The sequence below is a fragment of the Actibacterium sp. XHP0104 genome, from assembly GCF_025751515.1.
Lineage (GTDB): Bacteria > Pseudomonadota > Alphaproteobacteria > Rhodobacterales > Rhodobacteraceae > Actibacterium_D.
This window is the reverse complement of record NZ_JAOWLE010000002.1, coordinates 277,844-335,172: the sequence shown is the minus strand read 5'-3', so window position 1 is coordinate 335,172 and position 57,329 is coordinate 277,844. Positions and strand designations below refer to the sequence as shown.

At 64.4% G+C, this 57,329-nt stretch carries 49 protein-coding genes and 1 tRNA gene (2 of these 50 running past the window's edge); 17 read left to right on the top strand and 33 right to left on the bottom strand.

The features are described 5' to 3' along the window. A protein-coding gene (locus OE856_RS06040; protein ID WP_263715154.1) for a TRAP transporter substrate-binding protein crosses the window boundary here: on the bottom strand, nucleotides 1-889 show its 5' portion. It extends 125 nt beyond the left edge of the window; the window shows 889 of its 1,014 coding nt (coding positions 1-889); its start codon is at nucleotides 887-889; the stop codon falls past the left edge of the window. A gap of 405 nt (nucleotides 890-1,294) precedes the next feature. Here OE856_RS06040 and OE856_RS06035 point away from each other — a divergent pair, with 405 nt between their 5' ends. After that, nucleotides 1,295-2,749, top strand: a complete 1,455-nt coding sequence (locus OE856_RS06035; protein WP_263715153.1) for a biotin carboxylase — start codon at nucleotides 1,295-1,297, stop codon at nucleotides 2,747-2,749. Nucleotides 2,750-2,775: 26 nt separating this feature from the next. Here OE856_RS06035 and OE856_RS06030 read toward each other — a convergent pair whose 3' ends face one another. Next, nucleotides 2,776-3,114 carry a hypothetical protein gene (locus tag OE856_RS06030; protein ID WP_263715152.1) on the bottom strand — a complete coding sequence of 113 codons (339 nt, stop codon included), beginning with the start codon at nucleotides 3,112-3,114 and terminating at the stop codon, nucleotides 2,776-2,778. 142 nt (nucleotides 3,115-3,256) lie between these two features. On the opposite strand from OE856_RS06030, the gene OE856_RS06025 reads away from it, so the two are divergent. The 3 genes from OE856_RS06025 (at nucleotide 3,257) to OE856_RS06015 (ending at nucleotide 5,971) form a co-directional block, all read left to right on the top strand. After that, entirely contained in the window at nucleotides 3,257-4,447 is a 1,191-nt protein-coding gene (locus tag OE856_RS06025) for a C45 family autoproteolytic acyltransferase/hydolase (RefSeq protein ID WP_263715151.1), read from the top strand. Beyond that, on the top strand, nucleotides 4,448-5,365 hold the full coding sequence (locus tag OE856_RS06020) for a carbon-nitrogen hydrolase family protein (protein ID WP_263715150.1): 918 nt from the start codon (nucleotides 4,448-4,450) through the stop codon (nucleotides 5,363-5,365). A 69-nt stretch (nucleotides 5,366-5,434) separates the two neighbouring features. Continuing rightward, on the top strand, nucleotides 5,435-5,971 hold the full coding sequence (locus OE856_RS06015) for a VOC family protein (RefSeq protein ID WP_263715149.1): 537 nt from the start codon (nucleotides 5,435-5,437) through the stop codon (nucleotides 5,969-5,971). A 96-nt stretch (nucleotides 5,972-6,067) separates the two neighbouring features. On the opposite strand, the gene OE856_RS06010 is transcribed toward OE856_RS06015, so the two are convergent. The 16 genes from OE856_RS06010 to OE856_RS05935 all read right to left on the bottom strand — a co-directional run bounded on the left by OE856_RS06010 (nucleotide 6,068) and on the right by OE856_RS05935 (nucleotide 25,340). Next, nucleotides 6,068-7,045, bottom strand: a complete 978-nt coding sequence (locus OE856_RS06010; protein WP_263715148.1) for an ABC transporter ATP-binding protein — start codon at nucleotides 7,043-7,045, stop codon at nucleotides 6,068-6,070. Next, complete coding sequence (locus OE856_RS06005; protein ID WP_263715147.1) at nucleotides 7,042-8,019, bottom strand: ABC transporter ATP-binding protein; 978 nt, start codon at nucleotides 8,017-8,019, stop codon at nucleotides 7,042-7,044. Before OE856_RS06005 ends, OE856_RS06010 begins: the two co-directional genes overlap by 4 nt. Nucleotides 8,020-8,022: 3 nt before the next feature. After that, nucleotides 8,023-8,928 (bottom strand): ABC transporter permease subunit, encoded by a 906-nt coding sequence (locus tag OE856_RS06000; protein WP_263715146.1) that lies wholly within the window; start codon nucleotides 8,926-8,928, stop codon nucleotides 8,023-8,025. After that, the gene (locus OE856_RS05995) at nucleotides 8,928-9,935 is read right to left on the bottom strand and encodes an ABC transporter permease subunit (RefSeq protein WP_263715145.1); all 1,008 of its coding nucleotides are present in this window, start codon (nucleotides 9,933-9,935) and stop codon (nucleotides 8,928-8,930) included. The genes OE856_RS06000 and OE856_RS05995 overlap by 1 nt, the downstream gene beginning before the upstream one ends. 52 nt (nucleotides 9,936-9,987) lie before the next feature. Further along, nucleotides 9,988-11,577: an ABC transporter substrate-binding protein gene (locus tag OE856_RS05990; protein WP_263715144.1), complete on the bottom strand. Its 1,590-nt coding sequence runs from the start codon at nucleotides 11,575-11,577 to the stop codon at nucleotides 9,988-9,990. A gap of 226 nt (nucleotides 11,578-11,803) precedes the next feature. Beyond that, the gene (locus tag OE856_RS05985; protein WP_263715143.1) at nucleotides 11,804-12,325 is read right to left on the bottom strand and encodes a DUF2478 domain-containing protein; all 522 of its coding nucleotides are present in this window, start codon (nucleotides 12,323-12,325) and stop codon (nucleotides 11,804-11,806) included. A gap of 12 nt (nucleotides 12,326-12,337) precedes the next feature. Next, nucleotides 12,338-13,615: a gephyrin-like molybdotransferase Glp gene (gene glp, locus OE856_RS05980; protein ID WP_263715142.1), complete on the bottom strand. Its 1,278-nt coding sequence runs from the start codon at nucleotides 13,613-13,615 to the stop codon at nucleotides 12,338-12,340. Continuing rightward, nucleotides 13,612-14,229 (bottom strand): carbonic anhydrase, encoded by a 618-nt coding sequence (locus tag OE856_RS05975; RefSeq protein WP_263715141.1) that lies wholly within the window; start codon nucleotides 14,227-14,229, stop codon nucleotides 13,612-13,614. Before OE856_RS05975 ends, glp begins: the two co-directional genes overlap by 4 nt. Continuing rightward, nucleotides 14,219-14,791, bottom strand: coding sequence for a hemerythrin domain-containing protein (locus OE856_RS05970; protein WP_263715140.1), 573 nt, complete (start codon nucleotides 14,789-14,791; stop codon nucleotides 14,219-14,221). The genes OE856_RS05975 and OE856_RS05970 overlap by 11 nt, the downstream gene beginning before the upstream one ends. Beyond that, nucleotides 14,788-15,606 carry a peptidylprolyl isomerase gene (locus OE856_RS05965; protein ID WP_263715139.1) on the bottom strand — a complete coding sequence of 273 codons (819 nt, stop codon included), beginning with the start codon at nucleotides 15,604-15,606 and terminating at the stop codon, nucleotides 14,788-14,790. The genes OE856_RS05970 and OE856_RS05965 overlap by 4 nt, the downstream gene beginning before the upstream one ends. Before the next feature lie 4 nt (nucleotides 15,607-15,610). Next, nucleotides 15,611-16,300, bottom strand: coding sequence for a respiratory nitrate reductase subunit gamma (gene narI / locus OE856_RS05960; protein WP_263715138.1), 690 nt, complete (start codon nucleotides 16,298-16,300; stop codon nucleotides 15,611-15,613). Nucleotides 16,301-16,311: 11 nt separating this feature from the next. Further along, nucleotides 16,312-17,016, bottom strand: a complete 705-nt coding sequence (narJ, locus tag OE856_RS05955; protein WP_263715137.1) for a nitrate reductase molybdenum cofactor assembly chaperone — start codon at nucleotides 17,014-17,016, stop codon at nucleotides 16,312-16,314. After that, nucleotides 17,016-18,539 (bottom strand): nitrate reductase subunit beta, encoded by a 1,524-nt coding sequence (narH, locus tag OE856_RS05950; RefSeq protein WP_263715136.1) that lies wholly within the window; start codon nucleotides 18,537-18,539, stop codon nucleotides 17,016-17,018. Before narH ends, narJ begins: the two co-directional genes overlap by 1 nt. Next, entirely contained in the window at nucleotides 18,536-22,264 is a 3,729-nt protein-coding gene (locus tag OE856_RS05945; protein ID WP_263715135.1) for a nitrate reductase subunit alpha, read from the bottom strand. Before OE856_RS05945 ends, narH begins: the two co-directional genes overlap by 4 nt. Nucleotides 22,265-22,325: 61 nt before the next feature. After that, on the bottom strand, nucleotides 22,326-23,942 hold the full coding sequence (locus OE856_RS05940; protein WP_263715134.1) for an antiporter: 1,617 nt from the start codon (nucleotides 23,940-23,942) through the stop codon (nucleotides 22,326-22,328). Nucleotides 23,943-24,002: 60 nt separating this feature from the next. Next, a complete protein-coding gene (locus OE856_RS05935) occupies nucleotides 24,003-25,340 on the bottom strand; it encodes an MFS transporter (RefSeq protein WP_263715133.1) in 1,338 nt (445 codons plus the stop codon). A 339-nt stretch (nucleotides 25,341-25,679) separates the two neighbouring features. Here OE856_RS05935 and OE856_RS05930 point away from each other — a divergent pair, with 339 nt between their 5' ends. Beyond that, nucleotides 25,680-26,378 (top strand): cyclic nucleotide-binding domain-containing protein, encoded by a 699-nt coding sequence (locus tag OE856_RS05930; RefSeq protein WP_263715132.1) that lies wholly within the window; start codon nucleotides 25,680-25,682, stop codon nucleotides 26,376-26,378. Nucleotides 26,379-26,519: 141 nt separating this feature from the next. Here OE856_RS05930 and OE856_RS05925 read toward each other — a convergent pair. Together OE856_RS05925 and OE856_RS05920 are read right to left on the bottom strand one after the other, a co-directional pair. Next, a tRNA-Val gene (locus tag OE856_RS05925) sits at nucleotides 26,520-26,595 on the bottom strand. A 55-nt stretch (nucleotides 26,596-26,650) separates the two neighbouring features. Continuing rightward, nucleotides 26,651-27,751, bottom strand: coding sequence for an anhydro-N-acetylmuramic acid kinase (locus OE856_RS05920; RefSeq protein ID WP_263715178.1), 1,101 nt, complete (start codon nucleotides 27,749-27,751; stop codon nucleotides 26,651-26,653). 68 nt (nucleotides 27,752-27,819) lie between these two features. Here OE856_RS05920 and tyrS point away from each other — a divergent pair, with 68 nt between their 5' ends. Then, complete coding sequence (tyrS, locus tag OE856_RS05915) at nucleotides 27,820-29,070, top strand: tyrosine--tRNA ligase (protein WP_263715131.1); 1,251 nt, start codon at nucleotides 27,820-27,822, stop codon at nucleotides 29,068-29,070. 156 nt (nucleotides 29,071-29,226) lie between these two features. Here tyrS and OE856_RS05910 read toward each other — a convergent pair whose 3' ends face one another. The 3 genes from OE856_RS05910 to OE856_RS05900 all read right to left on the bottom strand — a co-directional run bounded on the left by OE856_RS05910 (nucleotide 29,227) and on the right by OE856_RS05900 (nucleotide 31,324). Continuing rightward, on the bottom strand, nucleotides 29,227-30,186 hold the full coding sequence (locus tag OE856_RS05910) for a DUF3179 domain-containing protein (protein WP_263715130.1): 960 nt from the start codon (nucleotides 30,184-30,186) through the stop codon (nucleotides 29,227-29,229). Between the two features lie 90 nt (nucleotides 30,187-30,276). After that, nucleotides 30,277-30,825, bottom strand: coding sequence for a peptidylprolyl isomerase (locus tag OE856_RS05905; protein WP_263715129.1), 549 nt, complete (start codon nucleotides 30,823-30,825; stop codon nucleotides 30,277-30,279). Further along, complete coding sequence (locus tag OE856_RS05900; protein WP_263715128.1) at nucleotides 30,818-31,324, bottom strand: peptidylprolyl isomerase; 507 nt, start codon at nucleotides 31,322-31,324, stop codon at nucleotides 30,818-30,820. The genes OE856_RS05905 and OE856_RS05900 overlap by 8 nt, the downstream gene beginning before the upstream one ends. A gap of 142 nt (nucleotides 31,325-31,466) precedes the next feature. Between OE856_RS05900 and OE856_RS05895 the strand changes: the two genes are divergently transcribed. From OE856_RS05895 to eno, 4 genes are all read left to right on the top strand, one after another. Then, a complete protein-coding gene (locus tag OE856_RS05895) occupies nucleotides 31,467-32,660 on the top strand; it encodes a phosphoglycerate kinase (RefSeq protein WP_263715127.1) in 1,194 nt (397 codons plus the stop codon). Between the two features lie 101 nt (nucleotides 32,661-32,761). After that, nucleotides 32,762-33,655, top strand: a complete 894-nt coding sequence (locus tag OE856_RS05890) for a fructose bisphosphate aldolase (RefSeq protein WP_263715126.1) — start codon at nucleotides 32,762-32,764, stop codon at nucleotides 33,653-33,655. 113 nt (nucleotides 33,656-33,768) lie between these two features. Beyond that, nucleotides 33,769-34,635, top strand: coding sequence for a DMT family transporter (locus tag OE856_RS05885; RefSeq protein WP_263715125.1), 867 nt, complete (start codon nucleotides 33,769-33,771; stop codon nucleotides 34,633-34,635). A gap of 99 nt (nucleotides 34,636-34,734) precedes the next feature. Continuing rightward, complete coding sequence (gene eno / locus OE856_RS05880) at nucleotides 34,735-36,009, top strand: phosphopyruvate hydratase (protein ID WP_263715124.1); 1,275 nt, start codon at nucleotides 34,735-34,737, stop codon at nucleotides 36,007-36,009. A gap of 167 nt (nucleotides 36,010-36,176) precedes the next feature. Here eno and OE856_RS05875 read toward each other — a convergent pair whose 3' ends face one another. Genes OE856_RS05875 through OE856_RS05865 form a run of 3 tightly spaced genes read right to left on the bottom strand, consistent with a single transcriptional unit; the run spans nucleotide 36,177 to nucleotide 38,631 of the window. After that, a complete protein-coding gene (locus OE856_RS05875; RefSeq protein WP_263715123.1) occupies nucleotides 36,177-36,722 on the bottom strand; it encodes an RSP_2648 family PIN domain-containing protein in 546 nt (181 codons plus the stop codon). Further along, a complete protein-coding gene (locus tag OE856_RS05870; protein WP_263715122.1) occupies nucleotides 36,719-37,918 on the bottom strand; it encodes an RSP_2647 family RNA methyltransferase in 1,200 nt (399 codons plus the stop codon). The genes OE856_RS05875 and OE856_RS05870 overlap by 4 nt, the downstream gene beginning before the upstream one ends. Before the next feature lie 41 nt (nucleotides 37,919-37,959). Further along, complete coding sequence (locus OE856_RS05865; RefSeq protein ID WP_263715121.1) at nucleotides 37,960-38,631, bottom strand: DUF6778 family protein; 672 nt, start codon at nucleotides 38,629-38,631, stop codon at nucleotides 37,960-37,962. A 179-nt stretch (nucleotides 38,632-38,810) separates the two neighbouring features. Between OE856_RS05865 and edd the strand changes: the two genes are divergently transcribed. Further along, nucleotides 38,811-40,616, top strand: a complete 1,806-nt coding sequence (gene edd, locus OE856_RS05860) for a phosphogluconate dehydratase (RefSeq protein WP_263715120.1) — start codon at nucleotides 38,811-38,813, stop codon at nucleotides 40,614-40,616. A gap of 2 nt (nucleotides 40,617-40,618) precedes the next feature. On the opposite strand, the gene der is transcribed toward edd, so the two are convergent. From der to OE856_RS05845, 3 genes are read right to left on the bottom strand one after another with little or no spacing between them, the layout of a single operon-like run. After that, nucleotides 40,619-42,079 (bottom strand): ribosome biogenesis GTPase Der, encoded by a 1,461-nt coding sequence (der, locus tag OE856_RS05855; RefSeq protein ID WP_263715119.1) that lies wholly within the window; start codon nucleotides 42,077-42,079, stop codon nucleotides 40,619-40,621. A gap of 47 nt (nucleotides 42,080-42,126) precedes the next feature. Continuing rightward, nucleotides 42,127-43,452 carry a PQQ-like beta-propeller repeat protein gene (locus OE856_RS05850; RefSeq protein ID WP_263715118.1) on the bottom strand — a complete coding sequence of 442 codons (1,326 nt, stop codon included), beginning with the start codon at nucleotides 43,450-43,452 and terminating at the stop codon, nucleotides 42,127-42,129. 44 nt (nucleotides 43,453-43,496) lie between these two features. Next, nucleotides 43,497-44,141, bottom strand: a complete 645-nt coding sequence (locus OE856_RS05845) for a hypothetical protein (RefSeq protein WP_263715117.1) — start codon at nucleotides 44,139-44,141, stop codon at nucleotides 43,497-43,499. A 187-nt stretch (nucleotides 44,142-44,328) separates the two neighbouring features. Between OE856_RS05845 and OE856_RS05840 the strand changes: the two genes are divergently transcribed. Beyond that, the gene (locus tag OE856_RS05840) at nucleotides 44,329-45,420 is read left to right on the top strand and encodes an efflux RND transporter periplasmic adaptor subunit (protein ID WP_263715116.1); all 1,092 of its coding nucleotides are present in this window, start codon (nucleotides 44,329-44,331) and stop codon (nucleotides 45,418-45,420) included. Then, a complete protein-coding gene (locus tag OE856_RS05835; protein ID WP_263715115.1) occupies nucleotides 45,417-49,013 on the top strand; it encodes an efflux RND transporter permease subunit in 3,597 nt (1,198 codons plus the stop codon). Before OE856_RS05840 ends, OE856_RS05835 begins: the two co-directional genes overlap by 4 nt. A gap of 3 nt (nucleotides 49,014-49,016) precedes the next feature. On the opposite strand, the gene OE856_RS05830 is transcribed toward OE856_RS05835, so the two are convergent. Then, a complete protein-coding gene (locus OE856_RS05830) occupies nucleotides 49,017-50,846 on the bottom strand; it encodes an ABCB family ABC transporter ATP-binding protein/permease (RefSeq protein WP_263715114.1) in 1,830 nt (609 codons plus the stop codon). Between the two features lie 66 nt (nucleotides 50,847-50,912). Next, nucleotides 50,913-52,043, bottom strand: coding sequence for a LysM peptidoglycan-binding domain-containing protein (locus OE856_RS05825; RefSeq protein WP_263715113.1), 1,131 nt, complete (start codon nucleotides 52,041-52,043; stop codon nucleotides 50,913-50,915). A gap of 94 nt (nucleotides 52,044-52,137) precedes the next feature. Here OE856_RS05825 and OE856_RS05820 point away from each other — a divergent pair, with 94 nt between their 5' ends. Continuing rightward, nucleotides 52,138-52,698 (top strand): TIGR00730 family Rossman fold protein, encoded by a 561-nt coding sequence (locus tag OE856_RS05820; protein ID WP_263715112.1) that lies wholly within the window; start codon nucleotides 52,138-52,140, stop codon nucleotides 52,696-52,698. Nucleotides 52,699-52,830: 132 nt separating this feature from the next. Here the strand turns inward: OE856_RS05820 and OE856_RS05815 are convergent, their stop codons facing one another. Next, nucleotides 52,831-53,430 carry a superoxide dismutase gene (locus OE856_RS05815; protein ID WP_263715111.1) on the bottom strand — a complete coding sequence of 200 codons (600 nt, stop codon included), beginning with the start codon at nucleotides 53,428-53,430 and terminating at the stop codon, nucleotides 52,831-52,833. A 210-nt stretch (nucleotides 53,431-53,640) separates the two neighbouring features. On the opposite strand from OE856_RS05815, the gene OE856_RS05810 reads away from it, so the two are divergent. Genes OE856_RS05810 through OE856_RS05800 form a run of 3 tightly spaced genes read left to right on the top strand, consistent with a single transcriptional unit; the run spans nucleotide 53,641 to nucleotide 56,865 of the window. Continuing rightward, entirely contained in the window at nucleotides 53,641-55,047 is a 1,407-nt protein-coding gene (locus OE856_RS05810) for a glycosyltransferase family 2 protein (RefSeq protein ID WP_263715109.1), read from the top strand. Further along, the gene (locus tag OE856_RS05805) at nucleotides 55,044-56,051 is read left to right on the top strand and encodes a glycosyltransferase family 2 protein (RefSeq protein ID WP_263715108.1); all 1,008 of its coding nucleotides are present in this window, start codon (nucleotides 55,044-55,046) and stop codon (nucleotides 56,049-56,051) included. Before OE856_RS05810 ends, OE856_RS05805 begins: the two co-directional genes overlap by 4 nt. Before the next feature lie 7 nt (nucleotides 56,052-56,058). After that, a complete protein-coding gene (locus tag OE856_RS05800) occupies nucleotides 56,059-56,865 on the top strand; it encodes a sulfotransferase (protein WP_263715107.1) in 807 nt (268 codons plus the stop codon). Here the strand turns inward: OE856_RS05800 and OE856_RS05795 are convergent, their stop codons facing one another. Beyond that, a protein-coding gene (locus OE856_RS05795) for an ATP-grasp fold amidoligase family protein (protein ID WP_263715106.1) crosses the window boundary here: on the bottom strand, nucleotides 56,866-57,329 show its end. The gene runs 586 nt beyond the window's last position; the window shows 464 of its 1,050 coding nt (coding positions 587-1,050); the start codon falls outside the window, past its right edge; its stop codon occupies nucleotides 56,866-56,868. It lies immediately after the preceding gene.

The window sequence follows — 57,329 nt, the reverse complement described above, 5'->3', positions numbered from 1 at the left end:
CGGCGGGGAGGGTCGCGTAGATGAAGGTGCCTTCGGCGACGCCTTCGTTACCGGCAGCCAGCCACTGGTGGATGTCTTCGGCGAACTGGGCGATCGCGGTTTCCAGGATGGCCTTGTGCTCGTCCGAGAGGCTGTTCCAGCTTTCCGGGTTGGCCAGGAAGGTTTCGGTCCAGCCGGGCATCAGCATGTTCAGGTAGGTATAGTGCTGGCCGGCTTCGTGCAGTTTCAGCTGCTCGTACTCGACCGGGCCGCCGTAGATGGCGCCGTCGATCACGCCGGTCGACATGCCGATATACAGTTCCTGAGCGGGCAGATACACGGTCGGGATACCGAAGTGATCCAGAACCTTGGCCACGTTCGAGGTGGCGCGGATCTTGCGGGTTTTCAGGTCTTCCAGCGAGGTGACCGGCTCTTTGGTCAGCAGGTCATAGCTGTGGCCATAACCCTTGCCCAGGAAAACGGTGCCGGCGTCGGTATAGGCTTCGGTCAGCAGGGCGTTGACTTCGGGGCTTTCAAAGAATGCCTTGGCTTCTTCAACGCTGGTCCAGCCGCCGGGCAGACCGGCTTCGATGTTGCCGATGTCAACCTGGCCCGACCAGTAGCCGCCATGGCCGTGCACGATGTCGAGGGTACCTTTGGAGACGGCATCGGCAAACTGATCCGAAGCCACCAGTTCACCGCCACGGAAATACTGGATGCGCAGCTCGCCGTTCGAGGCTTCTTTCACGGCATCCTTGAACTTGTCGGCGATGGCGTCGATCTCGGTGCCATAGAAGGTGTGAAAACGGATGCGAACGGTGTCGGCCGACGCGGCCGAAGCAGCGGCCAGCGCAACGGCGCCCGAGATCGCGCCAATAGCGGCACGGCGGGTGAATTGGGTGAATTTCATGTGTTCTCCTCCTTGGACAGCAGCGCAAAACGCCGCCAGTGATGGTTCCTCGCAACCGGCCCCGTTGTTGTTAGATGGGATTGTGTCACGGCCGCAACGTGGCTATCGTGCTACATCATAGACCATATTGTCGGCAACAAAAAAGAATGGAAGCGACACCCATATGCACTATTGCGACACAGAGATCAGACAAATCTGACATCACGCAATGGCATATTTAACATCTTTATCAGTATGTTGTTAACTTTTAGGCGACTAGGCGGATTTGCGTTTTCGCGAACAGCCAACCGCCTGGGGCGGGTCTTTGCCAAGGCCATCAACATACACCATGAAGAGTGTGCGACCGATTCGAAGTTGTCGTTAGGTAAGCCGAAAGGCAGTGTCGTAAGAGGAGGGACACTACATATGACTGAACAGCGCGAAACCCTGCACGGGTTGACCGATATCTACCGGTATCTCAGACGCAACCGCACCCCGATCTATGTGATCATGCCCACGCCCTTTAACCTGATGGGGCTGGACCAGTGGGTGGGCGGCCTTGAATACGTCAACTATTTCGACATTTTCGACGGGCGCCACCCGCGGGTGTTCCTGCCGTCGCAGACCGGCGCGCAGGATTTCCGCTCGATGGAGGATGTCGGCAACTACCTGGTCGATCACCCCGAATTCCGCGACCGCGTCAAATCGCAACCCAACGGCATGGCGCTGTTCGTTCAGTTCGACGAAAAGACCGAAGAGCTGTGCAAGGATGTGGGCCTGACCATCGCCCTGCCCTCGAACGACCTGCGCAACCGCCTGGACAGCAAGATCGAAACCACCCGCCTGGGCAACGAGGCCGGCGTGGCCAGCGCGCCCAACGTCATGGGCGAGGCCAACACCTATGCCGAGCTGACCAAGCTGGCCGAACGCGCCGGGCTGGGGTCGGACCTGGTGGTGCAGACGCCCTATGGCGACAGCGGCCGCACGACCTTCTTCATCAAGGCGCGCGAGGACTGGGACAAGTTCTCGTCCAAGATCATCGGCCAGCAGCTGAAGATCATGAAGCGCATCAACCACCTGCCCGGCACGATCGAGGGCTGCGCCACCCGCCACGGCACGCTGGTCGGCCCGGTCATGACCGACATCACCGGTTTCGAGGAAATCACCCCCTACAAGGGCGGCTGGTGCGGCAATGACATCTCGCCGTCGATCCTGCCCGACGGGGTGCCGGACAAGGTGCGCGACATGGCGCGCAAGTTCGGCGATCGCCTCTATGCCGAGGGCTATAAGGGCGTGTTCTGCATCGACTTCCTGCTCGATACCGACACGAACGAGGTTTATCTGGGCGAGCTGAACCCGCGCATCTCGGGCGCCTCGCCGCCGACCAACCTGATCACCTCGACCTATGGCGGCTGTCCGCTGTTCCTGTTCCACCTGCTGGAATTCATGGACGTGGATTACGAGATCGACATTCACGAGGTGCAAAGCCGCTGGAACGATTACGACCACTGGACCCAGCTGATCCTCAAACAGACCGAGGACAAGGTCGAGCTGATCACCAAGGCCCCGCAATCGGGGATCTGGCGCATGGAAGAGGACGGTGAGATCTCGTTCGTGCGACCCAGCCACAACATCAACACCCTTGGTGACGAGGACGAGGCCTTTTACCTGCGGGTCTATGGAGTGGGCGAATACTGCTATCACGGCGCTGATCTGGGCTGTCTGCTGGCCCGCGGCCGGATGCAGTCGGACGACCGCGAGCTGCTGGAACGCGCGCGGGTTTGGAACGCCGCGATCAAGGGTCAGTTCAAAAGCGTGCCGCTGTCACCCAATGCCGAGATCCCGATGCCGGCCGACATGACCGCCGGCAAGTGGTTCTGACACATCGAAAGGTTCGGCCTGACGCGTCAGGCCGGGCCGCCCTGCTCGATCTCGCCGATGGGATCAACGTCGTTGCGCACCCAGAAATAGCTGAACCCCTGCTCGCGCAACCAGCTTTCCAGACGGTCGAGGCTGCTCCATTCCCGGCGCAGGCCGCGCGCGCTTTCGAGCTGGGCCCAGACGTTATCGACCAGGAAATACACGGTCCAGGTGTTGGGGTTTCGCACCTGGTCTCCAAAGCCGCCCCCCTGGGTCATGCGCGGAACACGCGCGATCACCGGGTAATGGGTGATGCGATACGAGGCCAGCAAACCGGGAATGTCGGTTTGCTTGATAACAGCAACAGGGGCGGGCGCAGGTAACATAGCCCTTCTTCTTGACAAGATGAGCGACAAAGTCAATATGCTACACCATGACCCATGGTGTAGCCAACCTTCAGATCACGTCCCTGCCCCGCGGCCCGATGGCCTGTCCGGGATGCCTTGGACCGACGGCGCGGGGTATGCCATGCACCTGACATTTCGCAGCCTTTCCGAAGACCTGCCCGGCGACGCCTGGCGCGAGGTTTTCCGCCACGGCTGGCCCGGCTGGAGCGAATGGTACGGCGCGCGATCAGAGGGCGAGCCGGCCCTGGCCGATGCGCGCGCCTCGATTCGCCGTCACATGCCGGAGTACGAGCCCCTGTGGGACGAGTTGACGCAGCGTTGCGGCGCCGATGACGAGGCCGCGCGCTTTCTCAGCTTCTGGTCGCCGCCGCGCTATCTGGTGAACTGCTCGCAGGCGGTTCTGATGGACGAGGACGGCCCGGTCCTGATCCGCAACTACGACCTCGACCCCGAGCTGAACGAGGCGACGCTGCTGTCGACCGGCTGGCAGGGCCGCCGGGTCGTGGGCATGGTCGAGGCCATGGCCGGCCTGTCGGATGGCATGAACGATGCCGGGCTGGCCCTGTCGCTGACCTTTGGCGGGCGGGTGATCCGGCAGACCGGGTTCGGCATCCCGATCATCCTGCGCTATGTGCTGCAAACCTGCAACGACACCCAAGAGGCCATCGAGGCCCTGCGCGCGGTGCCGTCGCACATGTCCTACAACGTTACCCTGATCGACCGCAGCGGCGATTTCGCCACCGTGTTCCTGGCCCCCGACCGCCCCGCGATCGTGTCGCGCCAGCCCTGGGCGACCAATCACCAGATCGGCGTCGAATGGCCGCGCCATGCGCGGGTGTCGAACACGCTGGGCCGGGCGCAGCACCTCGAGGCGCTGCTGGAACGCGACGACCTGACCGCCGCGCTGCTGGAGCAGGAATTCAACCAGCCGCCTCTGTTCAGCACCAATTACGCCCAGGGCTTTGGCACGGTCTATGGCGCCATCTACCGCCCCGCGCAGGGCGAGGTCACGCTGCGCTGGCGCGACGGCACGCGCCACAGCTGGCAAATCGACGCGGTCGAGCGCCGGCAGATCCCGATCCATTACACCGGTCAGGGCTCTCAGGCCGCGCCCCAGGCGCAACCGGCCGAGCCGACCCCGGCCTGGTATGACGCCTTTCTGGGCACCCTGCCCCAGAGCCTCAGCCACACAGACAGCGATGTCCAGGCCCGCATGGCGGCGTTCTGGCGGCGCAACCACATGGGCCAGGACCAGGAATGGTCGAACCTCTGGTCCGCATCCCCGAATTCTCAATCTCAGGAGGAAACCTGAATGTCACGGTTCTCGATTGCAGGCATCCAGATGCACATTTCGACCCACCGCAACCTCGAAGAGATGCGGCGTCGGCTGGATATCCTGCTGCACCTCTATCCGTGGGTGCAGATGGTTGTGTTCTCGGAACTGGCGGCGCATGGCCCGACCCTGCATTCGGCACAGCCGATGGGCGGCAGCTTTGAGCGCGAGTTCAGCGAAATGGCGCGCCGGTATGACATCTGGCTGATCCCCGGCTCGTATTTCGAAAAGCGCGATGGCGCGATCTATAACACCACCCCCGTCATCAACCCCGATGGCGAGGTCGTGACCCGCTATCGCAAGATGTTCCCCTTCACCCCCTACGAGGAAGGCGTCACCCCGGGCCGCGAATTCTGCGTGTTCGACGTGCCCGATGTGGGCCGCTTTGGCGTGTCGATCTGCTATGACCTGTGGTTCCCCGAGGTCACCCGCACCCTGGTCTCGATGGGCGCCGAGGTGATCATCAACCCGGTTCTGGCCAGCTTTGTCGACCGCCCCGCCGACCTGGCCATCGCTCAGGGCTCGGCCGCGATGTTCCAAAGCTATGTGTTCCACATCAACGGCCTGCTGGCCGGCGGCAACGGCTATTCGATGGTGATCGACCCGGCCGGGCAGATCCTGCATCGCGGCAACGTCCAGGAAGAGATGATCCCGATCGAGGTCGATTTCGAACTGGTTCGCCGCCAGCGCCGCGAAGGCGTGCTGCGCATGGGCCAGCCGCTGAAAAGCTTCCGCGACAACACGGTCGAATTCCCCGTCTACCAGCCCGGCTTTGACATGAGCTATCTCAACTCGCTAGGGCCGCTCGAAAAACCCAAACGCGCTGTTCAGCAGAAGAAGGTGCAGGTCGTGACCGCGCCCGAACCTGCCGCGCCCGCCCCGAAAAAGGCGGGCTGACTGACGCCCCCCGCGCCGCGCCCGCCTCCTCCTCTTATCCGGGCGCGGCCAACCATGAAGGAGACGATCATGACGTCGAACACCCCGAAAATTGCCCCCATTCCCAAGGGCCTGCGCGCCATCACGGCAACCATCGCCACCCGCGATGTGGCCGCCGCCGTGGCCTTTTACACCGAGGTCCTGGGCGCCGAACTGGTCGAGGATCTGGCCATTCCCGGCACCGATGCGCTGATGCATGCCCATATCAAGGTCGCGGGCGTGCCACTCTTGCTGACGCTGGACACCGCCGCCTATCCGACCGCCGGCACCGGCCTCTTGTCGCTGTATCATTACCTTGACGAGATCGAGGCCGCCTATGACGCCGCCATCGCCAAGGGCGCGGTGGCCGTGTCGCCGTTGACCGCCACCTGGTGGGGCGATCTGACCGGTGTGTTCGTCGACCCGTTCGGCGTGCGCTGGACCCTGGCCAAGCGCGTCGAACGCCTGAGCGCCGAGGAACGCAACGAGCGCCTGCAGGCCCTGTTCACGGCGCCCGACCCCGAGCTTGAGCAAGACGCCGCAGCCGAGGTTGAAGCCGAAGCCAGCGCCGACGACGCGGCCGCATAAACGATTTGCGCGGGCATCCCCTGCCCGCGCGTCCGTGTTATCTCCCCGACTGGGCGGCAGGGTTGCAGCAACCGATCCTGCCGCTTCTTTTTTGCCTTACGCGCTGACCGGCGCCTCAGCCTCCAGCGGAAAGAAACAGGCATGGGCGTGGGACTCGTCGCTCAGATGCGGGCGCTCGGTCCGGCAGCGATCCTGCGCCAGCCAGCAGCGCGGCGAGAACGGGCATCCCGCCGGGATGTTCAGCGGCGACGGCAACTCGCCGCTCAGGCGGATACGCTGCGAATGCTGGCCCGGATCGGCGCGCGGCGTGGCCGACAACAGCGCCTTGGTATAGGGATGGCGCTGCGCGTCGAACAGCGCCTCTTTGCTGGCATATTCCACGCTATGGCCCAGATACATCACGATCACCTCGTCGGCCACGTGACGCACCACCGACAGGTCGTGGCTGATGAACACATAGGCCAGGCCCAGCCGTTCCTGCAGATCCAGCAGCAGGTTCAGGATCTGGCTTTGAATCGACAGGTCCAGCGCCGAAACCGGCTCGTCCAGCACCAGCAGCTTGGGGTCCAACATCAGGGCGCGGCCCACCGCGATACGCTGGCGCTGACCGCCCGAGAACATATGCGGGTAGCGGTCGTAATGTTCGGGGCGCAGGCCCACCTGTGCCAGCATCTCGCGGGCACGGGCGGTGCGCTCGTCGGCGCTCATGTCGGGGCGGTTGATCTTGAGCGGCTCTTCCAGAATGGCCCCTACCCGGTGGCGCGGGTTGAGCGACCCATAGGGATCCTGGAACACGATCTGCACCTTGTTGCGCATCTCGGACCAGCGGTCGGGCGTGACCTCTTCGCCGCCGATCGACAGCCGGCCCGCCGTGGGCGCCTCGATCATCGTCAACATCCGCGCCAGGGTGGATTTGCCACAGCCGCTTTCGCCGACCACGGCCAGGGTGCGCCCGGCGGTCAGGGTGAATGACACGTCGTTGAGCGCCCGCACCAATTGGGTGCCGCCGAACAATCCGCTTTTGACGGGGTAATGCTTGGTCAGCCCTTCGGCGACCAGAACCGGGGCGCTCATGCCTTTTCCTCCTGCGTCAGGTTCAGCGGATAGTGGCAGCGCGCAAAGCCGGTTTCCGGCCCGCCGGGGGGCGGCGGATCAGTGCGGCAGCGGTCTTGCACATGGGCGCAGCGCGGGCTGAACAGGCATCCCTGCGGCCGGTCGAACTGCCCCGGAACCACGCCCGGAATGGTCGGCAGGCGACGGCTGACCGCGCGTTCAGGCAGCGCCGACAGCAGCGCCGCCGTATAGGGATGGTGCGGCGTGGCGAACAGATCGGCCACGGGCTGTTGTTCGACCTTCTGCCCGGCATATTGCACGCTGACCTTATGGGCGGTTTCGGCCACCACACCCATGTCATGGGTGATCAGCACCAGCGCCATGCCGGTGTCGCGTTGCAACGCGGTCAGCAGTTCAAGAATCTGCGCCTGAATGGTCACGTCCAGCGCGGTGGTGGGCTCATCCGCGATCAGCAGCTTGGGCTTGCAGGAAATCGCCATTGCGATCATCACCCGCTGGTTCATGCCCCCCGACAACTGGTGCGGAAAGGCCGAGAGGCGCTTTTCGGGGGCCGGGATGCCGACCTGTTCGAACAGCTCGACCGCGCGGGCCTGACGCGCGCGCGCATCCAGCCCCAGATGGCGGCGCAGCGCCTCTTTGATCTGAAAGCCCACGGTAAAGCACGGGTTCAGCGACGACATGGGCTCTTGAAAGATCATCGCCATGTCCTTGCCGATGATGCGGCGGCGCTCGCGGGCCGAGATGCTGCGCAGGTCGCGCCCGTCAAAGGACAGCTGATCGGCGGTGATGGTCGCCGTCCAGGGCAAGAGGCCCATCAGCGCCAGAAAGGCCACCGACTTGCCCGAGCCGCTTTCGCCGACCACGCCCAGGATCTCGCCTGCATCCAGCGAGGTCTCGAACCCGTCAACGGCGCGAAAGCTGCCCGACGAGGTCTTGAATTCAACACTGAGGTTGCGGATTTCCAGCAGGGCCATGGCTCAGCTCCGTCTCAGCTTGGGATCAAGGGCATCGCGCAGCCCGTCGCCCATCAGGTTGATCGACAGCACCGTGATCAGGATGGCCAGCCCCGGAAAGGTCACCACCCACCAGGCGCGCAGGATGAACTCGCGCGCCTCGGCCAGCATGGTGCCCCATTCGGGCGTGGGCGGCTGCGCCCCCATGCCCAGGAACCCCAGCGCCGCGGCATCCAGAATGGCGGTCGAAAACGACAGCGCAGCCTGCACGATGATCGGCGCCAGGCAGTTGGGCAGCACCGTCACGAACATCAGCCGCGGCAGTCGCGCGCCGGCGACACGGGCCGAGGTGACGTAATCCTTGGACCGTTCGGCCAGCACGCTGGCGCGGGTCAGGCGCACGTAATGGGGTTGCAGCACGATGGCGATGGCGATCATCGCGTTCAGCAGCGTCGGGCCCAGAATGGCCACCAGCACCAGCGCCAGCAGCAGCGACGGAAAGGCCAGGATCACGTCCATCACGCGCATGATGATCGTATCCAGCCATCTCGGGGCAAAGCCCGACAACAGCCCCACGGTGATGCCGCCTCCGGCCGCGACCACGACGACCACCAGCCCGACAAAGAACGAATAGCGCGCCCCGTGCAGCAGCCGCGACAGCATATCGCGCCCCACCGCATCGGTTCCCAGCGCAAAGGTCAGCGTCCCGCCGTCTTGCCAGAAGGGCGGCTGCAACAGGTGCTCGCGATACTGGGCCGAGGGGTCATGCGGGGCGATCAGCGGCGCGAAGATCGCGATCAGCAGAAAGGCCGCGAAAACCCACAGGCCGAAGACCGCGCCGCGGTTCTCGCGGAAATAATACCAGAATTCGCGCAGGCGGCCCGGGCGCTCGGGGGTGATCTCCGGGATATCTTGTGTCAGCTCGGTCATCAGGTTTTCCGGATTCTGGGGTTGATCAGGCCATAAAGCACGTCAACGGTCAGGTTCACGATCATCACCATGACCGAGATCAGCAGCAGCCCGCCCTGCACAACCGGGTAGTCGCGGCGGAAGATACTGTCGACCATCCACTTGCCGATACCGGGCCATGAGAAAATCGTCTCGGTCAGGATCGCGCCGGCCAGCAGCGTGCCGACCATCAGGCCGATCACGGTGATGACCGGGATCATGGCATTGCGCAGCGCGTGCAGCCCGTTGACCCGCAGCGGCGGCAGGCCCTTGGCGCGGGCAGTGCGGATGTAATCCTCGGACAGCACCTCAAGCATCGCGGATCGCGTCTGACGCGCGATCACCGCCAGCGGGATGGTGCCCAGCACCACGGTGGGCAGGATCAGGTGTTTGACCGCCGACACGAAGGCGCCTTTTTGCCCCGACAGGAAAGAGTCGATCAGCATGAACCCGGTCGGCGTGTCGAAATAGAACATCAGCGACATCCGCCCCGACACCGGCGTCAGCCCGGCCATGCCCGAGAACACGATGATCAGCAGCAAGGCCCACCAGAAGATCGGCATCGAATAGCCGATCAGCGCCGAGGACATAAGCAGCCGGTCAAAGAACTTGCCACGGTTGACCGCCGCGATCACCCCGGCCGGCAGGCCCAGCACCACCGCCAATACGATCGCGCAGATCGACAGTTCAAGCGTGGCGGGGAACAGGGAAAAGAATTCGTCCCAGACGGGTTTCTTGGTGACGAAAGAATTGCCCAGGTCGCCTTGCAGCACCCCGACAAGATAATCGAAATACTGGCTTATGACGGGTTTGTCGAAACCCAGCTGATGATACAGCTGGTCATACCGTTCCTGGCTCATCCCGCGTTCACCGGCCATCACGACGATCGGATCGCCGGGCAGCACCCGGATAAAGGCAAAGGATATGATCGTCACGCCAAAGAATGTCGGCACGAAGGTCAGTATCCGCATCAGCAGAAAATTAAGCATCCCATCCCCCCCGGGATGACACGGGGCCTTGCGGCCCCGTATCGGTTTCGTTTCAGTTCAGCGTGACATTGTGGAAGTAATGCCCGCCAAACGGGTCGATCTTGTAGCCCTGCACATTGTTGAGCATCGGCATGAACACGACCGAATGGGCGATGGTGGCCCAGGGCGCCTGATCCTTGAAGACAGCCTGCGCCTCTTCATACAGGCGGGTGCGTTCGGCCTGATCCGAGGCGACCTTGGCCTGGTTGATCAGGTTGTTGAACGGCTCGTGGCACCATTGGGCGCGGTTCGATCCGCCCACGGCGTCACAGCCCAGCAGAACGGCCAGGAAGTTGTCCGGGTCGCCATTGTCGCCGGTCCAGCCCAGCAGCACTGCGCCATCGCGGTCCAGCTCTTTCGAGCGGCTCAGATACTCGCCCCATTCATAGGACACGATTTCCACATCGACACCGATCTTGGCAAAGTCGGATTGCATCAGCTCGGCCATGCGGCGGGCGTTGGGGTTATAGGGCCGCTGCACGGGCATGGCCCAGATCTTCATCGACAGATCCGTGATGCCCTCGGCCGCCAAGGCCGCCATGGCGCCTTCGGGGTCATAGGCATCATCGACGATGGCGTCGTTATAGCTCCACATGGTGGGGGGCAGCGGGTTCTTGGCGATCCGGCCAGAGCCCTGGAACACCACATCGATGATCGCCTGTTTGTCGATCGCCATGTTCAGCGCCTTGCGCACCTTGGGGTTATCAAAGGGCGGCAGCTTGGTGTTATAGGCCAGGTAGCCCACGTTCAGGCCTTCCTGCTGCATCATGTTGATGTTCGGGTCGGCCTGCATCGCGGCAATGTCGGCGGGCGCCGGATAGGGCATCACGTGGCACTCGCCAGCTTGCAGTTTTTGGTAGCGCACCGAGGCCTCGGGGGTGATCGCGAAGATCAGGTTCTCGACCCCAGCCGGTTCACCCCAATAGTCGCCAAAGCGGGTATAGCGGATCACGGCGTCTTTCTGATAGCCGACGAACTGGAACGGGCCTGTGCCGATCGGCGCCTGGTTGATCATCTCGGGCGTGCCGGCCGTCAGCATCGCGTCGCCATATTCCTTGGATTGGATCGAGCCGAAATCCATTGCCAGGTTGGCGATGAACGGGGCCTCGGGGCGGGTCAGGTTGAACTGCACGGTCAGATCGTCGATCTTTTCGATCGAGCTGATCAGCTCGGGCATCGACATGCCGTTGAAATATTCCCAGGTACCACCGGACACGGTGTAATAGGGGTTATCCTCAAGGCGCTGGCGATCAAAGGTATAGATCACGTCATCGGCGTTCATGTCGCGGCTGGGCGTGAACATGTCATTGGAATGGAACTTGACGCCCGCCCGCAGCTTGAAGGTGACGGTCTTGCCATCCTCGGATATGGTCCAGCTTTCGGCCAGGCCTGGCATGACGTTGGTGGTGCCCAGTTCAAACTCGGCCAGCTTGTTGAACACCGGCTTGGACGAGGCGTCGAAGGATGTGCCCGACGTGTAAAGCGCGGGGTCAAAACCCTCGGGCGAGCCTTCAGAGCAATAGATAAGCGTCTGCGCCGACGCTGCCCCGGCCAAGAACCCGGACAGCACAAAGGCCGACGCAATTAAGCGCGAAGTTTTCATTGGTTATCTCCCTGTTACATGTGGCCCCTATTCTGGAGGAGGGCCATCATTACGACTATTCTGCCATGTGATGATCGAAACAAGGCATTCGGCCCATGGTTTACGGTACGTCAACTTGTCAGTTTGACAGCGCGGGCTGACGGATAGTCGGCAGCGCGGCGGTTCGCACTGGCGAAATGACGGTGACCGTGGCGTGTTGCGCTGCCTTCAGGTGATTCTGACGCGCTCAGGCGACACTCTGCGCGGGGTCCAGCTTTTCGGTCAGCCAGCGTTCCAGGGTGGCCGCATCGGGGGTCAGTTCGACCGCCGCACCGCCGGTGAATTCGGCAAAGGCGGCCTGATTCAACCGGTTCAGCCCCACCAGCACCGGCAGGTCGCGCGCCAGGGCCTCGGCGATGACCTCGCGAAAGCCGCGGCCCTCGGCCTCGTGCTTGCCGAACTTGTTGATCACCAGGAAATCGGGGGCATCCGACAGGCTGCCCGCGACCAACCCGACCGCCTCTTCCAGCGCGGTGGGGTCAAGGCGGCACCCTTTCGAGCCCTTGCCAAGATCCTGCGAGATGCGCAGGCGCGGGCCGTCGGGCAGCACCTGAACATCCATATCGCACGGCCCGTCGGTGTCGCGTTCGGTGTTGATCTGCACGGTGCCACAAGGGCGATAGCCACGTCCCTGCAACCGCTGAACCAGCGACAGCAACAGCAGGTCTGTGTCGCCCCGCCCGGGGGCCATGGTGTAGGCGATATTCATGGTCGTTGGTCCTTACGTCCTATTGAATGGAATAAATTCCAGCAAAGCGCCAGCGGGTAGTTCATCTGCCTCGGCCGGAATCAGCACCACGCCGTCAGCGGCGGCCAGCTGGGTGATGCGCGCGGAATGGGTGGCGGCGTCGCATTGCGCGACCTCGCGGCCCTGGTGATCATGACCGCTCAGCCGCGCCGGGCGCAGCTCGCACCTGCCGGGGCGGTGGCGGATCGCGCTGCCGGCCACCACGTGGCGACGGCGGGTGTCGGGGTCGGACGCGCCTGCCAGTCGGCGCACGATGTCGGTGCCGAAGATCTGCCAGCACATATAGGCCGACATCGGGTTGCCCGGCAGGCCCAGCCACAGCGCGCCGCCAAGCCGGCCAAAGCTGACCGGCTTACCCGGTTTCATCAGCACCCCTTCAAAGGCCAGGTCGGCCCCCAGGGCGCGCATCGCGGGGCGCAGGTGGTCTTCTTCACCGACCGAGATGCCGCCGGTCGTGACCACCAGGTCGGCGCGGCGGGCCAGATCGGCCAGGATGGCGCGCAAGCTGTCGGGGTCATCCCCGGCGGGGCTGGCGGTGATCAGGTCGATATCGGGGGCGGCGATGGCGGTGCTCAGCAAAGGGGTATTCACGTCCCAGATGCGCGCGGGGTCCAGCGCATGGCCCGGTTGCGTGACCTCGTCGCCGGTGATCAGCAGCGCAACCCGCAAGCGGCGCGTGACGGTGACATGGGCGTGACCGGCGGCGGCGGCGGTGCCCAGCTGGCGCGCGCCCAGACGCGCGCCCGGCGCCAAGACCTGGGCGCCGTGGGCGATTTCCTCGCCCGCACGGCGGATGTTTTCGCCCGCCGGTACGGCATGGCGCAGGGTGATCTGGTCGCCGACGCGCGTGACATGTTCCTGCATCACCACCGCATCGGCCCCCGGCGGCAGCGGCGCGCCGGTAAAGATACGCACCGCATTGGCGGCGATGTCGTCGCCCTGCCCGGCTTGCCCGGCGGCGATGCGGTCGGATACCGGCAGCGTCCAGGGGCCGTCACCGGTCAGCGCAGCGGCGCGCAGGGCATAGCCATCCATGGCCGAGTTATCAAAGGGCGGCAGCGCGGCGCGGGCCAGAACCGGCGCGGCCAGCACACGGCCCTGCGCGGCCGCAAGCGGCAGATCCTCTTGCCCGGCGACGGGTTGCACCAGCGCGCTGATCCGCGCCAGGGCCGCGTCGATCGAGATCAGCCCGCCCTGCCCCGCCGTATCGCAGCCGCAGCCCCAGCCGTGCATATCCTGCTGGATGGTCATTCTTCGGCTCCTGAGGTGAAATGGCCCGGCCCGACCGAGCAATCGAGATCGCGCAGCAGCCCGTTTTTCAGCCCGTAGATCAGCCCGTGTACCCGCAGATCGGCGCCTCGGCGCCAGGCGCGGGTGACGATCGGGGTCTCGGCCACGCGGCGCACGCCCTCGACCACGTTCAGCTCGGCCAGGCGGTCGCGCCGCGCGGTGTCATCCTCGGCGCGCGACAGATCGACGGCATAGGCGCGAGCCAGACGGCGAATGGGTTCCAGCCAGTGATCGGCCAGCCCATGGGGCGCGTCCTCGGTGGCGGCATGGACGCCGCCACAGCCGTAATGGCCGCAGACGATGATCTCGCGCACCTGCAAGACGTCGACCGCGAATTCCAGCGCCGACAACAGGTTCAGGTCGGCCGAATGCACCACGTTGGCGACGTTGCGGTGGACAAAGACCTCGCCCGGGTCCAGCCCGGCCACCACGTTCGCGGGCACCCGGCTGTCCGAGCAGCCGATCCAGAAATATTCGGGGCGCTGCTGGGCGGCCAGGCGGGCGAAATAGCCCGGATCGGCCTCGTGGCGTTGGGCCGACCAGGCCAGGTTGCGGTCAAGAAGATCAGTCAGCATCGGGTAGCTCCAGCAAACGGTCCAGCCCGCGACGGCGCAGCATGCGCAGGCTCAGCATATCCAGATCCGCCCGTCCCAGGCGCACACGCGCCAGCGGGATCAGAACGGCGTTTTCGACGATCAGGTGGCGCCGCAGATGGCCGGTAAAGGCCCGCATCGATGCCGCCGCATCGGGTGACAGCGCCCGGCCATACAGCCAGACACCCTCGAAGGCCTCTACCACGAAGGGCAGACAGGCCTGCACGATGTCATGCTCCCAATCGAGCCGGTCCTTGAGGCGCCCGATCTCGTCTTCGGGCGGGCACCGGCGCAGCATCAGCGGCAACAGGTCGTCGCGCTCGTCGTCGATCAGCTGCGGCAGTTCCTGCCGCAGAAAGCCCAGCACCATCTCGGCCTCGTCGGCGGTGGGATGATCCTTCTCCGCCAGCCGGTCGATCTCGGCGCAAATCTCGCGCAGGCGATGGTGATCGCGCAGGATGAAATCCAGCGGATCGCCAAGCGCCCGCAGGCGCGCCGACCGCGAGCTTTTTTCGCCCTTCGGTCTGCGCGCCCGGCGTGTCACCGCATGCCGCCCGGCTCTGGGGCGGTGGCCGGATCGGCGCCTATGATCTCGGCCCCGCGCACCAGCGCGTCGGTGAAATCGCGCGCGGCCCGTGCCCAAGCGGCCTTTTCCATAGCCTCACCTATCTTGGTGCGCACGGCCTCAAAGGGCAGCACCGCACCATGGGCGACGGCATCCATGCGGATCACGTGATAGCCATGCCGCGTGGGCACCGGGGCGGCCGAGATGTCGCCCTCGGCCATGTCGCGCAGGGCGGCCTCGAATTCGGGGACGGTATCGCCGGGGCCAAGCTGACCCAGCGTGCCCCCCGCCGCGCCAGAGCCGCAATCGCTGTTCTGTTTTGCCAGGTCGGCAAAGCGGCGCGGGTTGTCCCGCACTTGTTTGATCAGCGCCTCTGCGCGGGCGCGGGCCAGCGTGGCGGCCTGTTCATCGGCCAGATTGCAGGCACACAGGATATGCGACACCTCCCACAGGGGGGGCGCGCGGAAACGTTCGGGATCACGCGCCCATTCGGCGCGGATATCGGCCTCGGATGGCTGCGCCACCTCGACCGCGGTGTCGAGAAGGCCCCGGATCAGGGCCTCCTCGTCTGTTTCAAACCGGCCCGGTCCGACCTCGACCGGATCGGGTGCCATGCCGCGCCGGCGTGCCTCTTGCAGCAGCAGGGTGCGGATGGCGACCGCGTTTGCGGCCTTGCGCCAGGCGATACCGGGCTTGCCGGCCGGGGCGCTGTGGTTCTGCGCCTCGGCCGCAACCACGGCCTGGGGCACGGTTTCGCCATTGACGACGAGATCGGGGAAAAGGGCCGTGGTCATGGGCTTACTCCGCCGGGCCGTTACGACGCGAGCGTACGATCTGATAGCCCGGGCGCGTGAAGTAGCGCAGCGGAACCGACAGCATGTGCACAAGGCGCGTGAACGGGAACACCAGGAAGATCGTCAGACCCAGGAACAGGTGCAGCTTGAACAGCAGCGCCACGTCGGCGATGTGATCGGCGGCATCCGACTGGAAGGTAAAGATCCCCTGCGCCCAGGACATGAACTTGGTCATCTCATGGCCGTCGAGGTGTTGCAGCGACACAAAGATCGTGCCGACGCCCAGCAGCAGCTGTGCGATCAGCAGCACCAGGATGGCGATATCCGCAAAGCTCGAGGTCTGGCGGATGCGCGGATCGTTCAGGCGGCGTTGCAGCAGCATGCCGCCCCCGATCAGCGCCATGATGCCGGCGATACCACCCGCGATCACGGCCAGCAGCTGTTTCGCGCCGTGGCTGATGCCGATTGCGTCGAACACCCAGATCGGGGTCAGCAGACCCACCAGGTGGCCGAAGAAGATCACCAGAACGCCGACATGGAACAGCACCGAGCCAATTACCAGCTGCTTGCGCCGCAAGAGCTGGCTGGACGAGCTTTTCCAGGTGAAGGGATCACGCTCGTAGCGGGCGATCGACCCGATCAACAGCACCGACAGCGCGATGTAGGGATAGATTCCGAAAAGGAAATTATGCATCAAAGCCTCCATTACTCTGCGGCCAGGCCGGGTTTGGGGTTGGTCGGTTCATCCATGCGCGCAAGCATGTCGCGCACCTGGGGACAACCGGCATTGGGATCGGGGCCAAAGAGGACCTCGCTTTCCTCCCAGACCGCGTCCAGCGCCTCGAGGTCTTCGGGGTCTGTTTCGGGCTGGTCCAGCAGCTCGGCCACGGCCTCTTGGTTGGCCTCTGCGCCCGACAGCTGCAAAAGAGCGGCGAACACGGCGCAATACGGGCTTTCCCGCCGGACAAGCCGGGCGTTCAGGGCCTCAAATATATGCGCCGCGTCCGCCAAGGTATCCTGCACCTCAACGAAGGGACGTGTGGACAGGAATTCCAGCAGCACCGGCAGGTGGTCGGGCAATTCGGACGTGGCGGGTTCGATCCCCGCCTCGCGATAGGTTTCCAGCAGCGACACCATCGCGCCGCCCCGGTCGCGGCTTTCGCCGTGAACATGTTCAAAGAGGTTCAGCGACAGGGTGCGCGAGCGGTCGAACAGCATGACATAGCGTTCTTGCAGGTCATAGATGTCGTCGCTGCCCAGGCTGTCGACCAGCGGGCGCAGGGCCCGCCGGGCGGCAGCCGTCAGCCGGGTATCAGAGGCGAGAACGCCTCCGATTTCCGGCATGGCGGCCTGCAGTTCGGCCGTCGGATAGCTGAGGATCAGCGACAGGGCTTTCAGGGTCCGGTCCATCACATCACCTCCGACGGCATTTTCAGCGGTTTCTTCGAGCCGCCAAAGAGCGAGCCTTTGGACACGCCCGTCGAGCAGCCGTTGCCATCGGTAAAGCCGCAGCCGCCGCGCAGGTCATAGGCCTCTTCGACCTGTTCGCGGTGCGTGGTCGGGATGACGAACCGGTCTTCGTAATCGGCAAGGGCCATGATCTTGTACATGTCCTCGATCATCCGACCCGACAGGCCGACACGGGTGGCCAGGCCTTCGTCGATCACCCCATCCACGGTTTTCGCCCGCATATAGGCCCGCATCGCCAGCATCCGTTCCAGCGCCGTGGCCACGGGGGCCTCGTCACCGGCGGTCAGCATGTTGGCCAGGTATTTCAGCGGGATACGCAGGTTGCGCACGTCGGGCATGGCGCCGTCGACACCGATTGCACCCGCCTCGGCGGCGTTCTGGATCGGCGACAGCGGCGGGATGTACCACACCATCGGCAGCGTCCGGTATTCGGGATGCAGCGGGAAGGCAACCTTCCAGTCCATCGCCATTTTCCAGATCGGGCTTTCCTGAGCGGCCTTCAGCCAGTCTTGCGGAATGCCCTGTTCCTGCGCCGCCTTGATCACCGCCGGATCGTTGGGATCCAGGAACACGCCCAGTTGCGCATCATAGAGATCGGTGGTCTCGGCCGCGCCGGCGGCCTGGTCGATCTTGTCGGCATCGTAGAGCATCACACCCAGGTAGCGGATGCGCCCCACGCAGGTTTCCGAACAGACGGTCGGGTTGCCGCTTTCGATCCGGGGATAGCACAGGGTGCATTTCTCGGATTTGCCGGTGGACCAGTTGTAATAGACCTTCTTGTAGGGGCAGCCACTGACGCACATCCGCCAGCCGCGGCATTTCTCCTGGTCGATCAGCACGATCCCGTCTTCCTCGCGCTTGTAGATCGCACCCGACGGGCACGACGCCACGCAGGCGGGGTTGAGGCAGTGTTCGCACAGACGGGGGAGATACATCATAAAGGTGTTCTCGTATTCCCCGTAGATCTCTTTCTGGATGCCCTCAAAGTTGTAATCGGCCGAGCGTTTCGAGAATTCGCCGCCCAGGATTTCCTCCCAGTTGGGGCCTTTCTCGATCTTCTCGATCCGCTCGCCGGTGATCTTGGAACGCGGGCGCGCGGTCGGGAAGGCCTTCATCTCGGGGGCCGATTTCAGGTGGTCATAGTCGAAATCGAACGGCTCGTAATAGTCGTCGATCTCGGGCAGGTCGGGGTTGGCGAAGATATTCGCCAGGATCCGCCATTTGCCGCCCTGCTTGGGCTGCAACTTGCCCGAGCGGGTCCGCTCCCAGCCACCGTTCCAGCGTGCCTGGTTTTCCCAGTCGGTCGGATACCCGGTGCCGGGTTTGGTTTCGACGTTATTGAACCAGGCGTATTCGACGCCGTCGCGGCTGGTCCAGACGTTCTTGCAGGTAACAGAACACGTGTGACACCCGATACATTTGTCCAGGTTCAGCACCATTCCGATTTGTGCACGCACCTTCATTCCGCGGCCTCCTTCTGGCTTGCGGGCTGGTCGAGCCAGTCGACCTTGCGCATTTTTCTGACGACGACGAACTCATCCCGGTTCGAACCCACGGTGCCATAGTAGTTGAAGCCGTAGGACTGCTGGGCGTAGCCGCCGATCATATGGGTCGGTTTCAGCGTTGCCCGGGTGACCGAGTTGTGAATGCCGCCCCGGTTGCCGGTCTTCTCGGATCCGGGCGTGTTCACGATCTTCTCCTGGGCGTGATACATGAAGGTCGTTCCGTCCTTCATCCGCTGCGACACCACCGCCCGCGCGGTCAGCGCGCCGTTGGTGTTGTAGAGCTCGACCCAGTCGTTATCGACAATGCCGCCTTTCTTGGCATCGTTTTCCGAGATCCAGATCACCGGGCCGCCGCGGTTCAGCGTCAGCATCAGCAGGTTGTCGGAATAGGTCGAGTGGATGCCCCATTTCTGGTGCGGGGTGATGAAGTTCAGAACCAGGCTGTCGCCATCGTCGACCACCTCTTTGGTGATGGTTTTCAGGTCCACCGGCGGGCGGTAGGACATGAAGCCTTCGCCGAAGGCCAGCATCCACAGGTGATCCTGATAGAGCTGCTGACGACCGGTCAGCGTGCGCCACGGGATCAGCTCGTGAACGTTGGTGTAGCCGGCGTTATAGCAGACCTTCTCGCTTTCAAGGCCCGACCAGGTGGGCGACGAGATGATCTTGCGCGGCTGCGCGGCGATGTCGCGGAAGCGGATCTTTTCGTCTTCCTTGGGCAGCGCCAGGTGGGTGTGATCGCGGCCGGTGGCATTGGACAGCGCGGCCCAGGCCTTGACGGCGACCTCGCCGTTGGTTTCCGGCGCCAGCATCAGCACGACCTCGGTCGCGTCGATGTCGGTGACGATCTTCGGGCAGCCCTTGGCGGGGCCGTCTTCCCATTCGCCGTTCAGCTCGCGCAGGTGCTGGACCTCGTGCTCGGTGTTCCAGCTGATGCCCTTGCCGCCGTTGCCGATCTTGTCCATGAGCGGACCAAGCGCGACAAAGCGGTCATAGATCGCCGTGTAGTCGCGTTCGACCGCGATGTAGTTCGGCGCGGTCTTGCCCGGAATAAGGTCGCATTCGCCTTTCTTCCAGTCTTTGACCTGATCCTGGGCGATCTCACCGGGGGTGTCGTGCAGGATGGGCAGCGCGACGATGTCGGTTTCCTTGCCAAGGATCTCGGGGGCAACCTCTTGCACCTTCTTGGCGATGGCCTTGAAGATTTCCCAGTCCGATTTCGACTCATAGGCCGGGTCCACGGCCGCTTGCAGCGGGTGGATGAACGGGTGCATGTCCGAAGTGTTGAGGTCGTTCTTTTCGTACCACGACGCGGTGGGCAGCACGATGTCGGAATAGACGGCCGTGGTGCTCATGCGGAAGTCGATGGTCACCAGCAGGTCGAGCTTGCCGCGCGGGCCCTCGTCATGCCACTTGGCCTCTTTCGGCAGTTGCGCGCCCTCTTCGCCCAGGTCCTTGCCCATGACGCCGTGATCGGTGCCCAGCAGGTGCTTGAGGAAGTATTCGTGGCCCTTGCCGCTGGAGCCCAGCAGGTTCGAGCGCCACACGAACAGGTTGCGCGGCCAGTTTTCCGGTGCATCCGGATCTTCGCACGACATTTCCAGTTCGCCCGACTTCAGCTGCTCGGCCACATAGGCCGGGATTTCCTTGCCCGCCGCCTTGGCCGCCTTGGCCACTTCAAGCGGGTTGGTTTTCAGCTGCGGTGCCGAGGGCAGCCAGCCCATCCGCTCGGCGCGGATGTTGTAGTCGATGATGTTGATGTCCCAGTCGCCTTCGGGGGCGGTGGGCGACAGGATCTCGCTGGCGGTCAGGGTCTCGTAGCGCCACTGGTCGGTATGGGCATACCAGGCGCTGGTCGAGTTCATGTGCCGCGGCGGGCGGGCCCAGTCCAGCGCGAAGGCCAGAGGCTGCCAGCCGGTTTGCGGGCGCAGCTTTTCCTGACCCACATAGTGAGCCCAGCCGCCACCGGATTGACCCACGCAGCCGCACATCACCAGCATGTTGATGACGCCGCGATAGTTCATGTCCATGTGGTACCAGTGGTTCATCGCCGCGCCGATGATGACCATCGACTTGCCGTTGGTCTTTTCGGCGTTCTGGGCGAATTCACGGGCAACGTGGACGATCTTGTCGGCGGAAACGCCGGTGATCTTTTCGGCCCATGCGGGGGTGCCGGGCATGTCTTCGTCATAGTTCGACGTCACCCAGTCGCCGCCCAGACCGCGATCAAGCCCGTAGTTGGCGCAGAACAGGTCGAACACCGTGGCCACCTTGATGGTGCCGTTGGCGGTCTTGATCTGCTTGACCGGGATGTTGCGGGTCAGCACGTCGGGACGGGTGTCGCCGGTGGTGAAGGCCTCGGTGGCGGCGCCGCCGAAATAGGGGAAATCGACGCCGGCAACCTCGTCGTGATCCTCGTCGAGAACCAGCGACATCAGCAGGTTGGTATCGGTGCCGGCGGCCTTTTCTTCAAGGTTCCATTCGCCCTGCTCGCCCCAGCGATAGCCGATGGCGCCGTTGGGCGACACCAGACCGCCCGCCTTGCTGTCCCAGGCGACGGTTTTCCATTCGGGGTTGGTTTCCTCGCCCAGCTTGCCGTCCAGATCGTCGGCGCGCAGGAAGCGGCCCGGGATCAGCTTGCCGTCTTTTTCCTCGAGCTTCACCAGCATCGGGAAGTCCGAGTATTTGCGGCAATACTCTTCGAAATACGGGGCCTGACGGTCGAGGTGGAACTCGCGCAGGATCACGTGGCCAAAGGCCATGGCAAGCGCGGCGTCGGTGCCCTGTTTGACGTTCAGCCAGACATCGCCAAACTTGGCGGCCTCGGAATAGTCGGGGCAGATAACGGCGGACTTGGTGCCGCGATAGCGGGCCTCGGTGTAGAAGTGGGCGTCGGGCGTCCGGGTCTGAGGCACGTTCGAGCCCCACAACAGCAGGTAGCCCGCGTTATACCAGTCGGCCGATTCCGGCACGTCGGTCTGTTCGCCCCAGGTCATCGGGCTGGCCGGCGGCAGGTCGCAATACCAGTCGTAGAACGACATGCAGACGCCCCCCAGCAGCGACAGGTAGCGCGACCCGGCGGCGTAGGAGATCATCGACATGGCCGGGATCGGCGAGAAGCCGAACACCCGGTCGGGACCATAGGTCTTGACGGTATAGGCGTTGGCGGCGGCGACGATCTCGGTCGCCTCGTCCCAGGTGGCGCGCACAAAGCCGCCCTTGCCGCGGGTCTTGACGTATTCGCCACGCAGGATCGGGTCGTTTTGCAGCGCGGTCCAGGCCTGGATCGGGCTCATCGTGGCGCGCATGCGGCGCCAAGTTTTCATCAGGCGGCCGCGGACCAGCGGGTTCTTCACCCGGTTGGCGCTGTAAAGATACCAGCTGTAGGACGCGCCGCGGGCGCAGCCGCGCGGTTCGTGGTTCGGCAGGTCGGGGCGGGTGCGCGGGTAATCGGTCTGCTGGGTTTCCCAGGTGACGATGCCGGATTTCACGTAGATCTTCCACGAGCACGACCCGGTGCAGTTCACACCATGGGTCGAGCGCACGATCTTGTCGTGACGCCAGCGGTTTCTGTAAGTGTCTTCCCAGTCGCGGTTTTCGCGGGTGGTCTGACCGTGTCCGTTGGCGAACGTGTCCAGTTCTTTTGACTGGAAAAAGTTCAGTCTGTCGAGCAGATGACTCATGGGGTGTCTCCTCAGATTGCGGGCCCGCCCCGGCGCCATGCCGGAGCGGGTAAGCGTCGGATCAGGGGTTCTGAACGTAGGCGTTGGGCCGCAGGTAGAACCACCAGTTGATGGCGATACAGACCGCGTAGAACACCGCGAAACCGTAGAGCGCATATTCGGGCGTTCCGGCCTTCAGCTGCTCACCAAACACCTTGGGGATGATGAAGGCGCCATAAGCGGCCACGGCGGCGGTCCAGCCCAGGGTCGGGCCAGCCTGTTCCTTGTCGAACACCACAGCGATGGTACGGAAGGTCGAGCCGTTGCCGATACCGGTGGCCGCGAACAGAACCAGGAAGAGGCCCAGGAACGGGTAGAAGTACTGTTCCGGGGTGGCCGAGGCATAGGCCTGCTGGATGAAGTAGGCGACACCCAGGGCCGAGATGACCATGACGATCGAGATCCACTGCGTGACGCGGGCACCGCCCAGCTTGTCAGCCATCATACCGCCGATCGGGCGGATCAGCGCGCCGATGAACGGGCCCATCCAGGCAAACATCAGGGCCGAGGGGCCGTTGGCGTTGACCGTGTTGTGGGTCAGCACACCGTCAACCATCAGGTGCTGGAAGCCGAACACGACCTTGATGGTCAGCGCCAGGGCGGCCGAGTAGCCGATGAAGCTGCCGAAGGTCATGGTGTAGATCACCGTCATGGCCCAGGTGTGCTTGTTGCCAAAGATGCGGTACTGGCGGGTCAGGTTCTGACCGACGGCGCCGGGGATCATCTTGAGGCCCAGCACGGTCAGCGCGATGACGATGGGCAGAACGATCCATTTCGACACGCCCAGACCCGAGGTCGGCAGACCGCCCGGAACAGACGGCAGCAGCAGCCACAGGCCAAAGGCGGCAGTGGCAAAGCCGATCACCAGCATGCCGGTGATGATCGAGAACGATCCGATCGGGTTCGGGATGTCGGGCGACACGTGTTCGTCGCGGATGTTGTTCATGCCCCACCAGCCGAGAACGGCCAGCGGCACCAGGGCCAGCAGCCAGACGAAGCCCGCGTTGTGGATGTAGGTCTCGGTCCCGGCGGGGATCTTGCCGATCAGCGTGCCCGAGGTGTTGACCAGCGTGCGGCTTTCACCACCGAACAGGCCGAAGGTCATGACCAGCGGAATGACGATCTGCATCGTGGTCACGCCAAAGTTGCCCAGGCCGGCGTTCATGCCCAGTGCGTAACCCTGGATCTTCTTGGGATAGAAGAAGCTGATGTTCGACATCGAGCTCGAGAAGTTACCGCCGCCGATGCCGCTGAGGAAGGCCAGGATCTGGAAGTGCCACAGCGGCGTATCCGGGTTCTGCAGGGCCATGCCCGCGCCGATGGCGGGGATCATCAGCAGCGCGGTTGTAAAGACGATCGTGTTTCGACCGCCCGCGATGCGGATGAAGAAGGTCGAGGGAATACGCAGCGTGGCCCCGGTCAGGCCGGCGATGGCGCCCAGGGTGAACAGCTGCGATTGTTCGAAAGCAAAGCCCAGGTTGATCATCTGAACGGTGATGATCCCCCAGTAGAGCCACACGGCGAAACCGCAAAGCAGAGACGGGATGGAAATCCACAGGTTGCGGGTTGCTATGGACTTGCCCTTCGAGGCCCAAAAGGCCTCGTCATCGGGTGTCCAGTTTCTAAGGTCTTGTCCCATGTCAGATCCTTTGATGGTGTTGGGATGGCGGGCGGGCATGGCCCGCCGCGCCGTCGAATGTTATTGCGCCGGTTGGGCGTCGCCGCCGTTCTTGCGCGCGATGGCCTCAAGCCCGGCTTCGAGGTCGGCATTGGCCTTTTCGGCCTTGCGGCGCAGCGTATCGATGTTGGCCGCGGCAAAGTTGGCGCGTTCTTCGTCTTCCTGGCGCGTCGAGAAGCGCACGAAGAAGGCCAGGAACGAGGCACAGGTCACCACGATGCCCAGGATGAAGAAGGCTTCGGACCAGTCGATCATGTTCTTGAACAGGAAGCCTGCCAGAACCGCACCGGCGTTACCGCCCGCACCCACCACGCCGGCAACGGCGCCCAGGGCTTTCTTGTTGACGAAGGGAACGACGGAATAGGTCGCGCCTTCGGCCATCTGGGTGAACAGCGAGAACACGATCAGCGCCGGCAGGGCCAGGAACAGCACCTGCATCTGGCTGAAGACCATCAGGGCGAAGCCTTCGAACAGGATGCACAGGAACAGCCAGAAGGCCCGCCCCTTGAGGCCCCAGAGCGACCCGAAGTTGTCGCCAAACAGGCCGCCCAGCGTGCGCGCGAAGATGTTCATCAGGCCGAACGATGCCGCGACGAAGCCCGCGGTCACGAGGCTGAGGTCGAAGTAGTCGAAGAAGTAGAGCGCGGCGACGTTGTTGACCGTCAGCTCGATGCCGAAGCAGGCACCGTAGATCACGAACAGAACCCAGACGCGCGGGTCTTTGAGGGCCTGCAGGTAATTGGCGGTGACGTTCTTCTTCTCTTCCATGCGGCCCTGCTCGCGCAGCGCATCAAAGTTGCCGTCGGGGGCGTCCTGCGTGAGGAAGTAGTAAGCGATACCCACCAGGAAGATGATCACGCCGACCACGACCATCGCCAGGCGCCAGCCCATGGCGTCAGAGAAGCCGAAGCCCACGACAAACACCGAGAACAGCAGCGGCATGACGAACTGGGTAACACCGCCACCCAGGTTGCCCCAGCCCGCCGAGGTGGCGTTGGCCTGGCCGACCACGTTGGGGGCGAACATCACCGTCGTGTGGTACTGGGTGATGACGAAGGCCGCCCCGATACCGCCGATCATGACGCGGAACAGCAGGAAGGATTCAAAGTTCCAGCTGAGGCCGATGCCCATCACCGGGAAGGAGCCCAGGATCAGCAGCCAGGTATAGGCCTTGCGCGGCCCGATGCGGTCACACAGCCAGCCGATAAAGAACCGGGCGAACACCGTGATCGCGACCGACCCGATGATGGCCCAGCCGATCTGGTCTTTCGTCAGTTGCAGTTCGTCGCGCACAACGCTCATCAGCGGCGCGATCCCGAACCAGGCGAAGAAGCACGAGAAGAACGCAAACCACGTCATGTGGAAGGTTCTGATCTGCGGCATCTTCACGTTAAAGAAATTCGACCACAGTGCTGTGGCCTTGTTTTGTAGCTCCATTGACTGTCCCTCCGAACGTGCAGTCTGCGAACGGCGAACCGTTCTGTCTGGCGGGACAAAGCGCCCTTACGCGCCCATGTTTGATTGATTCAGATCAAGAGATGCGGAATTACCGTTTAAAATAAATAATTTACAAACAATTGTTATGAACGTCTCCGCCACTTATCAAAACGTCACGCCACAGTAAGCAAGCATAGTATTGACAGCACCGATCAATTCACTTGATAATTATCAACCACTCATTGACAGGTGCAACTGAACATGCCTGAGTCGCATTACCCGGACATCCGCGAACTTCATCTGTTTCGCGAGATGGAGCACGACCATTTCATGGAGCTCATGCGTGGGTCCTATGTGCAGAACTTTCCGCCCCAGATCGAACTGATCGAGGAAGGCGATCCCAGCGATTTCCTGCATATCATCTTGTCGGGAAAGGTAGATCTGTTCTCGCGCTGGAACGGGCGCGAAACCAGCATAGCCACGGTGCGACCGATCTCGACCTTCATCCTGGCGGCCACGATCAGGGACGCGCCCTATCTGATGTCGGCGCGAACGCTGGAAAAATGCCGCATTGCGCTGATCCCCAGCCAGGACGTGCGCGCGGTTTTCGACAAGGACGCCCATTTCGCCCGCGCGATCGTGACCGAGCTGGCGCAGTGCTACCGGGCGGTGATCAAGAACACCAAGGATCTGAAACTGCGCACCTCGTTGGAACGGCTGGCCAATTACCTGCTGCGCCTGCAAAAACGCAATGGCGGCGCGGGCACATTCGAGCTGGAAACCGAAAAGCGCCGGCTGGCCTCGTTCCTGGGCATGACCCCCGAAAACCTCAGCCGGGCCATCAAGGGGCTGCAACCCTACGGCGTGAAAATCGACGGCAGCACGGTCACGATCCGCGATCAGGCCGACCTCGAGCGCTTTGCCAAGCCCAGCCGGCTGATCGACGATTTCGCCGCCTGACGCGGCGCCTTGTATGTCATCCATTGGGGAACAGTTCACAGCCGATCCCCGATCAAAACAGGTCGGGATGTTGTGATCTGACGCCTTCAGTTCATTGAACCAGCGCGCCGTTCGCAGATTTCGCGTAAGTCGTTGGAAATATGGTGGGTCGTGAGAGGCTCGAACTCCCGACATCTTCGGTGTAAACGAAGCGCTCTACCAACTGAGCTAACGACCCGTTCCGGCGCGCCTTCTAGCCCAAGGCATGTGCCCCTCGCAACCCCAGAAATGCATCAGGCGCGCGGGCGGCTGACGCGGCCCCCGCCGACGGCCGCTGCAACGCCCGTGGTCGAGGGGCAGGATGTCGGCAATCCGCGCAGCACCCGCACCGCCAGATAGGCGAAGGCCTGCGCCTCGAGCATGTCGCCGTCCAGCCCGACATCCTCGACCGGCACGGCGGGCAACCCGCTGCGATCGGCCAGCATCGCCATCATCACCGGGTTGTGGCGCCCGCCGCCCGTGACCAACAAGCGTTCGGGCCGGGCCGGGCAATGCTCCAACCCGCGCGCGACCGAGGCTGCCACAACGGCGGTCAAGGTCGCCGCCGCATCCGCATCCGACAGATCCGCCACGCGGGCGGGCAGATCGGGGAAATCGTTCCGGTCCAGCGATTTGGGTGGCACTTTCAGGAAATACCCTCCCTTCAGCACCTGCGCGATGATCCCCTCGTCGGGGGTGCCCTGCGCGGCCAGCGCCCCGCCCTCGTCCAGCGCCTTGCCAAGGCGGGTCTGCATAAGGTCATTCAGCGGCGCATTGGCCGGGCCGGTGTCGAACGCCAGCAAAGCGCCCGCCTCTTCGGGGCGGTCTTTGCCCGGATCGACCCAGGTAATGTTGCCCACCCCGCCCAGGTTGACGAACACCTGCGGCTCGGTCGCGCCGATCCACTTGGCGCAGGCGAAATGATAAAAGGGCGCCAGCGGCGCGCCCTGCCCGCCCATCTCGACATCGCTGCTGCGAAAATCCCACACGACCGGCGCGCCCAGAACCTCGGCCAGGATGCGGCCGTCGCCCACCTGGTGCGTGCCCCGCCCGGCCGGATCATGGGCCAGGGTCTGGCCATGAAACCCCACCAGCGCGCAATCGCCAAACCCGGCCAACAGGGCGGCATGGGCGGTCTCGACCACCTCTGCTGCCTCTTCGACCCCCGCATCACCGGGCCAGCGCCCAAGCGCGGCGCGCAGCACGGCGCGCTCGGCATCCGTGTAAGGCCGATAGGCACTGTCGCCGAACCCGGTGATCACATGCCCGTCGGTTTCCAGCACCGCTGCATCGACCCCATCCAGCGAGGTGCCCGACATCGCGCCCACCGCGCGCAGAACGCCCGATTTCATGATGGCCTTCCCCTTCATACCACAGCCCGATATATGAGTGGCCGAAACGCGAGCCATGGACAAGAGACCCAATGACCTTTCAGCCCAAATCCGACTTTCTGCGCGTGATGATCGAACGCGGCTTTCTGGCCGACTGCACCGATTATCAGGCGCTTGACGATGCCCTGATGGCGGGGGTCGTGCCGGGCTATATCGGGTTCGACGCCACGGCGAAATCGCTGCACGTGGGCAGCCTGATCCAGATCATGATGTTGCGCTGGCTGCAAAAGACCGGGCACAAGCCGCTGGTCCTGATGGGCGGCGGCACCACCAAGGTGGGTGACCCGTCCTTCCGCGCCGACGAGCGCCCGCTGCTGACGCCAGACCAGATCGACGACAACATCGCCGGTATCCGCCAGGTGTTCTCGAAATACGTGAGCTTTGGCGATGGCGCGTCGGATGCGCTGATGCTGAACAATGCCGAATGGCTGGACGGGCTGAACTATCTGGAATTCCTGCGCGACATCGGCCGCCATTTCAGCGTCAACCGGATGCTCAGCTTTGAATCGGTAAAATCGCGCCTTGATCGCGAACAGTCGCTGTCCTTCCTCGAATTCAACTACATGATCCTCCAGGCCTATGACTTCCTGGAGCTGAACAAGCGCTATGGCTGCCTTCTGCAGATGGGCGGCTCGGACCAGTGGGGCAATATCGTCAACGGCATCGACCTGACGCGCCGGGTGATCGACAACACCGTGTTTGGCCTGACCTCGCCGCTGCTGACCACGTCGGACGGCAAGAAGATGGGTAAATCCGCCGATGGAGCGGTCTGGCTGAACGCCGAAATGCGCAGCCCCTACGAGTTCTGGCAATTCTGGCGCAACACTACCGATGCCGATGTGGGCCGGTTCCTGAAACTCTATACCGAACTGCCGATCGAGGACTGCGACCGGCTGGGCGCGCTGGAAGGGTCGGAGATCAACCAGGCCAAGATCATCCTCGCCAACGAGGTCACGACGCTCTGCCACGGGGCCGAGGCCGCCGCCACGGCCGAGGCCACCGCGCGCGAAGTGTTCGAAAAAGGCGGCGTGGGCGACGACCTGCCCACCGTCGCGCTGACCGCCGACGAGCTGGGCGACGGCATCTCGATCGTGCAGCTGATCGTGAGAACGGGCCTGGCGAAATCCGGCAAAGAGGCCAAACGCCTGATTGCCGAGAACGGCGCCCGCCTCAATGACGAGCCCCTGACCGATGCCGGCCTGATGATCGACGCCGCCGCCTTGGTCGAGCCCCTCAAGCTGAGCGCCGGCAAGAAGCGCCACGCGCTGGTCACCCTGAGCTAAAGGGGGCTGCCTGCCCCCTCTGCCGCTAACGCGGCATTCACCCCCGGGGATATTTCGGCAAAGAAGAAGGGGCTTCTTTTTCGCACAAATATCCTTGGGGGGTTTGGGGGGCAAACAGCCCCCCATTCTTTTGTCAGCTTGCGCCCGACAGGGCGCTCATTCGGGCAGCATCCAGATACCGTCTGGCCAGAAGGCGTGGAAGGCGAAGGCGAACATCACATCATGGGCGACATCGCGCCCCTGTGCATCGCGCACACGGATATTGCCGACCTCTCGGCCCTTGCCGATGATGCCGCTGTCGAGCGCCGAGGCCTGGCCCTCGGCCCACGAGATCACCACCCCCGCCTCGCGGATCTCGCCTTCAGCGGCGAGGCGGTCCATGGTCCAGGCGCGGTTGTCGACCCGCACCACGCGCATCAGGGCGGGCACGTCGTGGGGGGGCAGTTCGCCGCTGTAAAGGAACGGGCGGTGGGTGCTGTCATAGCCGACATAGGGGTTCATGCCGTAGCGGCGCGGCCATTCGGGTTGATCCATGACGAGGCCCTGGGGATGGGCGGCGCGGAAGCTGTCCCAGCTTTCCAGCCAGCTGGGGATCTGGGTCAGATCGCGGTTGGTGAAATGGCCGACGATCCCCTGCCCCACGGCTTGTTGCCACCAGCTTTCGGTTTGGCGGTCATACATCACCATGTCGGAATTGCGCAGCTTGCCGGTGACGCCGAAATCGAGCACGCCCTCGTCCACGCGCCGATCGAAGACCAGGGCGGAGTTGCACAGCGGGCAGAAGGTCACCGCGACGGGCACGCCCTCGACGCTGTCATTCACGATTTCATGCCAAGTGAGGTATCGCAGCGGATAGGCGCGCGCGGTGGCGCCCATCACCAGGGTGATCACCGGCTCGCGCCCTTGCAGGCGGGTTTCATCCGCGACGGGGATGAAGGCCGGGTCGCTGAGCGCGGGGATGCCGTCCTTGCCGGGGCCGCCGGACAGGATCTCGACCCAGCTGTCGACATTGGTGGTGGCAAAGTCGGTTCGGGGCCATTCGTTGCGCCAGAAATCGGGGTTGGCCTGGGCGGCGGCGGCCCAGAGCATGGTGCAAAGCAATAGTATGAAACGCATCGGGCGGCCCTCCCTGCCGGTCCTCTGTCTCAGAGGATGGCAGAACGGGCCGCCCGGTCCCAGCCCCGCTCACGCGGGATTGAGGAATGGTTACTCGGTCACGGTGACGTGGGTCATCACGTCGGGTTTGCCCATGACCTCGCCGTTGCGGCCCTGGCCGCGCTTGATGGCGTCGACCACGTCCATGCCCTTGGTCACCTTGCCGACAACGGTATAGTCGCCGTTCAGCTGGTAGACCGGTGCGAACATGATGAAGAACTGGCTGTTGGCGGAATCAGGGTCGCGCGAACGGGCCATGCCGACGATTCCCCGGTCATAGGGAACGTCCGAAAACTCGGCCGGCAGGTCGGGCAGTTTCGATCCGCCCTTGCCCGCGTCACGCATGTCGCGGCCCATCAGGCCGAATTCCACGTCGCCGGTCTGGGCCATGAAGCCGTCGATCACACGGTGGAACACCACGCCGTCATAGGCGCCTTCGGCGGCCAGGGTGGCGATGCGCTCGGCATGCTGAGGGGCGATGTCTTCAAAGAGGTCGATGGTGATCACGCCGTTGGCCTGGCCCTCGACCTCGATCTGGATGCCCGTGGCCAGCGCCGGGCCGGCCGCCAGCAGCGACAGGGCCAGCGCAAGCTTACGCATCGGCAGCCACCTTGACGCTGAGCATCTTGTCGGGATTCGCGGGCGGCTCGCCGCGGGTGATCGCATCGACATGTTCCATCCCGGAAACAACGCGGCCATAGACGGTGTATTGGCCGTTGAGGAAGTGGTTGTCCTTGAAATTGATGAAGAACTGGCTGTTGGCCGAGTTCGGGTTCATCGAGCGCGCCGCGCCCAGGGTGCCGCGGTCATGCGGCAGTTTCGAGAACTCGGCCGGCAGATCGGGCAGGTCCGAGCCACCGGTGCCGGCGCGCGAGGGGTTGTAGTTCTTTTCGGTATTGCCGTTCTCGACGTCGCCCGACTGGGCCATGAAACCGTCGATCACACGGTGAAACACCACGTTGTCATAGGCACCGGCGCGAGCCAGGTCCTTGATGCGGGCGCAGTGCTGGGGGGCCACGTCGGGCAGCAGCTCGATAACGACGGTGCCGTCTTTAAGCTCCATCAGGATGGTGTTTTCGGGGTCTTTGATCTCGGCCATGCGCCGGTCCTCCTGTCTGAAATCCGGGCGGAGCCTAGTGTGCTGCGGGCAGGAAGAAAAGGCCCAACACCGCGCGGACGGTTGACGCCCGGGGCGGTTCCGGGTGTATAGGCGGCACGCTGCCGATCAGGAGGGATGAGACATGGCTTGGAAAACGCTCGACGACATGGACATGGCCGGCAAGGTCGTTCTGGTCCGGGTGGATATCAACGTGCCTGTCGACAATGGCCGCGTGACCGATGCGACCCGCATCGAACGTATCGTGCCCACCCTGCGCGACATCATGGACAAGGGCGGCAAGCCGGTTCTTCTGGCGCATTTCGATCGCCCCAAAGGCAAGTATGTGCCCGAGATGAGCCTGCGCCAGGTTCTGCCCGCGCTTGAGACCGCCATGGGCGACAGCCCGGTGATCTTTGCCGAAGATTGCATCGGCGACGTGGCCCGCGCGGCGGTGGACGCGTTGCAGCCCGGCGCGGTTCTGGTGTTGGAGAACACCCGCTTTCACAAGGGCGAGGAAAAGAACGACCCCCAGATGTCGGCCGCGCTGGCGTCACTGGGCGATATCTATGTCAGCGATGCGTTTTCGGTCGCGCACCGGGCGCATTCCTCGACCGAGGGCGTGGCGCGGCTGTTGCCCCATGCCGCCGGTCGCCTGATGGAGGCCGAGCTGAACGCGCTCGAGGCCGCGCTGTCGGCGCCCGAGCGGCCGCTGGTGGCTGTTGTGGGCGGGGCCAAGGTCTCGACCAAGCTTGACCTCTTGGGCAACCTGGTGCGCAAGGTCGATTACCTGGTGATCGGCGGCGGCATGGCGAACACGTTTCTGGCCGCGCGCGGGCTGACCATCGGCATTTCGCTGGCCGAGCTGGAAATGGCCGAAACCGCCCGCGAGATCATGGAAAAGGCCGACCGCACCGGCTGCCAGATCGTGCTGCCCGACGACATCGTCGTGGCGCGCGAATTCGCCGCCGGCGCCGCGCATGAGGTTCTGCCCGCCGATTGCTGCCCGGCCGATGCGATGATCCTGGATGCCGGCCCCGATACCGTGGCGCGCATCTGCGAAGTGTTCGACAAGTGCAAGACGCTGATCTGGAACGGCCCGCTGGGCGCGTTCGAGCTGGTCCCGTTTGATGCCGCCACCAAGGCCGCTGCCGCGCGCGCGGCGGCGCTGACCCGCGAGGGCAGCCTGATCTCGGTCGCGGGCGGCGGCGACACGGTCGCGGCGCTGAACGTGGCGAATGCCTCGGACGACTTTACCTATATCTCGACCGCGGGCGGCGCATTCCTGGAATGGATGGAGGGCAAAACCCTGCCCGGTGTGGCGGTTCTGGAAAGCTGACGCCCCGGCAGCGCGCCAGTTAGCGCCACCAGAATTGCAACCCCGCCCCCCCTCGCCTATCAAGCGGCCAAGTTCCGCGATTTCAGCATAAGAGTGATATCATGACCAACCAGGCCCAGCTTGAACAGATCCGCACCGGCGACGGTTTCATCGCCGCGCTTGACCAGAGCGGCGGCTCGACCCCCAAGGCGCTGCGCCTTTATGGCATCGAGGAAAACGCCTATTCGGGCGACGAGGAAATGTATGGCCTGATCCACGAGATGCGTTCGCGCATCATCAAGTCGCCCGCCTTTACCGGCGACAAGATCATCGGCGCCATCCTGTTCGAGATGACCATGGACCGCGCGATCGACGGCATCCCCACCGCCACCTACCTGTGGGACAAGCGCCGCGTCGTGCCGTTTCTCAAGGTCGACAAGGGCCTTGATGACGCCGCCAACGGCGTCAAGCTGATGAAAGCCATGCCCGATCTGGATGCCCTGCTGGAACGTGCGGTCAAGGCAGGCATTTTCGGCACCAAGATGCGCTCGGTGATCGATGCCGCCAATGCGACGGGCATCAAGGCCGTCGTCGCCCAGCAGTTCGAGATCGGCAAACAGATCCTGAGCCACGGGCTGATGCCGATCATCGAGCCCGAGGTGACCATCAGCATCGCCGACAAGCCGCAGGCCGAAGACATCCTGCTGGCCGAGATCAAGGCCCAGCTCGACGCGCTGCCCGAGGACAAGCAGGTGATGCTGAAGCTGACCCTGCCGACCAAGGCCAACCTCTATGCGCCGCTGATCAACCACCCGCGCGTGCTGCGCGTCGTCGCCCTGTCGGGCGGCTATAGCCGCGACGAGGCCAACGACAAGCTGTCGCAAAACACCGGCATGATCGCCAGCTTTTCGCGCGGCCTGACCGAGGGCCTGTCGGCCCAGCAGTCGGACGCCGAATTCGACGCCATGCTGGGCGCCGCGATCGACAGCATCTACGCGGCCTCGGTCGCGGGCTGATCACCGGCCGAACGCGCTTGCACCAGGGGGGCCTTCAGCCCCCCTTTTCATTGCATATCTGCCTTGCATCTTTTTTCCTGTTACCGCCAACAGATCCACGCTAGGGCGGAAGAATGGAAAACCTGCGTGGCATAATCATGATGACCGTCTCGATGGCGGGATTCGCGCTTGAGGACATGTTCATCAAGCTCGCCAGCGAACATATGCCCGTGGGCCAGATCATGATGATCCTGGGGGCGGCGGGGGCGTTCATCTTTTTCCTCTTTGCCCGCCGGCACGGGCTGTCGCTGTTCGCGCGTGATCTGTTCACCGCGCCGGTGCTGCTGCGCAACCTGGGCGAAATTGTTGCCGGAGTGGGGTTTATCACCGCCATCGCCCTGACACCGATCTCCTCGGCCAGCGCGATCCTGCAGGCCACACCGCTGGCGGTGACGCTGGGGGCTGCGATCGTCTTCAAGGCGCAGGTCGGGTGGCGGCGCTGGCTGGCGATCGGCATCGGGATGATCGGCGTTCTGATGGTGGTGCAGCCGGGGCTGGACGGGTTTCAGCCGGCATCGCTGTTCGCGGTGATCGCCGTCGCCGGGCTGGCGCTGCGCGACCTGTCGGTACGCCGCGTGCCGGCAACGCTCAGCTCGCTGCAACTGGCCGCCTGGGGATTCGCAGTGCTGGTGCCGGTGGGCGCGGTGATGCTGGCGATCAGCGGCGGGGCCACGCCCGTGACCGGGCAGTCGGCGCTTTACCTGTTGGGCGCCTCGGTCATGGGCCCGGCCGGATACTATGCCGTGGTCGAGGCGACGCGCATCGGCGATGTGGCCGTCGTGACGCCGTTTCGCTATTTCCGCCTGCTGTTCGCGATGATCGTCGGCGTCACCGTCTTCAGCGAAACGCCCGACGTGTTGACCCTGACCGGGGCCGCGATCATCATCACCTCGGGGCTTTACACCTTCCTGCGCGAACGCCGCCTGTTGCGACAGCGCTAACAGGCGGAAAAAGCGGAAAGTTAACGGTAACGGCCGTTTCCCATCCCCCGGAGGGCTGCTAAACAGCCGGCAAATCTGACCCTTTGAAGGACTGGCTCCATGAGCATCATCATCGACATCATCGGCCGCGAAATCCTCGACAGCCGCGGCAACCCCACCGTCGAGGTGGACGTGATCCTGGAAGACGGCACCATGGGCCGCGCCGCCGTGCCCTCGGGCGCTTCGACCGGCGCACATGAGGCCGTCGAGCGCCGCGATGGCGACAAGAGCCGCTACATGGGCAAGGGCGTGCTGGACGCCGTCGCCGCCGTCAACGGCGAGATCGCCGAGGCGCTGGTGGGCTTTGACGCCACCGAACAGGTCGCCATCGACCGCGCCATGATCGAGCTGGACGGCACCCCCAACAAGGCCCGCCTGGGCGCCAACGCCATCTTGGGCGTGTCGCTGGCCGTGGCCAAGGCCGCCGCCGATTTCACCGCGCAGCCGCTGTTCCGCTATGTCGGCGGCACCTCGGCCCGCGTTCTGCCCGTGCCGATGATGAACATCATCAACGGCGGCGAACATGCCGACAACCCGATCGACATCCAGGAATTCATGATCATGCCGGTCAGCGCCACGAATATCCGTGACGCCGTGCGCATGGGCTCCGAGGTGTTCCACACGCTGAAAAAAGAGCTGACCGCCGCCGGCCTCAGCACCGGCCTGGGCGACGAGGGCGGCTTTGCGCCCAATATCGAGTCGACCCGCGCCGCGCTCGACCTGATCCTGACCTCGATCGAGAAAGCCGGTTACAAGCCCGGCGAAGACATCTACCTGGCGCTCGATTGCGCCTCGACCGAGTATTACAAGAACGGCAAGTACGAGATGGTCGGCGAAGGCAAATCGCTGACCTCGGCAGAAAACGCCGACTACCTAGCTCAGCTCTGCGTCGACTACCCGATCATCTCGATCGAGGACGGCATGTCCGAGGACGACTGGGAAGGCTGGAAGATCCTGACCGACAAGATCGGCGACAAGGTGCAGCTGGTCGGCGACGACCTCTTTGTCACCAACCCCGCCCGCCTGGCCGATGGTATCAAGCAGGGCGTCGCAAACTCGATGCTGGTCAAGGTCAACCAGATCGGTAGCCTGACCGAAACCCTGGCTGCCGTCGATATGGCCCACCGCGCGCGCTACACTAACGTGATGTCGCACCGCTCGGGCGAGACCGAAGACGCCACCATCGCCGACCTGGCGGTCGCGACCAACTGTGGCCAGATCAAAACCGGCAGCCTTGCGCGTTCGGACCGGCTGGCGAAATACAACCAGCTGATCCGCATCGAAGAGGCCCTGGGCGAAACCGCCGAATATGCCGGCCGTTCGATCCTGAAATAAGGCTTTGCCAAATTGAGACCGGCCCTTCGGGGCCGGTCATTTCTTTTGCCTCGCGGCCCGTTGGGCCGCTGGGCCGCTCAGGGGCCTCCGGCGGGGATATTTTTCCGAAGAAGAATTCCCCTTCTTTTTCGCATAAATATCCCGGGGTCCGGGGCAGAGCCCCGGCGCTAGAGGCGGCTTATTGCCTTGCCCAACCTGGGCAACCGCGCCCGCTTCATCAGCGCGCGCAGGTCCAGGTCTTCGCCCGACAGGCGGCAGGCCTCGTCGTGCACCTTGGCCACGCATCGGGCGATCACGTTGGGGTTTTCCGCTTTCAGGCGCATCAGGAACTGGTCGGGGTCGAGACGTTCCAGCCCTTCCTCGGTCATCGTGTGGCGCGGGAAGTCCTTGGCGTTGAAGGTCAGCAGGATATCGGCCGAGCCGGTGATGGCCGCGGACAGGACATGAATATCGGCCGGGTCGGGCAACCAGAGGCGGGCCTCGGTGCCGGGGGCGGGCTGCACAATGGCGTTGGACCAGGCCAGCTGCACCAGGGCGATCTCGGCGCGGGCCTGGGCCTCGCCGGTGGGACCGATCTTGCGGGCGGCGCGAGCCCATTCTTCGAGGATGCGATCCGACCATAGCGGGGTGAACAACCCCTGCCCGGCCGCGCAGAGCAGGATCTCGCGTAGGACCGTCGGGTAGAGCACGCAGGCGTCGAGCAGCACCTTCATGGCAGCAGGCGGTAGAACAGCGCCTTGAGGTAGCCCGATTCCGCCAGTTGCGGCATCAGCGGGTGGTCGGGCCCGGCAAAGCCGGTGTGCAGAAGTTGCGCGGTGCGTCCGGCGCGGCCGATGCCACGGGTGCTGGCGCCGCGGAATTTCGCCAGGTCGGCGGCATGAGAGCACGAACAAAGCCCCAGATAGCCCCCCGGCGCAACCAGCGGCGCGGCCAGGCGGGCAACGCGTTCATAGGCGCGCAGGCCGGCCTCGAGCGCATTTTTCGACGGGGCAAAGGCCGGCGGATCGCAGATCACCACGTCGAACTGGGCGCCTTCTTCGGCCAGGGAGGTCATCACGGCAAAGGCATCGCCCTTGCGGGTGGCAAAGCGGCCCGACATGCCCATGGCGGCGGCGCCCTGTTCGGCCAGGTCCAGCGCGGCGGCAGAGCCGTCAACCGCTAGCGCCTGTTCGGCGCCCCCGGCCAGCGCGGCCAGCGAAAAGCCCCCGACATGCGAGAATACATCCAGCACCCGCGCGCCGCGCGACAGGCGGGCGGCGAAGGCGTGGTTGGGGCGCTGGTCGTAGAACAGGCCGGTTTTCTGCCCGCCCATGATATCGGCCATATAGGTGGCGCCGTTCATCGGCACGGGCACGGGCGCGTCAATGGCGCCTTGCATTACGCGGGTCTCGTCGGACAGGCCCTCAAGCCCGCGCGCGCGGCCAGTGCCGTTCATGACGATAGTGCTGACCCCGGCGACGCGTGCCAATGCGGCGGCCAGCGGTTCGATCAGCACATCGGCCCAGGCGGCGTTGGGCTGGATCACCGCGACATCGCCAAAGCGGTCGATCACCACGCCGGGCAGGCCGTCGGCCTCGGCATGGATCAGACGATAGAACGGCGCGTCGAACAGGCGTTCGCGCATCTCGAACGCGGCGCGCAGGCGGGCTTCCAGCCAGGCCTCGTCGATGCTCGCACCGGTGTCGCGATCCAGCATCCGGCAGATGATTTTCGAGTTGGGGTTGACCGTCACCAGCCCGATTTCGTGGCGCGCGTCGTCCTCGAGCACGGCAATCGTGCCCGGCGACAGCGCCTTAGTGCGGCGGTCGGTGACCAGTTCGTTGTCATAGACCCACGGAAAGCCGTGGCGGATGGCGCGCGCGTTTGCCTTGGGGCGCAGGCGCACGATGGGATAAGAGGAGGCTGTCATGCCTTCCTCCTACTGCCTTCGCGGGCGTTGCGAAAGAGGGATCAGAGCCCTCGCGAGCCGTAAGATGCCAGCCCGAGCGGCAGGAAGGGTGCAGGCAGGCTGCGATAGTCGATCTCGTGGCGGATCGAGTCGATCATATGGCTGGTGATGCGCACTTTCTGGGTTTCGCCCCGGCTCATCGCCTCAAGCGCGCGGGCGCCGCCATAGGCCTGAAAATTCAGCGAGATCAGGCGCGGCGGTTCGATCACCGCGCCGCTGTTGGCGTCATAGATGGCGATGAAATAGCTGATCTCGTGGCGGCCACCGACGCTGTAACGGGTGCGCTCGGTCAGGGCGTGGAACCGCGCGATCTGGATATCGACCGTCACCGGATAGCCCATGGTCATGTTCGCCAGCGCCTGATCGGCGGCGCCCTGCACGATGGTCTGCACCTGATCGTACCGGTTGCCGAACGGGTCTTCGCGCCAGACGATATCGGCGATGGGCTTATAGCTGTTGGCCTCGGACACCTTGAGGGTCTCGGGCACGCGCACATCGACGCGGGTGACGTGATAGGGGAACTGCAACGAATGCAGGTAATCACCGGCCGGGGTCTCGCTGACCGCGGGTTGCGGCGCGGGCAACAGCCGATCGCGCGAGGCGGTATCGACGCTCATGCAGGCCGACAGCCCCAGGGCGGCAATCAGGCCCAAGATCAGGCGCGTGGGTTTCATGTCCATCTCCTTCGGGCGCTTTTCGGCCCTTCTGCTCAGGGTCAAGCCTGACGGGCAAATCGGGCGAATTTGCGGAAAACTTTATGCGTTTCCGGGGCGGCGGCCTGCGCGCTTGGCAATGTTATCGCTACCGGGTATAGCTGGGCCATTGCCGCAGTATCTTCCAACAAAGGACCAAGATGGCCCTGAACGCCGCCCTGCTAGAGGTCACCGAACGCATCATCCGCCGCTCGGCCGACAGCCGCGCCGCCTATCTCGATCGCATTGCCCGCGCCGCCGAAACCGGCCCCGTGCGCGCCCATCTGGGATGCAGCAACCAGGCCCATGCCTATGCCGCGATGGGCGACGATCAGGCAGCACTGGCCGAGGGCCGCGCCCCCAATATCGGAATCGTGACGGCCTATAACGACATGCTGTCGTCGCATCAGCCGTTCGAGACCTACCCCGCCCTCATTCGCGACACCGCACGCCGCGCAGGCGCCACGGCGCAGGTGGCGGGCGGCGTGCCGGCGATGTGCGACGGGGTGACGCAAAGCCAGCCTGGGATGGAGCTGAGCCTCTTTTCGCGCGATGTGATCGCCCTGTCGGCGGGGGTGGCGCTGAGCCATAACTGCTATGATGCCGCGATCTATCTGGGCATGTGCGACAAGATCGTGCCGGGGCTGGTGATGGCGGCGGCGACCTTCGGGCATATCCCGGCGGTGTTCCTGCCCGCGGGGCCGATGACCAGCGGGCTGCCCAATGACGAAAAGGCCCGGGTGCGTCAGCAGTTCGCCACTGGCGAGGTCGGGCGTGACGCCCTGATGGCGGCCGAGATGGCCAGCTATCACGGCCCCGGAACCTGCACATTCTACGGCACTGCCAACAGCAACCAGATGCTGATGGAGATCATGGGCCTGCACCTGCCGGGCGCGTCTTTCGTCAACCCGAACACGCCTTTGCGCAAGGCGCTGACCGTGGCGGGAACCCGCCGCGCGATCGAGATCACCGCACTTGGCAATGACTATCGTCCGGCGGGCAAGGTGTTGGATGAAAAGGCTTTTGTGAACGGCATTGTCGGGCTGATGGCCACGGGCGGGTCAACCAACCTGGCGCTGCACCTGCCGGCCATGGCGCGGGCGGCGGGCATTCACATCGATATCGACGATTTCGCCGATCTGTCGGCGGTGGTGCCGCTGATGGCGCGGGTCTATCCCAACGGGCTGGCCGATGTGAACCATTTCCACGCGGCGGGCGGGCTGGCCTATCTGATCGGCGAGCTGTTGGACGCGGGCCTGCTGCATGACGACACGATGACCGTGACCGGCGGTGGGCTGCGCGACTATTGCACTGACCCGCAGCTAAAGGGCGGCCACCTGACCTGGGCCCCTGCCCCGCGGATCAGCCAGAACGACAAGATCCTGCGCCCCGCGCGCGACCCGTTCCAGCCGACGGGCGGGCTGAAAAGCCTGACCGGCAATCTGGGGCGTGCGATCATCAAGGTCTCGGCCGTGGCCGATGATCGCCACGTGATCGAGGCCCCGGCGCGGGTGTTTCATGATCAGGATGCGGTCAAGGCGGCCTTCAAGGCGGGCGAATTCACCTCTGACACCGTGGTCGTGGTGCGGTTTCAGGGGCCGCGCGCCAATGGCATGCCCGAGCTGCACGGTCTGACCCCCACCCTGTCGGTGCTGCAACAGCGCGGGCTGCGGGTGGCGCTGGTTACCGATGGCCGCATGTCGGGTGCCAGCGGCAAGGTGCCCTCTGCGATCCATGTCAGCCCCGAAGCGGCCGAGGGCGGCCCGATCGCGCGCCTGCGTGACGGCGACATGGTGCGGCTGGATGCCGATGCGGGCACGTTGCAGGTGCTGGCCGATGGTTTCGACAGTCGCACGCCGGTTACGGCAGACCTGTCGGCCAACCGCCACGGCATCGGGCGCGAATTGTTCGAGATGTTCCGTCAGACCGTCGGCCCCGCCACCAGCGGGGCCTCGGTCGTGGTCTAGGCCTAGCCGCCCGCCGGGCCCTTGCCCAGGTGCTTGCGCAGGCGCGACGGCGTCGATTTCGTCTTGCCCTTATAGGGGTTCTTGTCACCCTGGCCGCGCAGCGTCAGCCGGATCGGCGTGCCGGGCATGTCAAAATCCTGCCGCAACCCGTTGACCAGATAGCGTTTATAGCTGTCGGGCATCTTGTCGGGATGCGAACACATCACGACAAACGCGGGCGGACGGGTTTTCACCTGCGTCATATAACGCAGCTTGATCCGCTTGCCGCCCGGCGCCGGAGGCGGGTGCACCTCGAGCATACCCGTAAGCCAGCGGTTCAGGCGCGCGGTCGAAACACGGCGGTTCCAGATGTCATAGGCGCGGATCACGGCGTCATGCAGGCGATCGAGGCCGCGACCGGTCTTGGCCGACACGGTGATCAGCGGCGCGCCCTTGAGCTGGGGCAGCAAGCGCGCGAATTCCTCTTTCAGCTCTTTCAGCTTGTCCTGTTTCTCGTCCTCGAGATCCCATTTGTTGACCGCGATGACCACGGCGCGGCCTTCACGCTCGGCCAGGTCGGCGATGCGCAGGTCCTGCTGCTCGAACGGGATTTCCACGTCCAGCAGCACCACCACGACTTCGGCAAATTTCACCGCGCGCAGGCCGTCGGACACGGACAGCTTTTCCAGCTTTTCCTGCACCTTGGCCTTCTTGCGCATCCCGGCCGTATCCCAGATGCGCACCGGCGTGCCAGACCAGTTGAACTGGGTCGAGATCGCGTCGCGGGTGATGCCGGCCTCGGGGCCGGTCAACATCTTATCTTCGCCAAGCAAAGCGTTGATAAGGGTCGATTTTCCGGCATTCGGACGCCCGACAACCGCAACCTGCATCGGGTTGGCTTGGGTGATTTTGCGCGGGCCGTCATCGTCGTCGTCATCCGAGACATCGACATCGGTCTCGGGCGCAATTTCGGCGGCGCGTTTTTCGAATTCGTCCGCCAGGGGCAACAGCTGCGAATAGAGATCGTTCAGACCCTCGCCATGCTCGGCCGAGAGGCGGATCGGTTCGCCCAGACCCAGGCCATAGGCCTCGATCACGCCGGCATCGGCGGCAGAGCCTTCGGCCTTGTTGGCGGCCAGGATCACATGGGCGTTCTTGCGGCGCAGGATGTCGGCGAACACCTCGTCCGAGGGCAGTACCCCGGCGCGGGCGTCGATCAGGAACAGGCAGATATCGGCCATTTCGACGGCGCGTTCGGTCAGGCGGCGCATACGGCCCTGAAGGCTTTCGTCGGTGACCTCTTCCAGGCCGGCGGTGTCGATCACGGTGAATTTCAGGTCGCCCAGGCGCGCCTCGCCCTCGCGCAGGTCGCGCGTCACGCCGGGCTGGTCATCGACCAGCGCCAGGCGTTTGCCAACCAGGCGGTTGAACAGGGTGGACTTGCCCACATTGGGCCGGCCCACAATGGCAAGGGTAAAGCTCATCTCAGGCTCCTGCAGATGTCAGGGCGCCCGCATATACCATTCCCGCGTCAGCGGAAAGCGTGGAGTTGCCCCTTGGCGCCAAGGATATACATCACCCCGCCGACGATCACCGGCTCGGACGCGGCACCGCCGGGGATGGGCGCGGTCGAGATCAGGCTGCCATCCTCGGGCGAGAAGAACCGGATCAGCCCGTCATCCGAGGCCACGATCAGCCGGCCATTGGCCATGACCGGCCCGTAATGGGCATGCACGGCCTTGCGGCGCTTGATCTTTTCCTTGGTGAAATAGGGCAGATCGACGGCCCAGACGGTTTCGCCGGTCTCGGCGTCAAGGCGGATCAGCTGCCCGGCATCCGAGGTCAGGAACACCGCGCCACCGATGGGCAGAACGGGGCTATAGCTGCCCTCTTCGGCGGTCCAGATCCGGTCGCCGCCAGCGGCGGTCAGGGCCACGGTGCGGCCCGACTGGGTGGCGACATAGACCGTATCGCCGACCATGACCGGGTCGCCGGTCACGTCGCTGATGGTCGAATAGACGCGGCCGCGGCGCTGGCCCGAGACAGAGCTGCCCCAGACCCGGATGCCGCCCTTGCGCAGGGTGGCGGTCAGCTCGGAGGCGCCAAACGGAAAGATCACGACACGCTCGGACACGGCGGGTGCGGCGGCGCCCAGCAGGCCCGAGGGCGACGGCGTACCGGGCAGTTGCCACTGCACGCGGCCATCCTGCGCGCGGATCGCCCAGGCAGAATTGTCACGAGCCACCACATAGACCAGCCCGTCCTTGTAGGCGGGGGCGCCGCTCATGGCGGCATCGGTATCCTGCACCCAGGTCACGGCGCCGGTGGCGGGGTCAAGCGCCGACAGCTGGCCAAAGCCGCTGGTCACGAACAGCTGCCCATCGCCATAGGCCAGCGCGCCGCCATTGGCGTCCTTGGCATTGTCGGTTGCGGGAACGAGGTCGGTGCTCCACAGCGCGGCACCATCGGACGAATGCGCCATCACGCGGTTCTGGGCGTCGATGGTAAAGATCCGGCCATCGGCCACGACCGGGTCGCTGGCGATGCGATAGCGGCGGCTGTTGCCCTCGCCGATATTGGCCGACCAGATCAGCGTGCCGTTACCGGCGTAATCGTGGTGCAGCGGTGCATGGGCGGGGCCGCCATTGGTCTGGGTCCATTCGCTCAGCGCTTGCGCGGCCGGCAGGCTGAGGGCGCGAGCCACGGGGGCTGCGTCTTGCTCGGCGGGCGCGTCGGTGGCGTCGGCCAGGAACGAGTCGCGCACGTCGATGCGTTCACCCTCGAGAATGACTTCGCGGTCGCAGGCGCCCAGCACGCCAAGCGCTGCCAGTAATGCGATGGTTTGGCTCAGTTTCACGGCCCTGCCCCTCGTCTTTGCCCCGCTTGCGGGCGCAATTTGTTTCAGGACGGATCGTCCAGCGAGCCGCCCAGGGCCACAATCAACTGACTGGCGCGCTGACGCAAGCCCGCTGTGGCATCGCTGGCGGCAATGGCCTCGCGCAGATGGGCGATGGCGGTATCCGTGTCACCCTCTTCGGTGGCGATCAGAGCCAGCTGTTCCAGCACGATCGGGCGAAAGGGCTGTCCGGGCGCGGCCAGCGGTTCCAGCGCGGCGCGGCGGGTGGCGGCGGGGGCATCGGCGCCCTGGGCCACGACCATGCGGATGGTGGCCAGCTGGCGATAACTGTCGGGCAGCGCCATGTTTTCGGCAACGGCCTGATAGCGGGCCGCGGCCTCGGCCCCGTCGGATTCGCCTGCCGCCAGCAGCGCGGCAATCGCCCCGGCATCGCCCGCGGCCCCGGCGCCATCCAGCGCGGCCACACGTGCCGCAGCGTCATCTTGGGCCATCGCGGCGACCAGAGTGTCGCCCAGATCCTGCGCGGCGGCGCGATCGCTTGCCTTCTGGTACTCGATCCACGACGCCCCGCCGACGATGGCAACCACCGCCACAAGGCCGATCCAGCCGTATTTTCGGAATGTTGCGAACAACTTGTCGCGGCGAACCTCTTCGGTCACCTCGTCGATGAAACTGTCAGGATGGTGCATCGGCTCTCTCCGCGCGGACCGGGACATATGCCGTGGTCTTACCCCAGCGCGGCTTTGCTTGCCAAGCCCTGCGCCAAGGTTATTGCCCGGATGCTTGCCTCTGGCGGCGGGAAGACGTATTTTGAACTGGTCGGTTTAGTATGCACGGACCTAATCATATTAGTGCGTCAAAGCGTTTGAGGTTTTCATGCGTATCGTTTCGTTTGTCATCGCTGTTGCGGTTGCCCTTGGCCTGTATCTTCTGATCATGGAGCGCGGCACCGTCTTGGCCGTTGCCGGGGTGGAACCAAGCGCCGAGACCGCCACCGAAGAGGCCGGAACCGATCTGGCAGAGACCGTGCCCGTCGTGGCCGTCCATTCGCAGGCCGTCGCGGTCAGCGACCTGGTGCTGGTGCGGGGCCGGACCGAGGCCGCGCGGCAGGTCAGCGTCATGGCGGAAACCGCCGGCCGGGTGATTTCCGAGCCGCTGCGCAAGGGCGCGCGTGTGGATGCGGGCGATATGCTGTGCGAGCTTGACCCGGGCACCCGCGAGGCCGCCCTGGCCGAGGCTCGCGCCCGCCTGGCCGAGGCCGAAATCAACGACAATGCCGCGCAGCGCCTGCGCCAGGAAGGCTATGCCTCGGAAAGTCGCGCCGCCTCGGCCGGTGCAGCGATCGAGGCCGCCCGGGCCGGCGTCGCCGCCGCCGAGCGCGAGATCGAACGCCTGAGCATCCGCGCGCCCTTTGCCGGCCTTTTGGAAACCGACGCGGCCGAGCTGGGCGCGCTGCTGCAACCGGGCAGCCTTTGCGCCACAGTGATCCAGCTTGACCCGATCAAGCTGGTGGGCTTTCTGCCCGAAACCGAGGTGGCCAAGGTCGAAGCCAACGCCCGGGCCGGGGCCCGTCTGGCCACCGGCGCCGAGGTCACAGGCAACGTGACCTTCATTGGCCGCTCGGCCGACCCGGCGACGCGCACCTTCCGCGTCGAAGTGGAAATTCCCAATGCCGACATGTCGATCCGCGATGGCCAGACCGTGGAAATGGTTCTGGCCTCGGGCGACCGTTCGGCGCATCTGGTGCCGCAATCGGCACTGACGCTGAATGACGCGGGCGAGATCGGCGTGCGGATCGTGGGCGACGGCAACCAGGCCCTGTTCGTGCCGGTCACCGTGCTTCGCGACAGCATTCAGGGTGTCTGGCTGGCAGGCCTGCCCGAAACCGCCGACATCATCACCATCGGCCAAGAATACGTGTCCGACGGCGTGCCGGTGCAGCCCAGCTTTAACGGGGCCGCGCAATGACCGGACTTGTCGACTGGGCGGCCAAACACGCCCGCATGGTGATCGCGTTCATCGTGCTCTCGATCGTGGCGGGGGCGCTGGCCTATGCGAACCTGCCCAAAGAGGGCGAGCCGGATATCGAGATCCCGGCGATTTTCGTGTCTGTCCCCTTCCCCGGCATCTCGGCCGAGGATGCCGAAAAGCTGTTGGTCAAGCCGATGGAGACCGAACTATCGGATCTCGACGGGCTGAAAAGCATGTCGGCCACGGCGGCAGAGGGCTATGCCGGCGTGGCGCTCGAGTTTGAATTCGGCTGGGACAAGACCAAGATCATCGCCGATATCCGCGACGCGATGAACACCGCCGAGGCCGAGTTTCCGGCGGGGGCCGAGAAATACTCACTGACGGAAATCAACTTTTCCGAATTCCCGATCCTGATCGTGAACCTGTCGGGCAATGTGCCCGAGCGCACGCTATTGCGTGTGGCCAAGGATTTGCAGGACCGCCTGGAAGGGCTGGACGCGGTGCTGGAGGCCGGGCTGGCCGGGCAGCGCGACGAGATGCTTGAGGTGGTGATCGACCCGCTGCGGCTGGAGGCCTATAACGTCACCGCAGACGAGCTGATCCGCGTCGTTGTGAACAACAACCAGCTGATCGCCGCGGGCGAGGTCGAAACCGCGGGCGGCGCGTTTTCGGTCAAGATCCCGTCGTCTTTCGACGATCCGCAGGATGTCTATAACCTGCCGATCAAGATCAATGGCGACCGGGTGGTCACGATGGGCGATCTGGCCGAGATCCGCCTGACCTTCCAGGATCGCGAGGGCACGGCCCGGTTCAACGGCGAAACCACGGTTGCCTTGCAGGTGGTCAAGCGCAAGGGCTTCAACATCATCGACACCGCCGCGCTGATCCGCGCCGAGGTCGAGGCCGAGCGCGCCAGCTGGCCGCCCGAACTGCAACGCGCGGTCAAGGTCGGCACCTCGATGGATCAGTCGCATACGATCGCCTCGATGGTGCAACAGCTCGAAGGCTCGGTCCTGACGGCGATCGCGCTGGTGATGATCGTGGTGCTGGCCTTCCTTGGCTCGCGCTCGGCGCTGCTGGTGGGTTTTGCGATCCCGACATCTTTCCTGTTGTGTTTCGTGCTGCTGGGGCTGATCGGGGTGCCGATCTCGAACATCGTGATGTTCGGTCTGATCCTGGCGGTGGGGATGCTGGTCGATGGCGCCATCGTGGTGGTCGAATATGCCGACCGCCGCATCTCCGAGGGCGCCGGGCCGATGCATGCGTTTACCGACGCGGCCAAGCGGATGTTCTGGCCGATCGTCAGCTCGACCGCGACGACGCTTTGCGCCTTTCTGCCGATGCTGTTCTGGCCGGGCGTGCCGGGCGAATTCATGGGCATGCTGCCGGTCACGCTGATCTTTGTTCTGTCGGCCAGCCTGGTGGTTGCGCTGATCTATCTGCCGGTCATGGGCGGGGTTGCGGGGCGCTGGTCGCGCACGCTGGACCGGATCGCGGCGCATGTGCATCCGCGCCCGCTGTGGCTGCGTATCGCGCTGGTGCCGATCACGCTGTTCGTGGTGTTCGTGGGCTGCATGCAGATGCTGAACCCGACCTATATCGGGTCGGGCGGCGCGGGCGGCGTGGCGCTTGGCGGGGTGCTGTTTGCCATTGGCGCGGCCGGGGTCTCGATCGCGATGACCGCCGTCAAGCCCGACCATCACCGCACCCGCGTGGCCGCCGGCTATCGCCGCAGCTGGTTCGGGCACATGATCCATTTCATCTCGGGCAACCCGGTGATGCCGCTGATCACCATCGCCGCCGTCATCGCCTTTGTGGTAGGGGTGTTCATTGCCTATGGCCAGAACAGCAAGGGCATCGAGTTCTTTGTCGAGTCCGAGCCCGAACAGGCGATTGTCTATGTCCGCGCGCGGGGCAACCTGTCGCTGGAACAGCAGGATGCGCTGGTCGCCCAGGCCGAGGCCATCGCCCTTGCGCATCCGGGCGTGATGAACGCCTTTGCCTTTGCCGGCAGTGGCGGGCTGGATGCCAATACGGGCGGCGCGCAGCCGCCGCTGGACACAGTCGGCCAGGTGCAGATCGAGCTGGTGCGCTGGGAAGACCGCAAGGACGACCCCGCGCTGGACGGCAACCTGGTGCTGAACGAAATCCGCGCCGGGCTGGAAAGGATCCCCGGCGTTCGGACAGAGATCCTTGATCTGTCGATGGGTCCGGCCTCGCCCAAGCCTGTGCATCTGCGGGTCAAGGGCGACGACTGGGACGACCTGCTGGCCGCCACCGCAATCGTGCGCGCCAGGTTCGAGGACACCCCCGGCCTGACCGATATCGAAGACACGCTGCCCCTGCCCGGCATCGACTGGCAGATCGATGTCGATGTGGAAAAGGCCGGGCGCTATGGCGCCGATGTGGCCACGGTGGGCGGCATGGTGCAGCTGGTCACGCGCGGCATCTTGCTGGATACGATGCGGGTGCCCAGCTCGGACGAGGAAATCGACATCCGCGTGCGCCTGCCCGAAGAGGACCGGGTGCTCTCGACGCTCGACAGCCTGAAGGTGGGCACCAATGACGGCCTTGTGCCGCTGGCGAATTTCATCACCCGCACCCCGGTCGCCAAGCTGGGCCAGATCACCCGCGTCGACGGCGCGCGCTTTTTCGACGTCAAGGCGGGGGTGGATGCCAGCCTGACCAATGACGCGGGCCAGCCGCTGAACCCGACCGAGCGCATCGCCCTGCTGACCGAATGGCTGGAGACCGAGAAACCCCTGCCCGCGGGCATCGACTGGGAATGGACCGGCGACCAGGAAGACCAGGCCGAAAGCCAGGCCTTCCTCACCCAGGCCTTTGCCGGGGCGCTGGGGCTGATGTTCATCGTCCTGCTGGCGCAGTTCAACAGTTTCTACAACGCCACGCTGGTGCTGATGGCGGTGGTGCTGTCGACCACGGGCGTGCTGATCGGCATGCTGGTGATGGACCAGACCTTCAGCATCATCATGACCGGCACCGGCATCGTGGCGCTGGCGGGGATCGTGGTGAACAACAACATCGTGCTGATCGACACCTATCAGGAATTCAGCCAATACATGCCCCGGATCGAGGCGATCACCCGCACCGCCGAGGCGCGGATCCGCCCGGTGCTGCTGACCACGGTCACCACGATGGCCGGCCTGGCCTCGATGATGTTCGGGCTGAGTTTCGATTTCTTCAACGGCGGCTATTCGATCGACAGCCCCACGGCGCTGTGGTGGAAACAGCTGGCCACGGCGGTTGTGTTCGGGCTGGGGATCTCGACGGTTCTGACGCTGGTCTTTACTCCGTCGATGCTGGCGCTGCGGGTGTGGTTCTGGACGGGGGTCTATAGCTCGACCCGGCGGCTGAGCGCCCTGTCGCGCGGCCCCGACAGCCAGGCGGCGCGCGATCTGGCGCTGAACCGCGCGGCTCGGAAACTGGAGTCGCCCGAACTGGTCTGGATCGAGGATCCCGACGTGCCGCCCTCGGAGGATCAGTCGCAACAGATCGCGGCGCTGCGTTCCGCCATCGAGGCCGATGATGCGCAGGGCAAGGACGGTTCCAACGTGCGCGCGGCCGAGTAAGGCTTAGGCCGCGTCGTCCTCTTCTTCGGATTGCTGGCGCGTCCACATGCTGGCATAGCGCCCGCCACGGGCCAGCAGGTCGTCATGGCGGCCGCGCTCGGCCACTTCGCCGTTTTCCAGCACGACAATCTCGTCGGCATCGACGATGGTCGACAGGCGGTGGGCGATGGTCAGCACGGTGCGCCCCTGCCCCATGGCCTTGAGCTCGGCCTGGATCTCGCGCTCGGTCTCGCTGTCCAGCGCGCTGGTGGCCTCGTCCAACAGCAGGATCGGCGGGTTCTTGAGCAGGGTGCGCGCAATGCCCACGCGCTGTTTCTCGCCGCCCGACAGTTTCAGGCCGCGCTCGCCCACCTTGGTGTCATAGCCTTCGGGCAGGCTGACGATGAAATCGTGGATCTTGGCGGCACGGGCGGCGGCCTCGATCTCGGCGCGGGTGGCCTCGGGGCGGCCATAGGCGATGTTGTAGAATACCGTGTCGTTGAACAGCACCGTATCCTGCGGCACCACGCCGATGGCGTCATGCAGGCTGGTCTGGGTCACATCGCGCACATCCTGCCCGTCGATGCGCAGCGCGCCGCCGTTCACGTCATAAAAGCGGAACAACAGCCGCCCGATGGTCGATTTGCCAGAGCCCGACGGCCCGACCAGCGCCACCGACCCGCCGGCCGGCACGTCGATCGACACGCCCTTGAGGATCGGCCGCGCGGCCTCATAGCCGAACACGACATTGTCCAGCTGCACCGCGCCGCCATTGACGCGCAGCGCCGGGGCGTCGGGCTTGTCGGTGACTTCGGCGGGCTGTTCCAAGAGGTCGAACATCTCGCCCATATCGACCAGGCTTTGGCGGATCTCGCGGTAGACCGTGCCAAGGAAGTTCAGCGGCTGGGTGATCTGCATCATATAGGCGTTGACCATGACGAAATCGCCCACGGTCAGCTCGCCCGCCTGCACGCCCATTGCCGCCAGGATCATCACGCCCACCAGGCCGGCGGTGATCAGCACGGACTGGCCAAAGTTCAGGATGGCCAGCGACTGCGAGGTCTTGATCGCCGCCTCTTCATAGCCTGCCATGGCCGCGTCATAGCGTTCGGCCTCGCGCGCCTCGGCCCCGAAATATTTCACGGTTTCAAAGTTCAGCAGGCTGTCGATGGCCTTTTGGTTGGCATCGGTGTCCTGGTCATTCATCTGCTTGCGGATCTTCACCCGCCATTCGGTCACCTTGAAGGTGAACTGCACGTAAAGCAGAATCGTGCCGACCACGATGGCCAGGTACCACACATCGAACACGGTGTAGAAAATGATCGCGACCAGGGTCAGCTCCAGGATCAGCGGCCCGACGCTGAACAGCATGAAGCGCAGCAGGAACTCAACGCCTTTCACGCCACGCTCGATGATCCGGCTAAGCCCGCCGGTCTTGCGGGTGATGTGATAGCGCAGCGACAGCGCGTGGATATGCTGAAAGGTTTCCAGGGCCAGGCTGCGCAGGGCGCGCTGGGTGACGCGGGCAAAGATGCCGTCGCGCAATTGCTGAAAACCAACGGTCATGGCGCGGGCCATGCCATAGGCGACGGTCAGGCCAACGGCCCCCGCCCCCAGCGCCCAGGCCGGGTCGGTCGCCTCGCCCGCCAGGGTGTCGACGGCGGCCTTGTAGAGAAACGGGGTAGCCACGGCGATGACCTTGGCCAGAGCCAGCAGCGCCAACGCCAGCACCACGCGGCGTTTGACCCAGGGCTGCCCCTCGGGCCACAGATAGGGCCCGACCCGCGCCATGGTGCGCAGCGCGCTGGCGCGTTCAAGCCTTGAGATCTCGCTGGTGGTTGGTCTGCGCGCCATGTCGTTGCCCTGTTCTGCCTTGCAGCAACAGATAGGGGCGCGCAGGCCGAAAGGCCAGAGCGGGCGTTATTGCGGCAGCGGCACCTCGAACACCTGGCCGGGATAAATCAGGTCAGGATCGCGGATCAGGTTGCGGTTGGCGTCATAGACTTTGACGTAGAGCACCCCGTCGCCATAGGCCTCGTTGGCGATCTGCCACAGGGTAAAGCCCTTTTCGACCGTCACCCGTCTGACCTTGGGGGTCTCGGGGGCGGGCTGTTGCGCGGCGGGCTGGGGTTCAGGCTCGGGCTCGGGCGCGACCTCGGCCAGCTGCTCGATGGCCTCGCGCAGGAAGGGCAGCTCGATCCGGGCGGCGGCCGTCCCATCCGGGGCGATCTGATCGACGCGCAGCATATAGCTGCCGGCTGCGATGCCCTGGGCCTCGGCGGCCCATTTCCCGGCCTCGTCCACCTGGGCGCCGGCAATCTGGTCGTTGTCGAGATAAAGCCGCACATAGCTGCCCGGCGCGGCGCGGCCGTCGAACTGCACCCCGCCCGAGGGCGGATAGGCGACGGCATCGACGGCCAGTTCGGGCATGTCGGCGGCGGGGCCAGCGGGTTGCAGAACCTCGACGCCCGTATCATCGGCTAAAAGTACCGCAGGCGCGGCGGGTTCTTGCGGGGTGGCATCGGCCTGGGCGGGTTGTTCGTCGGCCGGGATGGCGGGCACAGGGGCCAGGATCACGGTCTCGACCGCCGCGATGCGGGTGCCATCCTCAAGCACCATCACCAGACCCAGCAGGCGGGCCTCGTCGCTGGGGGGCACGTCAAACAGCGCGGCGAACTTGCCGGCCGGGTCGGTCGTGGTGGCGGCCACCTGCGTCTGGTCCAGCAGCAATTCGATCGCCGATCCGGCCTCGGCCCGGCCGGCAACGGTGGCGGCGCCGCCCGGCTCGACCCGCACCAGGTCAAAGACCGGCGGCTGGGGCGGCTCGGGCTGGGCCACGGGTTCGGGGGTCGGCTCGGGCGCGGGCTCGGAGGCGGGTTCGGCAACCGGTTGCGGCGCGGGTTCGGGTGCGGGCTGGGCCACTGGCACGGGCTCGGGCACGGATCCCTGATCAGACCGCAGGGCCAGCCAGCCCGCCCCCGCAATCACCAGAACCAGCCCCGCCGCAACCGCGGCACGGCCGCCCGTGCCCAGATTATTCAAAACTGCCATGTCTCCGTCTCCCCTGCGGCGAGTTCCCCATGCCGCTTGCGAGACCTTAGCAACCCCGATATCACGAATCCAGTTTGCTGTAACCGGAGCGCCCATGACCCGTCCCCCCCATTCGATCTGTGTATTCTGTGGTTCGCGCGACGGGGCCGACCCCGCCTTTGGCGCCGCGGCCGAGGAGTTGGGCCGCCAGATCGCGGAAAACGGCTGGCGTCTGGTCTATGGGGCGGGTGATGTCGGGCTGATGGGCCGGGTGGCGCGCACGGCCCAGGCGGCGGGTGGCGAAACCTTTGGCGTCATCCCGGTGCACCTGTTCGAACGCGAGGTGGGCAAACGCGACCTGTCGACATTCATCGTCACCGAGAACATGCATGAGCGCAAAAAGGTGATGTTCATGAACTCGGACGCGATCGTGGTGCTGCCCGGCGGCGCGGGTTCGCTGGACGAGTTTTTCGAGGTGGTCACCTGGCGGCAACTCTCGCTGCACCGCAAGCCGATCCTGGTGCTGAACACCAACGGCTATTGGGATCCGCTCAAGGCGCTGATCGAGAATGTGGTTGGGCAGGGCTTTGCCGAGGCCAACCTTTATGATTTTGCAGAGTTCGTCGACGATGTACCGGGTCTGGCTGCGCGGCTGAAGGCTGCTCTGTCGGGCTGAGGGCCCGGCCCTTTGCGCGCGCCGGGGCTCTGCCCCGGACCCCGGGATATTTTCACGAAGAAGAAATCAGAACGGAAAAGGCCGGCCCCTTGCGCGGAGGCCGGCCTTGAATGTCGCGGTGGCGCCGTGTGATCAGAGGCGCGAGGCCACGTTTTCCCAGTTGACCAGCTTGTCGAGGAAGTTGGTCAGGTAGGCCGGACGCTTGTTGCGGAAGTCGATGTAGTAGGAATGTTCCCACACGTCGCAGCCGAGCAGAGCGGTCTGGCCAAAGCACAGCGGGTTGACGCCGTTTTCGGTCTTGGTGACCTTGAGGCCGCCATCGGTGTCTTTCACCAGCCAGCACCAGCCCGAGCCGAACTGACCCGCGCCTGCGGCCGAGAACTGTTCCTTGAACGCGTCGACCGAGCCAAAGCTTTCGGTGATCGCCTTTTCCAGCTCGCCGGGCATGGCGTTGCCGCCGGGGCCCATCATTTCCCAGAACTGCATGTGGTTCCAGTGCTGCGAGGCGTTGTTGAAGATGCCGTTCTGGGCGACCGCGCCGGCGGCATAGGTGCCGGTGATGATGTCTTCGAGCGACTTGCCTTCCCACTCGGTACCGGCGATCAGCTTGTTGCCGTTGTCGACATAGGCCTTGTGGTGCAGGTCGTGGTGGTATTCCAGCGTTTCGGCGGACATGCCCAGACCGGCCAGCGCGTCATGGGCATAGGGAAGATCGGGAAGTTCAAAAGCCATTTTAGCCCCCTGTAGGTTCGTGCGTTGCGTTGCCACTAGATGGAGGGCAGCACCGGGAAAGGTCAACCCCCGCGGCCCATATGCCCGCGAAAGCGGCGCATTTTTTGCCGGTTTGCCCGTGCGGCCCTCGACATATCGCGCTGGCCCTGTATCCTTTCGGGAACCAAAGCCAAGGCCGCGCAGAATGGCCCCGAGCACAGCAGGCACCAGATGAGCGATAAGGCCCATTCATATACCATCTTGTCCATGATGAAGGACGAGGGGCACTGCCTTGTCGAATGGGTGGCCTATCACCACTATCTGGGCTTCGACAATATCTGCGTCTACACCAACAACTGCACCGACGGCACCGACAAGATGCTGATCCGGCTAGAGGAAATGGGCTATTGCCACCATTTCCGCAACGAGGTGCCCGCCGACAAGAAACCCCAGCCGCATGCGCTGCAACTGGCGTCCAAGAACCCCGTTGTCACCGACAGCGACTGGGTGCTGACCATGGATGCCGACGAATTTCTGTCGATCAAGGTCGGTGACGGGCGTCTGCCCGATCTGATGGCCGCCCTGCCCGAGGGCACCGATGCGCTGGCCATTACCTGGCGGTTTTTCGGCTCTGGCGAGCTGACCGACTGGAACCCCGGCCTGGTGACCGAAAGTTTCACCCGCGCCGCGCCGGATGCGTTCAAAAAGGGCTGGGGCGTCAAGACACTGTTCCGGCCCTACGAGGATCTGAAACTGGGCATTCACCGCCCGCATATCCGCAAGGCCAAGCAACAGCCCGAAAAGCTGCAAAAGCTCATGGATCAGAAATGGGTCAACGGCTCGGGCCAGCCGATGCCGACCGATTTCAACCTGTCGGGATGGCGCTCGACCAAGCCGACGCTGGGCTATGACCTGGTCGAGATGAACCATTACGCGGTCAAAAGCTATGAGGCCTATCTGCTGCGCCGGATGCGCGGCAATGTGAACAACAAGGCCGACAAGTATAACGCCAACTATTTCGCCATTTTCGACCGCAACGAGATCGAAGCCCCCAATGCCGCGCGCCATGCGGGCGTGGTGCGGCGTCTGATGGAAAAGATGCTGGCCGACCCCGAATTGCGCCGCCTGCAGGAAGAGGCCCACGCCTTTCACGAGGCCCAGGTCGCACGGCTAAGGGCGACGGGCGAATATGACGAATGGCTGGGCTCGCTGAAAGAGGCGTCAAAGGTGCCGATCGACAAGCTGGACGAGATCCTCTTTACCCAGCATCTGCCCAAGCAATGGCAGGACAAGGTCGAGGAATGGCGCCAGTCCGGCGTGCCGGATCGCGAGATCGCGCTGATGATCGCGCGCAGCCAGACCGCCCGCAAGGCCGAGACCCGCGCCGCGCTGCGCGAGGCGGCCGGCGTCGATGATGGCGCGGCGCCCAGCGATGACGGCAAGGTCGTTCCGCTAAAGCCGGTGCAATCCGATCCCGCACCCGAAGACGCCGAAAAAGAGGCCGCCCGCGCCGCCCGCAAGGCCGAACGCGAGGCCCGCCGCGAACGTCGAAAGGCCCTGCGCGAAGAAGGCAAGGCCGCGCGCCCCGAATGGGCCTCGGCCCAGGATGGCGACACAAAGATTGGAAAGTCATCATGAGCCGCCACGGCCGCAAGATCATCGTGTCGACGATGAAGAACGAAGGCCCCTATATCCTGGAATGGATCGCCTATCACCGCGCCATCGGTTTTGACGATTTCGTATTGTTTTCAAACGATTGCACTGACGGCACCAACCTGATCCTGAACCGGCTGGACCAGATGGGCATCGTTCAGCATTTCGACAACCCGCTGGGCCCGCGCATGGATCCGCAGCGCGCCGCCTATAGCCGCGCGGGCAAGATGGCGCCGGTGCGCGATGCCGATTGGGTGATGATCGTCGATGCCGATGAGTTCGTGAATATCCACCTGGGCGACGGCCATATCGGCAACTTGCTGGATGCCTGCGGCGATGCCGATGCGATCTCGCTGAACTGGAAGATCATGGGCTCGAACGGCGAGGCCCATATGCGGCCCGAGCCGGTGACCGAGCGTTTTACCCAGGGCTCGACCAACGATCAGCCCGAAAACGGGCTGGTCTGGGGGTTTAAAACCATGTTCCGCCCGCGGGTCTTTGACTATTTCGGCGTGCACCGGCCCAAGTTCTTCAAAGACCGTGACTTGACCCCCAACCTGGCCAAATGGGTCAATGGCGCGGGGCAAGACATAGGCGACGCCTTTCACAAAAAGGGCTGGCGCAGCAATTCGGGCCAATACGCCTATGATTTCGGCCAGATCAACCACTATGCGATCAAGTCGCGCGAAGAGTTTTTGCTGAAACGTCTGCGCGGCACCGCCAATTCCAAGAACAAGGATCGTATCGATACCGACTATTGGGACCGGTATGACCTGAACGCCTGTGCCGACAGCTCGATCCGCACCGAGGGCATCCAGCCCGGCATGGACGCGCTGTTGCAGGACACCGCGCTGCGGGTGCTGCACGAGGCCACGCTGGATATCTCGCGCAAGGTGATCGACTATCAGCTGCAAGACGACACCTGGCGCCGCTTTGTCGAAACCGGCAGCTTTGGCGACGAGGTCGCCCAAGCCACCGAGACCGCCTGAGGCCCCTATGACCACCCCTGCCCGTTTCATCTGCATCGGCACCCATCACAAGACCGGCACGGTCTGGATGCGCAAGGTCTGGCGCCAGATCGCCAATGAACAGGGCATTCATGCCATGCAGGTCTATCGCCCGAAACGGCTGGCCGATCTGCCCGAAACCGGCCCGGCGATCCTGTTCAACTGGTCCTCAACCTTTCCGCGACAGCTGATCGACAACCCGGCGGCGCGGTTCATCCATATCATCCGCGACCCGCGCGATGTGTTGTTGTCGGGCATGCGCTATCACCGCGTGGCGGGTCTGGGGAACGAGAAATTCCTGCGCGAGACACGCGACGAGTGGAACGGGCTGAACTATCAGGACCACCTGAACGCCCTGCCCGACGATCACGCCCGACTGCTGTTCGAGATGGCGCACAAGCACGACACCACCGTGCAGGAAATGCTGCGCTGGACCTATGGACAGCCAAACACCGCCGAGATCCGCTATGAGGATCTGATCAACGACACCGATTGCGCGCTGTTTCGCGGCGTGCTGGAACGGTTTGCCATCGAGGGGCTGGATATCGACGGCGCGGTCAGCGCCTATTGGCAGAACAGCCTGTTTGGCGGGCTGGCCGATCAGGGCAACCGCTCTGATCGCGTGGCGCTGCATGTCAATTCGGGCAAGGCCGCGCAGTGGATGCGGAAACTGCCGCGCGAGATCGCGCAGATCTATGCGCCCCGCTATGGCGCGGCGCTGAAAACGCTGGGCTATGCCGAGAATGACGATTGGGTGGATCAGTGCCCCACCGCGGCCGAATTGCAGGCCGCCTGATTACTCGGCCGCCTGCTGCTCTGCGACAGCTTCGATCGCGACCACCTGCGGCATCGGATTCCAATAACTGCACAGCATCTCGTTCAACTCGTTCGAGCGGATGCGCCGCCGGCCCGAATTGGGCAGGAATGTCAGCTCGCCCAGGAACAGGTCATCGCCGCGCAGGTAGAAATCGACCCGCACATAGGGGAACTGCGCCCCGATCTCGCGCGCGGCGTCACGGGCAAACCCGGCTTGGGCGGGCAGATCGACCTCGCCCAGGTTATCGCGCAGGAAGTTGTGGGGCAGATAGTTCAGATCGCCGTCAAAGACGGGGTTGTTGCGATTGTCGGTGCCCAGGCCCAGATCCAGCTGCAACAGCGCCACGCGCCCGTTAATGACGTGAAAGCGGAAATCGGGGATGGGCTGATCGGGCGTCTCGCGCAGGTCTTCTTCGAGGTAAATCTTGCGGTCGATCAGCCGGT

Coding starts and splice junctions, on each gene's coding strand:
- OE856_RS05940 (WP_263715134.1), bottom strand. CDS start 23,942: ATGGGACAAGACCTTAGAAACTGGACACCCGATGACGAGGCCTTTTGG.
- OE856_RS05905 (WP_263715129.1), bottom strand. CDS start 30,825: ATGCGTAAGCTTGCGCTGGCCCTGTCGCTGCTGGCGGCCGGCCCGGCG.
- OE856_RS05975 (WP_263715141.1), bottom strand. CDS start 14,229: ATGCTGACTGATCTTCTTGACCGCAACCTGGCCTGGTCGGCCCAACGC.
- OE856_RS05805 (WP_263715108.1), top strand. CDS start 55,044: ATGAGCCGCCACGGCCGCAAGATCATCGTGTCGACGATGAAGAACGAA.
- edd (WP_263715120.1), top strand. CDS start 38,811: ATGGCCCTGAACGCCGCCCTGCTAGAGGTCACCGAACGCATCATCCGC.
- OE856_RS05815 (WP_263715111.1), bottom strand. CDS start 53,430: ATGGCTTTTGAACTTCCCGATCTTCCCTATGCCCATGACGCGCTGGCC.
- narI (WP_263715138.1), bottom strand. CDS start 16,300: ATGCATAATTTCCTTTTCGGAATCTATCCCTACATCGCGCTGTCGGTG.
- OE856_RS05825 (WP_263715113.1), bottom strand. CDS start 52,043: ATGGCAGTTTTGAATAATCTGGGCACGGGCGGCCGTGCCGCGGTTGCG.
- OE856_RS05810 (WP_263715109.1), top strand. CDS start 53,641: ATGAGCGATAAGGCCCATTCATATACCATCTTGTCCATGATGAAGGAC.
- OE856_RS05990 (WP_263715144.1), bottom strand. CDS start 11,577: ATGAAAACTTCGCGCTTAATTGCGTCGGCCTTTGTGCTGTCCGGGTTC.
- OE856_RS06030 (WP_263715152.1), bottom strand. CDS start 3,114: ATGTTACCTGCGCCCGCCCCTGTTGCTGTTATCAAGCAAACCGACATT.
- OE856_RS05870 (WP_263715122.1), bottom strand. CDS start 37,918: ATGACAGCCTCCTCTTATCCCATCGTGCGCCTGCGCCCCAAGGCAAAC.
- OE856_RS05935 (WP_263715133.1), bottom strand. CDS start 25,340: ATGACGTGGTTTGCGTTCTTCTCGTGCTTCTTCGCCTGGTTCGGGATC.
- OE856_RS05910 (WP_263715130.1), bottom strand. CDS start 30,186: ATGCGTTTCATACTATTGCTTTGCACCATGCTCTGGGCCGCCGCCGCC.
- tyrS (WP_263715131.1), top strand. CDS start 27,820: ATGACCTTTCAGCCCAAATCCGACTTTCTGCGCGTGATGATCGAACGC.
- OE856_RS05965 (WP_263715139.1), bottom strand. CDS start 15,606: ATGACCACGGCCCTTTTCCCCGATCTCGTCGTCAATGGCGAAACCGTG.
- narH (WP_263715136.1), bottom strand. CDS start 18,539: ATGAAGGTGCGTGCACAAATCGGAATGGTGCTGAACCTGGACAAATGT.
- narJ (WP_263715137.1), bottom strand. CDS start 17,016: ATGGACCGGACCCTGAAAGCCCTGTCGCTGATCCTCAGCTATCCGACG.
- OE856_RS05995 (WP_263715145.1), bottom strand. CDS start 9,935: ATGCTTAATTTTCTGCTGATGCGGATACTGACCTTCGTGCCGACATTC.
- OE856_RS05820 (WP_263715112.1), top strand. CDS start 52,138: ATGACCCGTCCCCCCCATTCGATCTGTGTATTCTGTGGTTCGCGCGAC.
- OE856_RS05895 (WP_263715127.1), top strand. CDS start 31,467: ATGGCTTGGAAAACGCTCGACGACATGGACATGGCCGGCAAGGTCGTT.
- OE856_RS05840 (WP_263715116.1), top strand. CDS start 44,329: ATGCGTATCGTTTCGTTTGTCATCGCTGTTGCGGTTGCCCTTGGCCTG.
- OE856_RS05885 (WP_263715125.1), top strand. CDS start 33,769: ATGGAAAACCTGCGTGGCATAATCATGATGACCGTCTCGATGGCGGGA.
- OE856_RS05830 (WP_263715114.1), bottom strand. CDS start 50,846: ATGGCGCGCAGACCAACCACCAGCGAGATCTCAAGGCTTGAACGCGCC.
- OE856_RS05865 (WP_263715121.1), bottom strand. CDS start 38,631: ATGAAACCCACGCGCCTGATCTTGGGCCTGATTGCCGCCCTGGGGCTG.
- OE856_RS05930 (WP_263715132.1), top strand. CDS start 25,680: ATGCCTGAGTCGCATTACCCGGACATCCGCGAACTTCATCTGTTTCGC.
- OE856_RS06000 (WP_263715146.1), bottom strand. CDS start 8,928: ATGACCGAGCTGACACAAGATATCCCGGAGATCACCCCCGAGCGCCCG.
- OE856_RS05875 (WP_263715123.1), bottom strand. CDS start 36,722: ATGAAGGTGCTGCTCGACGCCTGCGTGCTCTACCCGACGGTCCTACGC.
- OE856_RS05835 (WP_263715115.1), top strand. CDS start 45,417: ATGACCGGACTTGTCGACTGGGCGGCCAAACACGCCCGCATGGTGATC.
- OE856_RS05890 (WP_263715126.1), top strand. CDS start 32,762: ATGACCAACCAGGCCCAGCTTGAACAGATCCGCACCGGCGACGGTTTC.
- der (WP_263715119.1), bottom strand. CDS start 42,079: ATGAGCTTTACCCTTGCCATTGTGGGCCGGCCCAATGTGGGCAAGTCC.
- OE856_RS06010 (WP_263715148.1), bottom strand. CDS start 7,045: ATGAGCGCCCCGGTTCTGGTCGCCGAAGGGCTGACCAAGCATTACCCC.
- OE856_RS06020 (WP_263715150.1), top strand. CDS start 4,448: ATGTCACGGTTCTCGATTGCAGGCATCCAGATGCACATTTCGACCCAC.
- OE856_RS05900 (WP_263715128.1), bottom strand. CDS start 31,324: ATGGCCGAGATCAAAGACCCCGAAAACACCATCCTGATGGAGCTTAAA.
- glp (WP_263715142.1), bottom strand. CDS start 13,615: ATGACCATCCAGCAGGATATGCACGGCTGGGGCTGCGGCTGCGATACG.
- OE856_RS06035 (WP_263715153.1), top strand. CDS start 1,295: ATGACTGAACAGCGCGAAACCCTGCACGGGTTGACCGATATCTACCGG.
- OE856_RS06015 (WP_263715149.1), top strand. CDS start 5,435: ATGACGTCGAACACCCCGAAAATTGCCCCCATTCCCAAGGGCCTGCGC.
- OE856_RS05945 (WP_263715135.1), bottom strand. CDS start 22,264: ATGAGTCATCTGCTCGACAGACTGAACTTTTTCCAGTCAAAAGAACTG.
- OE856_RS05800 (WP_263715107.1), top strand. CDS start 56,059: ATGACCACCCCTGCCCGTTTCATCTGCATCGGCACCCATCACAAGACC.
- eno (WP_263715124.1), top strand. CDS start 34,735: ATGAGCATCATCATCGACATCATCGGCCGCGAAATCCTCGACAGCCGC.
- OE856_RS06025 (WP_263715151.1), top strand. CDS start 3,257: ATGCACCTGACATTTCGCAGCCTTTCCGAAGACCTGCCCGGCGACGCC.
- OE856_RS05985 (WP_263715143.1), bottom strand. CDS start 12,325: ATGAATATCGCCTACACCATGGCCCCCGGGCGGGGCGACACAGACCTG.
- OE856_RS05845 (WP_263715117.1), bottom strand. CDS start 44,141: ATGCACCATCCTGACAGTTTCATCGACGAGGTGACCGAAGAGGTTCGC.
- OE856_RS06005 (WP_263715147.1), bottom strand. CDS start 8,019: ATGGCCCTGCTGGAAATCCGCAACCTCAGTGTTGAATTCAAGACCTCG.